The sequence below is a fragment of the Chthonomonas sp. genome (genome assembly GCF_035294165.1).
GTDB lineage: Bacteria > Armatimonadota > Chthonomonadetes > Chthonomonadales > Chthonomonadaceae > Chthonomonas.
On sequence record NZ_DATGLN010000075.1, the window covers coordinates 1 to 57,671 of the forward strand.

The window sequence follows — 57,671 nt, forward strand, 5'->3', positions numbered from 1 at the left end:
GGTCACGACATCGAAGAAGGGGTCTATGAAAGCCGTATTGGGGTCGGGCAGAAGCAGCATGTCCGACTCGTCAATGGTTTTAAAGCCCCGAATGGAGGAGCCATCGAAAGCGAGGCCCTCTGAAAACACCTCCTCGGTGAAGGCCGTAGCAGGAATGGAGAAGTGCTGTTGCTGCCCGAACAGGTCGGTGAAACGGACATCCACAACGCGCACCTCACGCTCCCGCGCGAACTCGATTACCTCTTTGGGTGTTGTCATTTAGCGTTCTCCTTAAGGGTGGTAGATGGTTTTTATAGAACACAGAGCGATGCAGCAGAATGGTGATGGTTCATCAATAGCTTAGGCAGGGATTGGGAAAGACCGCACACGATGGTCGCAAGTTCTTTTAGGAGCGATCTCTTGCAAAAGGCACAGCAAGGCCGTTTGCAATGACATCGCTTAAGGAGGAGTGCCGTATGAGGGAAACAGCATCAACGGCCCGACCACATCAAAGGGGTCTTTCCAAAAAACAGTCGCACCGTTGCGCCTGCTCACGCCGAGGTAAAAACCACAAGCTACGCTGCTGTTCGCTTACCGATGAAAAGTATAGCATCTTTTTGAAGAAGTTGTCAACCACGCATTTCGTTGCGTGCCCCTCTCCGCCTGTGGGAACGGATATAATAGGGTAGACTATGCCGTAGAAGATGTTGTGCAAGCTCCGTTAGCACATCGAAATCGGTTTTCCTGAGACGTTTGAGGCCGGTGTTTGATGCCTACGCCGCACAAAGGAGGAGAGAGGGAATGGGCTTCCATCGCGTTTGTCGGACGCTGATCGCTTTTTTGCTTTGCTCTTCGCTCGCCTTTGCGCAAGCACCTAACTCCCAACAAACCCCTCCTCCGCCGCCCATGTTCACTCCGCAGGAGTGCGCCCAGATCGTTGCCTATTGGCAGGCGCCTGGACGGCTGGCCTACAGCTTACCCGCCGATTCGCTAAAACATGGGCCGTGGCAGGTGCGCCTTACCCCGGATGGGTCGAAGTGGCTTTGGAATTACCAGATCGCCATCGGTGCCGCCGCAGCCCCTCCCACTCAACAGCCCACCCAGGCGCAGTCGCCCTATGCAAGCTGGAAAGCGTGGGTGCAGGCCAAGATCGCCTGGGATCGTTACCAAGCTCAGAAAGCGGCCGATGCGGCCAACGCCGCCCTCGGCTACTCCGTTCCGAAGCGAGCCGCTCCGCCCCCCTTCCCGGGCCCTATCCCTCCTGATCTGCTCGCCGCATGCGGCGATCCTCCGCCCTTTGCTAACGCGGTAACACCGCTTCAAACTACCGTTACCTTCGACGACGGCGTCTCTTTTACCTATCAAGACAACATAGATATGCCTCCGGCCTATGCCTACTATCGCTTCCCGCAAGGCACCGATACGGCCGGCATCTCGCTGAAGGCCATGCCTCCGCAGGAGCTACAGGCGCTTTTCGACGCCGCCCATCTCACTCCGGAACAGGCTCATGTGTTGGCCGCCGTCTCTCCGTTAGAGGGTGGTTTCGATGCCATCAACACCTATGATACGGGTTATGTGTCCATCGGCTTTCTTCAGTTCATCACCGCAGCCAACGGAAAGGGCGACCTCATGCCGGTGCTCCTGCGGGAAAAGAGCGAAAACCCAAGCGCTTTTCAGAACGATTTTCATCGCTTTGGAGTAGATGTTACTCCGGATGGCACGCTCGATGTGGTTGACCCCGACACAGGGGCGGAGCTGGTTGGCGCCGATGCCGTGATGAAGGTGATCGCGGATAGGCGGCTCACCGCCGTGTTCCAGCGTGCTGGGCGCCTTAGCACCCCGTTTCGGGTAGCCCAAATCGAAACCGCCATCGCCAACTATTGGCCTGCCGATTTCCCCGTGACCGTGCAGGTGAACGGTCAGACCCTCACCGGCAAAGTCTCAGATGTTATCCACTCTGAGGCCGGCCTTGCCACCCTTTTCGATCGACAGGTGAATCGCGGAAACATCAATCCCTTCCCTACAGTGCTTGCTCGCGTGATGCAGGAACATAACCTAACCAGCATTGCCGATGCAGCCGCCTATGAACAGGAGATCGTGGCCAAGTGCCGCTATCGCTCGGATTTTCTCAAGAACCCTCATCTCTCCCAACCGCCTCCATTGCCAAGCTCAACAACCGACCCAATGGGGAAATAGGTCTCATCTCCCCTGCTGGAGCGAGCAGAGAGTGCTCTGCACCGGCTGGTGTGGATGTCGCAAAGGAACTAAATACGCAGGCGGAACGTTCTCTAGAGTAGAAATATCATTGATGAGCAATATATTGCGATTCGTTGACTCCTTCTCTCAAGAGAAGGTATACTCCGCCGAAGGTTTGTGAAAAAGCACACAAACTTAGGGGCGTAAAATGCGTTTCGGAAGAAGGGACGTCTGTTAAAATAGCTATGTCGAGCGTTGCCCGCAAAAAGCCGCTGGCTTCCGGCGAAAAATCCCGCTATGTGCGGGCGATGTTCGCCACAATCGCCCCACGCTACGACCAGCTTAACTCCATTCTCAGCTTCCACCGACACCATGCTTGGCGACAGCGGGCGGTGCGTTTGGCAAAAGTGAGGGCCGGCGAGCGCTGCCTCGATGTGTGTACGGGCACGGGGGACTTCGCATTGGCTTTGGCGCGCGCCGTGGGGGAGCAGGGAACGGTGCTGGGCGCCGATTTTTGTGTTCCGATGCTGCAGATCGGCCTTCAGAAGATACGTAACGGGGCCTATAAACAGGTTAAAATGGCCGTGGCCGATGCACAAAATCTGCCCTATTCCAGTGCCTCTTTCGACGTGGTGACGGTGGGCTTCGGGGTGCGAAACGTGGCCTGTTTGGAGAAAGCCCTTGCGGAGATGGTGCGCGTAACGCGCCCCGGCGGGAGGGTGGTGATTTTGGAGTTCACGCGGCCTCGTCCAAGTCTCCTACGCCCTCTGCTCGATCTCTATCTATTCAAAATTCTGCCCAGCATCGGTGGCTGGCTCAGCCGAAAAGAGGCCTATACCTACCTGCCAGAATCGATCGCACAGTTCGTTTCTCGCGAGGAGTTGGCGGAGGCCATGAAACGGGCAGGACTGACCCAAATTACCATCTATGACCTGAATTTTGGCACGGTTTGCATCCATATAGGGGTTCGACCGGCCTATAACGGGGAGGTTTTACAATGAACGTTGTCCCCATTGCAACAACATCGAGTGGCGTTGTTGCCGCTGCTGCCTTTCTTCAGCCTGTAAAAACCGACCTCCAAGCGGTGGAGGCACGAATGCAAGCGGAGCTTGGCTCCGACGTGCGCACCATCTCCGCGCTGTCACGCCACCTGCTGGAGGCGGGCGGCAAGCGGTTGCGACCCGCCATGGTCGCTTTGGCGGCGCGGGCGGTGAACCCCAATGCAGACCCCAATCGCGTAGCCACCGTTGGGGCGGCGATGGAGTTTGTGCACATGGCCACCCTGGTGCACGATGATGTTGTAGACAATACCGCCATACGTCGAGGGCGCCCTACTGCTAACGCCGTTTATGGAAACGGGGTTGCCGTGCTGAGTGGAGACTATATTCTCGCCCGTTCTATGCGCCTCTTAGCGCTCGATGGCGACCTGCGCATCATTCGCACCGTTTCAGAGGTAACGATAGATATGAGCGAGGGCGAGGTGATGGAGATCGTGGCCACAGGGCGTATAGACCTGCCGATCCCAGAGTATTTCGAGATTTTGCGTAAAAAGACCGCCGTCTTTGTGGAAGGATGTTGCCGTTGCGGAGCCATTTTAGGCGGGGCCGATGAAACGCTGGAGGAGGCCCTTGCCGAATACGGCTTCCGCATAGGAATGGCCTTTCAAATTGTGGACGATCTGCTGGACTATGTAGGCGACCCGGCCATCACCGGCAAGCCGCGCGGCAGCGATCTGCGCGATGGCCGCGCCACCCTGCCTCTTCTGCTCGCGCTTGAGGAGATTCCGGCTGAAAGAAAAACCACGCTTTTAGATGCATTCGGCAACCCCAACCTCGATGAGGAGGCCGTTGATGCCGTCTGCAGCGTTCTCGAAAGTGCGGGGGCTTTCGAAAAAACCCAAACGCTGGCACAGGCCCATGTGGAGTGCGCAAAACAGTCGCTGGCACTGCTCCCTGAAACCCCATCGCGTGCAAGTCTTGAGATGCTGGCTGCCTATATTGCCGAACGAAACTATTGAGAGGAGGGTGCAATGACAACAGACATAGTGCCTCAAAAACCTGCCCCGTTTCGCGTCTATTGGCAGGCGCTGCGAGCCTATTCCTTTCCTGCCAGCATTGTGCCTATTTTGCTGGGCACGGTGTTAGCCGTGCAACAGACCCACCGTTTTGATCTGCTCGCGTTTCTGCTCACCCTTTTGGGAGGTGTGCTCGCCCACTCCGCTGCCAACGTCTATAACGACTACTACGACTACAAGCACCATGTGGATGTGCGTCCCGAACATGGCAGTGGGGTACTTACACAGCATTTGCTAAGTGCAAAACAGATGTTTGAGTTCGGCACCTTGCTATCGGTGGCAGCGCTGGCCTGCGGCTTGCTGCTTCTGTTACGGCTCGGCTCCTCCCCCTCAATAGGGGGCATCGTGGGGCTTGTGGTCATCGGTGCCCTTGCCGCGCTGCTCTACTCTATGGCCTTAAAACGCTATGCCCTTGGCGATCTGCTGATTATGTTGACCTTCGGTTTCGGCTTCTCCTTAGGCGCCTATCTCGCCCAAATGGCTCCGCTAGAGCCGGCCTCGGTAGGGCGCGTGCTGGTGCTGAGCCTGCCGGTTGCCTCGCTGGTAGATGCCATTCTCCACGCCAACAATCTCCGAGATCGTTTGGACGATCGAAATGCCGGCGTGTACACTTTGGCGAACCTACTGCCTGTGGCATGGGGCAAGGCGCTTTTGCTGGGCCTTCTCTTTTTCCCGCTTCTCTTCGTTGTCGTTGGGGTGCTGTGGCACCTATTGCCACCATTCGCGTTGCTGACGCTGTTAGCCCTACCGGCCATCGTGAAGGCCTATCGCACCATCAGCGTCGTAGGAACCGCTCAGGCCCATCTGCTTTTTGGTCTGCTTTACAATCTGTCGTTGTTGCTACCGCTGCTCGTGGCGCGATAGCAAGGGGCAAAACGGTCGGTTCAAGGGGCGGTGGCTCGGTGCCGCATTCCAACAGAGACAACCACCCCCGATAGAAACGTGAGGGTTGCCACAACGCCGATAGCCCAAGTGTAGCCAAGTAGGTCTGCCAAGATGCCGGCCAGTAGGGCGCCGATGGAATATCCCATATCACGCCAGAAACGGTAGACGCTCAAAGCGCGCGCCCTCCATTGAGGGGCTGCATTATCGCTGACGGCAGCAATGAGGGTTGGATAGACCATCGCGGTTCCCAAACCAAGCAGCACACTGCCGAACAACCAACCGGTGAAACGGTGGGCCATCAGTATGAGGGCCAGGGCAAACGCTTGGAGCACAAGGCCTGACACGATGAGACCCTTGCGCCCGATCCGATCGGAGAGCGGGCCGGTCACTATCTGCGCAATCCCCCATATGGCAGGGTAGACGAACTTCAAGAGGCCAATCCGCTCTACCGATAACCCATAGGCAGCGAAAAAGAGAGGAAAAATTCCCCAAGACATGCCATCGTTAAGATTATTGACAAGGCCGGCCTGACAGACGGCGAACAGCGATCGATCTCTCCAGCTCGTTCGCGAAAACACCTCCCGAAAAGAGAGTTTCTCGCTCTGTTGGGCTGGAGAATGTTGTGTGGCCTCTACAGCGACATGCCGCTGAGTCTCTCGCACAAAAAACCAGGAGAGCAGCAGACCACACAGCACATAAACGATGCCCAAGTAGAACGGTTTGGGGCGAAGACCGTAGCGGCTTGCCAAATAGCCGGTTGCGAATGCGGTGAGGCCAACCATGAAGTAACCTGCAAACTCGTTCAACCCTATCGCAAGACCACGTCGGCGCGGGCCTACGAGGTCTATCTTCATATTGACGGTCATAGACCAAGCAAGCCCCTGATTTATCCCCAGCAACATATTGGCAACGTTGATCCCGTACCAGCTTTTAGACCACATGAGAAGAAAGGGAACGGGGAGGCCGAAGAGCCAACCGGATATCAGAATAGGCTTGCGCCCAAATCTGTCGGCGAGGGCACCGGAAAAGAGGTTAACAAAGGCCTTTACGACGCCAAAACTCACGATAAAGCTTACCGTGATGGTATCGGAGCGGAGATGAAACAGGGTGGTGCCAATCAGAGGCAACACGGTTCGCTCAAGCCCTACCATGCCTCCAACGAAGGCGTTGATGACGATCAGCAGGGCAAACTGGGCCAGGTTGGCTCGAATGCCAAGCCTGGGTTCCGCATTTTGGCGTTCACCAAAAACGTTAGTGAACGGCACAGCGATTTGCCCCTGCCTCTAATTCGGTAACGGGCTTTGCGAGTGTCTCTAGGCTACCGCTTTCGTTGATGTGAATGATTTCAAGGTAATTAGGGGGTGTGGGCGGAATGCGTGCGAGAATAGTTTGCACAAACACCTCCTTATCGCTCTCTTTTAGCAGCGGGGTTGTCCGGTATATCTCGCCCAAAGTTCTTACAAGAGGTTGACCATCAAAGGGAGTCGGAGAATCGGTATGCCCCGGAAGAATAAGGGTAGAAGGCGGGAGCGATTGCAATCGCAAAAGGCTATCGTAGAGCAGTTCGGCCCGTCTCCGTGCCGCTTCGGGATCGGTATGAAGGTCGGGCCTACCCACTGCGTCTAAGAAGAGCGTATCGCCGGTAAACAGGGCTTTGTCGTTGAGGAGATAGCAGGTGCTCTCCTCGGTATGGCCTGGTGTACGGTATGCGATGAGATGGGCGCGGCCGATGTCTATACTATCTCCATCCTCAAGAGGCGTAAAGGGGTAGTGAACTCGGTTCTGCGCCGGCAAATAGAGGGTTGCCCCCGTTTGGCGCGCCAAGGTCAAAGCACGTGAAATATGGTCGGCATGGACATGGGTATCTATTACCGCCCGGATCTCCCAACCACGTTGTTGTGCGAGGGATTGATAGACTTTCGCCTCGACAGAGGCATCTATTACTGCTGCTCCTTTGTCCGATCCTATCATGTAGGAGAGGCAGCCCTTGCCGGTTCGGCGCACCTGCAATATCTCCACGCCCTCTTCAAAAGGAACTTCTGCGACGTTGTAGGCTAAACTCCACGCCTGCATTCCCCCCTCAAGCACATAGGCCTCGATGCCATGCTGCCTTACAAGCTCCGCGGCGATGGCGGCGGTCACCCCCATATTACATACAAAGACCACCGGAGCATCCGACGGAAGATTCAGAGCGGCCAGGGCGGAGGGATCGCGGTTTGCTACCGCATCGTAGATGTCTACATGTAGACTGCCTGGAATATACCACTCCGTTCGGTCTTTCGTACGACGAATGTCTACCACGGTTACAGGTCGTCCCTCTTCTAACCATCTTCGCAGTGTCTCTACAGAAATCGTGCTCATCGCTTATCTCCTCCAACTTCTACCGGCAAGCCCTCGTCTTGCCAATCCGGCAATCCCTCTGACAGCCTTAAAGCCTTAAAACCGTGCTGTTGGAGCAGGGCGACCGCCTCATCGGCGAAGATACAGTAAGGCCCTCGACAATAAGCAACGATCTCCTGGTCGCGTGGCAGCTCCTGTAAACGCCTTTCCAACTCCTCCAAGGGGATGGCTTTCGCGGCGGGGATGTGCCCTTGAAGATACTCATCGTAGGGGCGCACATCAATCACGATGACACTGCCTTCGGCAAGTCGCTCCTTTAACTCCTTCAAAGTTATCGCCTGTAGGCTGTCCCGATTGTTAAAATAGCTTGCGACCACCTGCTGTATCTCCGCGAGGCGGGTTTCACCGAAGGTACGTAGAGAACGCCACAGCGAGAAAACACGGGAATCGGCGAGGCGATAGTAAGCATATAGGCCGGAACGACGCACCTCTACCAGACGCGCTCCGCGCAGGATTTGCAGATGCTGAGACACATTGGCAACCGATAGCTCCGTCTCGCGTGCCAAATCTTCCACCGTGCGCTCTCCCTGCGCAAGAAGATCAAGCAACTCAAGACGATGTGGGTTGGCTAGGGCGCGGCCAATGCGGGCGAACTGCTCGTAAAGGGCCTCTTTAAGACGGCGTTTGTCGCTTGTTGGCATGGACATTGGCATTCTCCAGAAGGACACAATATTCAAGTGCTTTCTATAATACTTGAATATTGGCTAGCTTGTCAAGATGTGCTTTGAGGAGACCGTTTTTGGAAGCAAAAGTGCTATAATCTGAAGGCGGAAAGGTCAAACCATGTTGGCGAAGCGCATTATTCCCTGCTTGGACGTTAAGGCAGGTCGGGTTGTCAAGGGGGTAAACTTTCTCAACTTGCGGGATGCAGGCGATCCGGTGGAGTTGGCGGCGAAGTACGATGCCGAAGGCGCCGATGAACTCGTTTTTCTCGACATCACTGCCAGCTATGAACAGCGCGACCTGATTGTAGAGATAGCCGAGCGTGTGGCCGAACAGGTCTTTATTCCGTTCACCGTTGGGGGCGGTATTCGCAGTGTGGACGATTTTCGGCGAATCCTCTGTGCCGGTGCCGATAAGGTGGCGGTAAATACGGCCGCCGTAAAGCGCCCGGAGATACTCAGCGAGGCCGCCGAGCGTTTTGGAAGGCAGTGTGTGGTCATCGCGATAGACCCACGTCGGGTGGGTACCTACCCGGATGGACGCCCTCGTTGGGAGGTCTATGTGAACGGAGGGCGTACGCCTACAGGGCTAGATGCCATCGAATGGGCACAGCAGGCGGAAGCGCTGGGTGCCGGCGAGATTCTGCTTACCAGCATGGACCGTGATGGCACACAGCTCGGCTATGATCTTGAACTGACTCGGGCGGTGGCCGAAAAGGTGGGAATACCGGTGATCGCTTCTGGCGGAGCCGGCACGCCCCACCACTGTCTGGAAGCCTTTACAGAAGGCAAAGCCGATGCAGCCCTCATCGCCTCGATGGTTCATGATGGGCACTACACCATCGCCCAGATCAAAGCCTATCTAGCCGAGCATGGTGTCTGTGTGCGCTAGTCGCCGTGTAATTTCCGCAAGAAGAACCAAACGTTTGAACCGCAGGAGCTTTCGCAATGCAAGTGCCTCAAAATCTCAAATTCGATGCCAATGGTCTGATACCCGTGGTCGTGCAGGATGCCCATAATGGAGAGGTTCTGATGGTGGCCTATATGAATCAGGAGGCCGTTGAACGCACCCTGCAGACCGGAAGAGCCACCTACTGGAGCCGCTCGCGTCAGCAGTTCTGGGTGAAGGGGGAAACCTCCGGCAATGTACAGCGGGTACGGGAGATGCGTGTGGACTGCGATAAAGACTGCCTTCTAATCAAGGTGGAGCAGACGGGAGCTGCCTGTCATGAGGGCTATCGCTCCTGCTTTTTCCGCAAGGTGAGCCAAGACGGCGAGCAACTTGAAGTTGTTGAGGAACGACTCACCGACCCTTACTAAACTTTTCGGAGGTTTTCACAACAAGAGATGGCTTTCTCTTTTACCCACTGGGCCCATTCGCTGTTACCTCTGCTTGTTCTACTGCCGGGCGTCGTTGCAGTGGCGCAGGCTGCAGAGACCGCACACTATCGCCCGCCCGCTGTCCCACTGGTGGTTCATGACCCCTATTTTAGTGTGTGGAGCATGAGCGACCATCTGACAGACGATTGGACTCGTCACTGGACGGGCGCCATAAACGCGATGTGCGGGCTTATACGCATTGACGGCAAGGTCTATCGTTGGGCCGGTCCTCAGCCGAATCTGCCTCAAACCCCACAGGATGTTGGGTTAGTGCTGCCGGACGGTGCGCATCTTCCCACCGAGATACCCCCTATGGAGCAGGAGGGCCTCACGATCACACCTACCCAAACCACCTATCGTTTCTTCGCCGATGGCGTTGTGCTGGATGTAGAGTTTTTAAACCCTCTTTTGCCGGACGACCCAGACGTTCTAGCGCGGCCGCTTACCTACCTAACCCTGCGCGTGCATTCGACAGATCATCGCTCGCATGAGGTGGGCCTTTACTACGATTGTTCGGCGGAATGGGCGGTCAACACGCCCGATCAGCTTGTGGTGGGTCAGGTGGAGAGTTTAAATGGCCTTTCTGTGGGGCGGTTCGGCACAGAAGCACAGCCCATTCTTGGCGCCGCCGGCGATAACCGTCGCATTGACTGGGGTTATTTTTACCTAGCTGCCGCTTCAAAGGGGCAGGTCCATCTGCTTAGCGATCAGGTAGCACGAGGCGCTTTTGCTGCCGGTGGCTCACTTTCCGATCAGCCCACCATCACCCAATGGCCACGGGCGGCTAACGACCACTGGCCGGTGCTGGCCGTTACGTTTCCCACCTTTCATGTTGCTGAGGCGCCGGTTACACACCAACTCCTTCTGGCCTACGACGAGCGCTATAGCATCGAATTGATGGGGCAGCGCCTCCGGCCCTATTGGCGTCGTAACGGAGCGACCATCGCCCAGCTGCTACAAGCCGCAACGGCGGATTTCGCCGATCTGCAAAGGCGATGCCATCGCTTCGATGAGCAGTTTATGCAGGACATGCGCCATGTTGGCGGAGAGCGCTATGAGCGCCTTATGACGTTAGCCTATCCGCAGTGCTTGGCGGCGCACGGCTACGCTGCCGACCCGCATGGCCAGCTCCTGCTCTTTCCGAAAGAGAACTTCAGCAACGGCTGTATTAGCACGGTAGATGTTATCTATCCTTCCGCGCCTCTGTTCCTTCTGCTCAACACCGACCTGCTGAAGGCCCTGTTAACCCCGGTGATGGACTATGCAGCCTCGCCACGTTGGAAGTTCCCCTTCGCTCCCCATGATCTCGGCACCTATCCGCTCGCCAACGGTCAGGTATACGGCGGAGGGGAGAAAAGCGAGGTAGACCAGATGCCGGTGGAGGAGAGCGGCAACCTGCTCATTCTTATGGCTGCCGAGGCCAGTATTGACGGCAACACCCATTTTGCCGAACGCTACTGGCCGGAGCTAGAGAAGTGGGCCAACTATCTAAAACAGAACGGGCTTGACCCGGCCAACCAGCTCTGCACCGACGACTTTGCCGGCCATCTCGCCCATAACTGCAACCTTTCGATTAAGGCCATTGTGGCCTTAGGCTGTTTCGCAAAGCTCTGCCAACTAACGGGGCGTATCGAACAAGCACAAGAGTATGCCCAACTGGCTCATTCCATGGCACACCAGTGGATGCAGATGAGCGACGATGGAGATCACTATCGGCTTGCTTTCGACAAGCCGGGCACTTGGAGCCAAAAGTACAACCTGGTCTGGGACAAAATTCTTCATCTAAACCTGTTCCCCGAAAGCGTCGCCCGTAAGGAAGTGGCCTTCTATCTCACCAAGATGAACCCCTACGGTTTGCCGCTTGACAACCGTGCTACCTACACCAAACTCGATTGGGAGGTTTGGACGGCGACCCTTGCGGAGCGCCGCTCCGATTTCGATGTTTTTATGCAGCACATCGAGGCGTTTATGAATGCCACCCCCAATCGGGTGCCGCTTACCGACTGGTACGACACGATTACGGCGAAGCAGGTGGGGTTTCAGGCACGCTCCGTGGTGGGCGGAATCGCCATCAAACTGTTAGGCGATCCCGCCATATGGCATAAGTGGGCCCAGCGTGCCCGTTCTGCTGCAGCAATGCAGAGCGCACCGCCTGCCGAAACAAAGTAGCAAGGCCGACTAACATCGCTCCAAAAGCAATCGGAGAGAGAAAGCCTTTCTCTCTCCGATTTGCCGTTCAACCTTTAGAAGAAGGTATCTGCCACCGTTGTTCAAACCATGCCCTAATAGGCCGGTTTTTACGTCCAGGGGGTAGGTACAAGGCCTACCCCTAGCTCGTCATTCTGTGGGTAAGCGTTACCCGCATTCCGGCATATGATTGAAATATTTGGCCATAGGGCAGCACATTAGCGCACCTATATTGGCATCCCCCAAGAGCACTTTGCCTCTCATCTAGCCGAATAGGTGCCGGAGCAGTAGGCACGAGCCTTGAAGGAAGCGTTCAGACTTGTGGTTTGAGGAAGCAGGTGTTTTTGAAACCAGTCGCGAATGGTGAAAATGATCTCCGGATTAAGAATGTGGCCGGAGTTTACCTCGATGACGCGCAGGTTTTTATCGTTACGCGCAGCGGCGATGAGCGCTTTTGAGGCGGCCGGAGGAATGATCTCGTCGTACTTGGCGGTGAAGATAAGCATGGGACGCGGAGCGATGCGGCCGATATAGTAGATGGGATCGGTGATCTGGGAAACGCTCTGAATAATTTTCATCACCTGAGGGTTAATGGTAATAGGCCAATGCGCCCGCAGAAGGGGGTAGGCGGCGATATGTTCGGCGATCTGCACGAACCCCCCGCCCGGAACAGCCAAACAGAGGGCTGCTACCCTTCTATCTACACCCCCCAACACGCTCCCTAACATGGCGCCCATGGAAAAGCCGAGATAGCCGATGCGGTTTTTGGCGATATCGGGGCGGCTCTGCAAATAGTCTATGGCGCGTCGTAGGTCTACCACGGTCTGTACCCAGGCATCGCGTGCAGTGTAGGAGTTTGGCAGAAAAATATCGCCGCTGCGTTCGGGGCGTTTTCGGTCGCCACAATACTGTGCATCTATAGAAAGGGCTGCGATGCCGATGCCGTTCAGCATTTCGGCGCCGGCCTTCACATAGGAGCTATCTTTATTCCCTCCCGAGCCATGCATAACGATGACGGCCGGGTAGGGCGCTTTGCCCTGTTTCGGGAGCGCTAAAATCGCCGTGACGCGCTGATCGTGAATGCTATCGTAGGTCAGTGTATAGCGGATACCGGTGGAAGTTGTGTCGAGGGGTTTTAGGATAGGGTGAAGGGGTAAGTTCGTATCGTATTGGTACCAGGCCAGGCGGCATGTCTCGGAGAAGGTAGGAGCCGATGAGGAAACGGCATAGGTATATGGGGTAATGGTCATTGCTAACAGCAAAAGCGCTCCCTGCAGAGCACGTAACATTCTCTTGAACTCTCCATTTAAACAGTGTACAAAGAGTCTACACTTTTCCCTCACTTCGCGTCTATAGGCGAGGGTTGCACGCAAGATATGTTTTCAGAAGCCGTATCTGTCGAGAACAACAGCGGGCAGGAAGAGAGAGGTAGGGGAACGAAATAAGGTTCAACACAGTGAACGGAGTAACGCGAGTGGAGTTTGGACTTAAAGATAGGGTATCCCTTGTGGCTGCTGCCAGTAAGGGGTTGGGGTTTGCATGTGCTTTGGGATTGGCGCGTGAGGGAGCCAAAGTCGCTCTCTTTGCGCGAACGGAGAAGGCGATTCAAGAGGCTGCCCATCGCATCCATGAGGAGACCGGCGCCGAGGTGTTGCCGCTTGTGGCCGATGTAACGAAGCCAGAGGATATCGCCTCCGCGGTGTCCCAAACGGTAGCCCGTTTTGGTGCACTTCATATTTTGGTGCCCAACAGCGGTGGGCCACCGCCGGGAACGTTCGCCTCTTTGGGAGAAGCCGAGTGGCGTGCGGCCATCGAGAGCACGCTGCTTTCTACGGTACGTCTCATTCGAGAAGCCCTTCCGCATATGCAACAGGCGGGCTGGGGGCGCATCGTGGTTATTACTTCCACCTCGGTACGCCAGCCCATTCCTGGGCTTTTGCTCTCTAACACCTTGCGCACCGGGGTGGTGGGGCTGTGTAAAACGCTTGCTCAGGAGCTAGCCCCTTACGGCATTACCGTAAACAACGTAGGGCCGGGCAGTTTCGACACCGATCGGATAAAACTCCTGTTGGAATGGCGCGCTCAAGAGCGTGGCATCTCGGTGGAAGAGGCGCGTAGACAGATGGAAGCTGCCATTCCGATAGGGCGACTTGGGCGACCGGAAGAGCTGGCCAACATGGTGGTCTTCCTCGCCTCCGAGTCGGCAGCTTATGTGACCGGACAGACTATCTTGGTAGATGGGGGACAGACGGTAGCCCTATGAGCTGTAATGAACTGAGCCGCCGCAGATTTGTACAAACCGTTGCAGGAGGGCTTCTAACCGGTTTGCAGGTGCCTCCATCCCAAGCCCTTGCTGCAATGCCAAAGGGACTGTACGTCGAGCACGGAACGCTTATGCGGGCACGACACCCCTATCGCGGCATTGGCGCCAACTATTTCGACCTGTTCTATCGGCTGTTGAGGAACCCAAACGATAGCTCTTCTCTCACAAATCTGCGTCGTTTGGCTCAACACGGCATTCCTTTTGTACGCTTTATGTGTGGCGGGTATTGGCCGTCTGAGCAGAGCCTCTATCTTAAGAAGCCGGCTGAATTCTTCGCAAGGCTCGATTGGGTGGTAGATGCAGCCGAACGTTGCGGGATGGGGCTTATCCCATCACTCTTTTGGAACGTTTCTACGGTGCCCGACCTTATGGGTGAGCCGATGCAGGCCTATGGCGACCCTAAAAGCCGAACGAACGCCTATATCCGCCGATTCACCCAACAGGTCGTAACACGATACCGCAGCTCGGAGGCCATTTGGGGCTGGGAGTTCGGCAACGAATATAATCTGGTTGCCGACCTTCCAAACGCCTCGGAGTACCGTCCGCCCGTCGCGCCCAATTTGGGCACACCCACAAGCCGCTCCGCACGCGATGAACTGCACTGGAACGATATTCAGGTAGCCTTACACACCTTCGCTACAACGGTGCGCCGGTACGATCCTCTGCGTATTCTCCTTACCGGCAACGCCATTCCACGCCCGTCCGCCTATCACAATCTACACGATCATACTTGGCAGCTCGATACGGTGAGTCAGTTTGAGACCATCCTTCAGCGCGATAACCCCAGCCCCATAGATACCCTTTGCGTTCATCTCTATCCTGATCCAAAAAACATCTATCCAGGTGGCGCAAAAAGCCTGCAAGAAGTTGTCGGCCTACTCAAAGAGGTCGCCAAAAAGACGGGCAAGCCCCTGGTTATTGAGGAGTTTGGAGTGAGTCGCCAGGAGGGAACATTGGCTCAACAGCGTGCCCAATTTCAAGTGTTTCTCGACGCCTTTTCGCGTTATAACGTCCCCTTAGCGGCATTTTGGGTTTTTGATTTTGCGGCTCAGGACGCCGATTGGAATGTGACCTTCGATAACGATCGCGCTTTTATGCTGCAGATGGTGTCAGAGCTGAATCGAACGTGGGCAACGAGCCTTCCTCCCTCGTAAACGACAGCGCATCTCACGAGAGTAGCGCGTTGTTTTTACAAGGGGCGCACGACCGTGCGCCCCCGCGATTTTTAGAGAAAAAGAGCCACTAAGAGGGCGACCCAGATTAGGCCAGCGCCTCGTCTATGGCTTTGAGGATGTCGGGGCTAAGCTTAACCCCGGCGGCACCGGCGTTCTCTTCCACCTGCTCTGGACGGGAGGCACCGATTATGACGCTGGCAACGTTTGAAAGCCGCAGACACCATGCTAAAGCCAGTTGCGCCATCGTAAGCCCCGCCTGCTTTGCGATGGGTTCTAGTCGCTGTACCTTTTCTAACACGTTGTCGTCAAGCCGACCCTGGTTCAGGAACATGTTTTGGCGCGGGTCGGCAGCGCGGCTTCCTTCCGGAGGAGGCTGCCCGGGCTTGTATTTGCCAGTTAATATGCCCTGCGCCAGCGGTGAGAAAACGATCTGACCGATGCCTTCTCGCTCGCACACAGGGATAACGTCTTTTTCAATGCCCCTTCCCAACATGTTGTAGTAGGGTTGGCTAGAGATAAACCGATCCATATTGTGAGCTTCCTGGAACTTCACGGCATCCGCTATTTGGTAGGCACTCCACTGGCTAAAGCCGATGTAGAGCACTTTCCCTTGGGTAATAAGGTCATCGAGGGCGCGCAACGTCTCTTCGAGGGGTGTGTTGGGGTCGTAGCGATGGCACTGGTAGAGGTCAATATAGTCCACGCCAAGCCGTTTGAGGCTAGCATGACACTGTTCCATAATATGCTTGCGGGAGAGACCGCTGTTGTTAGGCATGGGGCCATCGCTCATAGGGAAGAACACCTTGGTGGCGATGACATAGGTATCTCGTGGATATTTGCGCAGCGCCCGCCCAACAACCTCCTCGCTTCGACCGCGTGCGTAGACGTTGGCCGTGTCGAAAAAGTTGATGCCTAGCTCGTAGGCTCTATCTATGCACTGCTCCGCGCGTTCATCCTCTACGGCGTTGCCGTAGGTAAGCCAGCTGCCCAAGCAGATTTCAGAGACCATTAGCCCGCTGTTGCCGAGACGGCGATAGTGCATCTCTCGTTTTGTTTCTGAAGCCATACCGTAGAATCCCCCTGGTAGCAATGAAAATGTGGTCGGCACATTAGCATGTGTGCCGCAAAATAGAAGGCAAGAGAGTTACGCCTAAGAGAGGGCAGAAGTTTCCGCTAAGGCAGCCGGTCGCTCGGCGGCAAGTGTTATTGAGATGCAGCTCTTCGTCCGTTTTGTTGAAAGGGGTATGATTGGGGGGCAGGAAGTGGTGCACAGCCCCCTGAACGCTCACACTTCTAAGTTTGCGAAGCGGTCGGCTGAGGTTGGAGTCTCTTCTTGGGTATAGCCCGGCTCGCCGGCCACAAAGCGATGATACTGGGCGAGTGCCCACAGCGGGAAGTAATGCCGATAGAAGTGATAGCGCAGGTAGAAGACACGCGGAAAACCGGTTCCGGTGAACCACTCTTCTTGCCAGGTGCCATCGTCGGTTTGGTTTTTCAAGAGATACTCGATGCCGCGTTGGACGGCACAACTTGAAAGGTCGCCGGCGTTAAAAAGCCCCATAAGTGCCCAAGCGGTTTGGGAGGGCGTAGAGGGGCCGGTGGCTTTGGGGTGACCGGGTTCGTAGCTTTGGCAGCTCTCTCCCCAACCGCCGTCTTCGTTCTGCACGGAGTGCAGCCAGCGAACGGCACGTTGAATGCGCTCCGAGCGCATATCCTCTCCGATGCGGGCCAGTCCACGTAGCACCTGCCATGTACCGTAGAGGTAGTTCACGCCCCAGCGGCCAAACCACGAGCCATCCTCTTCTTGTTCTCGATAGAGATAGGCGATGGCGCGTTTCACGCGTGGGTCGGTTTTGCCGATGCCGTAGTAGGAGCACATCTCCAGAACGCGGGCCGTGATGTCCGCCGAAGAGGGGTCGAGCATCGCATTATGATCGGCATAGGGCACGTATTGGAAAAGCACACGATTGTTGTCTTTGTCAAAGCTAGCCCATCCGCCATCTCGATTCTGCATAGCGAACACCCAATTAAGGCCTTTGCGCATCGCCTCACGTACCGGAGGGGGCGCTTCTGTCCACGGGCGCCCATCATGGCAATAGGTTTTATAGAGGGCCATCAGCACCATGATGGTATCGTCTACATCAGGGTAGAACTCGTTTTCCTTTTCGAAATACCATCCACCCGGCTCTACATTGCGCACTTTGACAGCCCAGTCGCCCTTTTTGCGGGTCTGTTTACTGAGCAACCATTCGGCTGCTTTGCGAATCTCCTCGCTTTCAGGAGAGTAGCCGCTATCGAGCAGCGCGTTAAGGGAGATGGCCGTATCCCAAACAGGTGAGACACAGGGTTGAAGGCGAATGGTGTCGCCCTCTTCGATCTCGAAAGCCGCAAGCTCCTTTAGCTCTTTTTGGATAGCCGGGTGGTCGTCCGGTAACCCCATGCATTTGTAGGCCATAATGGCGTGGGTCATCGCCGGAAAGATGGCCCCTAGCCCCCCGCTATTCTCCTCCCGCTCCAAAAGCCACTGTAAGCAGCGTTGCAGCGCTAGCTTGCGAAACGGTTTGATGGGGCTAGCATGGTAGAGCTTCAAGATTTTATCCACAACCAAAAAGACGTTACGCCAGGTAATGGGGCGGCTATCCCACGGCAGTTGCATCCGTTTGCGGTTTTTCCCACCCACAAAAAGCTCATCAATGGTGGCGTGGGCAGGTATGGGGCGATAGGGCCGCAGTGCGTTGATAACAGAGAGCGGTACAAGAATGGCACGCGACCACGAAGACATCTCATAGATGTTGAAGTAGAACCATTTCGGCATGAGAATGAGTTCTGGAGGGATGACAGGAACACCGTACCAGTCGTACTGCCCGAAAATGGAGAGATAGAGCTTGGTGAAGGTGTTGCAGTGGGTCACTCCACCCAGCGACAAAATGGCACGGCGGGCGCGAATCATGAACGGCTCGCTTTCGCTGAAACCGGCCAATTTACAGGCGAAGTAGGCCTTTACCGATGCGCTGACCTCGGGTGGCCCCCCCGGATAGATAGCCCAATAACCTTCTGGATGTTGCTTGCTGCGAATGTAGTTGGCGAGTTTACGAAACTTCTCCGGGTCGTTCTTGCCCAGGAACTGTAGCAGGAGAATGTACTCGCTTTCCAAAATCGTGTCGCCTTCTAGTTCTGCCACCCAGTGGCCATCGGGCTGTTGGCGATCACGCAGGTAGTGAATGGCGCCGCGAAGAGCCTGACGGATCGCTTCTAAGGAGATAGTGGAGGTAAGATGGCCATTAAGAACGGAGTGTGTGTGTACAGCAGAAGGGACAATCGCCTCTACAGATTCGGTTTCCGCGTGATCCAGTCGTGTTTTCAAAGAGTCACCACCCCTAATTTAGCGTTAATATACTGTCTGTCTTGATTTTGCCCCGTCGCCATCTCTGCGAAAGACTCCATTCTTACTTTTCCTCGTGGACGGGGAGGGACTGCGAAAGTGACATTCGTGCGTTAGGTATGCCTTCGCAAATGAAACCAACCGATTGCAGCACATAGGCTGCGCCGCAAAACTATTGTATGCTTCATACGGTTCCTTTGTCAAGTTTTTGGGCTGATTTTGTGAGAATTCCTGCTCGATAGATATTGGGAGGCCGGCAAGTTAAGGCTGCCCCGCCGTGCCATAAAGAGGATTGGCGGTAGACATACCTCCCGAAGCGGTATTCGATGTGTTGCTGCCGTTGGCCGGAGTGGGCAGGGGCAAGTAGGGCATAAGGTCAACTATTGACGAGATGCAGATACGTTGTCCGTCAACCAGCACTTCTGCGCGCGCATAAACCTGCCCGGCAGAGACGGCATCTATTGGAATCTCTTTAAGGGGCACGGCGGTATTCCAGGTAAAGGGCTGTGGATCGGAGTTGACCGTTAACTGGGCCGCTATGCCAAGCTGCCCATTCGACGTAACGTAGGTGTAGTTGCTGGGGTCGGCGGCGAGGAGAGGCACAAGCGCTTTGTCGTCACGATAAAAATAGACGGCTATAGTAGCGATCGCGCCGAAATGTCCTACGATGCTTCCGCTAACGGTAAGCGGCAACACCGCGTTATTCGGTTTCTGAAGAGCCTGTTGGGGCGCTAGGGTTACCGTAGAGGTATCTATCAACGGTTGCGGTGGTGGGGTCGTTGGTTCAACGGGGACGGTTGTGAGGGGATTCATGGTGGAGTTACTCGGCGGGGACGTATCCGTTATAGGTGGGGCAGGGGTAGAGGGCACCTGAGTGGTGACGACGACGGCAGGTTTCGCCTCTTTATGGGGCTGGTGCGTTACGGCGATAACTACACCGACTAACCCGACGACGATGATCACACCCACGACGATACCCAACAGTGCCCATTTCTTGGTAGTGGATTCAAGACCACTTGATGCAAGAGGAGCAGAAGCCAAATGTCCCCCAATGCCGCTGCTTGGAGGGTAGGAACCCGATAAAGAGCCGGAGAGCGCGATCTCTTTTTGAATATTCTCCAGAGCCTCTTTCACTTCGCGCGCGGTTTGCGGCCGTGATTCCGGTTCTAGGGCAAGGCAAGCGGTGATGAGCCTATCAAGGCTTTCCGGCACACTGGGATTGAGGCTACGCACAGAGGGAAATTTGAAGGGTTGGGAAGCCGGATCGTGGCCTGTTAAAAGGTGATGAAGGGTTGCCCCAAGCGCATAGATATCGGAGCGCATGTCGGTTTGGCGCTTACCGAACTGTTCAGGTGGCGAGTAGCCCACACTCCCCAGCAAGGCGGTATCGCGAGAGGCGCCCGGCTGAAAACGGCGAGCAATGCCGAAGTCAATGAGGCAGATGCTACCGTCGGCCCGCAGCATGACGTTGGAAGGTTTGAGGTCGCGAAAGATGATAGGAGGGTCTTGACGGTGTAAGTAGTCAAGCACATCGGCTATCTGGATTCCCCAAGCCACTACCTTGGCCACATCGAGGTGGGTGCGTTCTTGATTGCGCAGAAACGCCTCCAAGGTAACGCCTTCGATGTACTCCATAACGAGGTAGAACTTATCGTTTTCGATGAAGGCATCGGTTACTTTGGGCAGGTTCGGATGATGGAGCTGCACGAGAACTTGTGCCTCATGCAGCACGGTCTCCTGCTCCTTAGGCTCTTGCTCCGAACTGCTGGCCTTAGGCAGGCGCACCTCTTTAATCGCCACAAGCGTATTGAGGTGAAGGTGCTCCGCCATATAAACGGTGCCCATGCCCCCTTTGCCCAATATGCGTAGGATGCGGTAGCGCTCGTTAAGAATATCGCCTGTTTTCAACCGCTCCCAAGCGACCTGTTCACCCGACATACGATATATAACTCCGAAGAACCATTACCTCCTCTTTTCACCGTTGAGGGTGCTACTTCCTGCTAAAATACGGAATTTAGTTGGGATAGCGTATCAGCAGCACCCAGTCCTGTGAATCGGGGGTACGAAAAACGCGTTTTTGCCCTCCACTGAAGCGAAATGTGTTGACAATGGAATCGGTTCTCGGGTTAAACCAAGCCGCTTCGAGTTGGCCAGTTGCTTCCAGCAGATCGAGTTGCACCGCACCACCGGTAGGAAAATAGACCACGTAGAACCAGCCTGGGTTGGCCAACACGTGGATATCCGGAGGAAGTTGGCCGCCATTGGGTGCAGAAAGCAGGTCATCGTGAGGGCGTAGCAGCCAGTAGGAGACCATCTTGAAGAGATGGGCGCAGGCGAGGCTCTGGGTGATGATAGGCGAGATTGCGTTACCTTCATAAAGCGGAGCCGATTCTGCAACCCAGTACCCACCGGAAAGCCGTGTTTCCCATAGTCGCCTTCGCGTCTCATCCGGGGAGGAGGCAACATCGCAGATGACGATGGGCTTTCGGTAGGTCTGATCGGCGGCTACCGAGAGCAGGTTCCCCCCGCTGATGGTAATGATGTCGAGATCATGCACCTGGGCGCTCGGCGTTTGCGCCGCCACAAACCGCTCCATAGCAAGCTCTTGCTCATCCGCGTTGGTGTTGTTGGGCCAAAGGGGCATTCCCGCCGGCGAACTGATAAAAATGGCGCCGTCGGAGGTGTTCTCTTCGGATGGCATGGCCGGAAATTGGGGAGCCGATGGCAAGGAGTTGATGCCGGGCAAAATAGCTGTGATCGGGTGCTGCTCGATGTCGTACTTATGGGTAAGCTCAATAAGGTTTTGGAGTAGGTCTTGCACATCGCTGGAGAAGCCGGAGGAAGCATCGAGCAGATTCCAGCAAATGTTGTAGGCAGAATAGCGCGCCACCACATAGCTCCAGAAGCGCTGCAACTGTTCGGCACTCATGGTTTTAAGCAGGGGCGAATCGGCCCGGCCCAAGCCAATATCGGGCACTATACCCAGAAGATTGCAGGCGCGTACCTTTGCATCGAGCATTTGAAAAAAGGTGGGATTGATGGCGTCCGGGTTGTCGTTAATCAGTGCCTGCGAGCCGGTATCCAGCACCCAAGTGCCCATAAGGCGGTTCACACTAAGGTCGTGCAGTTTTTGCAGGGTGGTAAGCACATCCGTCCCCGTTTGTGGTGGATCGTCCGTCGAACTTGATGTGAGAGAGGTCGTTGCCGCTGTTTTCGGCGCAGTGTTAGGTATAGGCTTTGTAGAGGTACCGGACGTGAGGGAAAACCAAACGGGCACAGGCAGAAAGTGCCCACCTCCGGCATAACGGAACTCGCGCGGGTTTTCTGGGTCTACAATCAGAAAACCGTCAATCTCTCTGGCCTCCGTAATGCAGGTAAAGCGCCCTACCTGACCGTTAAGCCCAGGGTCGTTAGAGAGCGTCTTCCACTGCCAATCGCCTATGAGTGTGGGGGCAATGCGCACGCGCCAGGTTTGCCCACCGTCCCAAAATCCGGGAACCGTAACGACCTGTCCATCCGGGCGGCTAAACTGCACCTCGAACTGTACCTGAGTATAGGGGTTGGTATAGTGCCCGGAAGCATACAGAGTGATCTCCTGTAGGCTGTAGGCCGGAACGCGCGGAGCCGGCGGAGGCGAAAAATCGTTTTGTGCGACACCAAAGAGGGTGGTGCCGGGAGCAAAGACCACCGGAGTCCCAAAATCGGCCACATAGATGCGCCCCTCTTTAAGGTCAATTACGTAGCCGTGCGCGGTGTTGGAGTAGAGAATGAGGTAGTAGGGGTTCTTGGCAGAATCGTAAGCAAGCGCATGTAGTTCACTCCATCCATCCGATTTCCAGCCATTATTGGGAGTTACATTCACCTGATGAAGTGGGGTTACTTGCAGATCGGTAAGGACGCGCTCCGGTTTTTGATCGGTCTGAGCCGCAGGCTGTGCAAAGCTCGCATGGTCGGCAGTCCAAAGGGGTAGTCGTGGGATGGTTCCTCCTTGCGTAGTCCAATTCCTGTAGGTGAAGCTAGGGCCGGTATAGATGGGTGGAGCGGGAAGCTGCAGCGTAGGCAGTGGTGTAGGAGGGGGTAGAGGAACTTGGGGCGGTACAGAGTAGTCCCCTCGAAAATGGACTCCGTTGAGCTGGGTGCCAGGATAGCGGTAGAGCCAGCAGTAGAAGTCATTGCCCGTATCGTTAAGATAGCACCAAAGAATGGCGAAGCTCTGCTGACTACGCGCTAGAAACCAAACGAGATAGTGCGCATAGCCCACAGGGCCGCTATCTACGCGCAAGAGGGTGAGGGGATATACGATGCGCTGTCCACTCGAAGGCTCTATCTGGGTAAGGGTGCCGCTCGTGCCGTTCCAGGCGATCTGGTAGAAGTCACTTTGTGCTTGGATATGCAATGTCTGTTGATCGGCAGAAGGAACGATGTTTTGAGCTGCGAGTGCAGCAGTTCCTCTGCTCCAAGCGAGCAGACCCAAAGCGAGCAGGGCAACAAACCATCGGCTAACCGTCTGAAAAATCATTCTGCTATCCTTTCACCGCAAATTCGTAGGGTATTGCGTCGCACAGCCTCTATATATAGAATACAAAAGGAGGGGGTAAGGTTTCGCCTATTTTTACAGAGGGCTTGGGACTTCCTACGGCACGCTGCTTTCACATGTTTCTTCCGTAAGGCAGGTGGCTTATCCGGCTTTCCAGAAGAAGGGAGGGCGCGATGGCTTACCGATGGGGGCATGGTTTGAACAACGGTTTTACCTAGGGTGTCCTGAACGCCAAAGCTGAACGCACAGGATGGTGGAGATAGACCCTGCCGGAACGTTGCAAACGTGTGCACTGTGTAGGTCTTCTGCAAAAGGTTCTAAACCAAAAACACGGTGCGTAGGATGCGCACCGTGTGTGACGAGGTAAGCAGAAATTTACGGACAGCCGTAGGTAGGCGCTGGCGGTGGCCCGCTCGTGGGATAGAGCTGAACAGGGCCGGGCAGTGGGTCGGCACCCTTCTGCAGCGGATTTGGCAGGGGGAGGGGGCACGGTTTTTGGAGGTTATAGTCGTTTCCCAAATAGCGCACGTCGAAGCTGTAGTAGCCGCTAGGCGGCGTTACGGTGAACTGTGTGGCCGTAAGCGGAACGTTATAGATGGTGAAAGAACCGTCGGAGGCACTGCTACCCGTGAGGTTGGTTCCGATGATGCTGATGGCCGCTCCGGCAACCGGATTACCGGCGATATCGGTGACTTGGCCGGTGATGGTGGCCAGGTTAGGATTCCCTACAGGCGGTGGGCTGCCGGAAGAGCCGGATGAGGAGCCGCCGCCACTGCCGGTGCCTGAAGCAACACCACCACCCCCGCCTCCGCAGCCGCTAAGCGCCCATGCAAGAACGAGCAGCGCGAGCACCGAGGTAAGCATAAGCCATCGTGAATAGTTTGCAACGCTTCTGAACATACGAAGTCCTGCCTTTTGGTATGTTGTTTGTTTTCGTTTTGCCGGCCGGAAAGAGCTGGCAAAACAAAACCTACACTCGCAAAGGGGGGAACGAGCGCAGATTCATCAAGAGAGGGATTTCCTACAGGTATTATTATACACGCTTTCAAAGATTTCGGCAAGCGTTTTTGTGCGATTCTACAATCCCAAACAACATTCCGGCATCTTTACGAGGTCGGAAGCGCCGGCAGTCCAAGCAAAAGGCGCCCGGCAGTCTTACAAGCTTCGTTGCGTCTGCCGTGAAAGCGAATGCGCACCGCACGAGAAAGAGGAAAGTCGCTACGCTCTATAAGGTAAGTGCCTCCGGCCACGGTTTCAAACGCGAGAATAGGCCCGGAGACCTCGGCGAGCGTTTGGCGGCCATCAAGAATGCGAACCGTAGCGCCCTCTCCCCATGGGTTTACCAGCCGACACAGACCCCCTACAAGGCTGCGAACGGCAATATAGCGCACTTTTCCCTCCAACACCTCGGCGCTCACGCGAAAACCTCCCGGCGCCGCTAAGGTAAAAGCCGCACTCCAGTGAGAGGGCAGCGATGGAAACAGGTGGATGGCCGTAGGAATTTCCCCTCCAAAACCCTCCTCCCAAGCGATTGGGTTGATGTTGGAGCGCGTGAGGGCGAGGCTTGGAAGTGACTCCTCTCGTAGCAGGAGCGACTGAATGAGCAAAAGCAGTTGAGCGCTGTAATCCAACCGAGGCACATGCATCTCTGGGGCAAGCCAGCCCTGTGGCGTTTGGTGCATCTCTTGTAGCCACTCGCGTAGCTGCATCGAGAACTCCTCTGCATTTTGACATGAAAAGGGCAGAAGTTCGTAAATGGGGTCGAAAGGCATATCCCCACCTAGTTCCTGCAAGGCCTGACGCCATTGGGCGCGCGTTTCCTCTTCATCTACATCGAGCGTTGTGCTCATCCATAACAGGGCGCGCAAGGCTCGCGAAAGCGCCGCACGCTCTCGAAAGTCCTCCTGAGCATCGCTTAAAGGGCCACCCTCCACTACCGTTTCACGCCGCTCTAGGGTGAACTGCACACAGGCGCGCAACAGGGGGTAGACGCGCTCCTTCAGCAAAAATGGATCGGGCGCGTGACGCCATAGTTGCCAAAGCAGCAGGGCCGTGTAGAGGCCATTGTTGTGCGCATCGGAAGAGACATCGAAGCTTTGCCCAAACCGATTGAATCGCTCTGGAAAATAGGCTCCGCCCAACCCCATATCGCGGCTCGTTTTGGCCGCCATGGTCGGCAAGAGACGATGATAGGTCTCCACAATAGGTACGCCGATTTCGGGATGATTGGCCACGGGCAGCGGCGCCAATAGGGTGCGCAGGGCCGTGCCGTTATAGAGAGCGGGGGTTGGGCGCCTATCCTGTTGGCTAAGCCACAGGGCGCCGTTGGGCAGGGGAGCATCGGCGCTTCGCGCACAGGCTGCGAGGTAGTAGAGGTTCAAGTACCACAGATTCTCCAAATAGGTGGCGAAAGGGTCGTACTCGCCCCCATCGAGGCGCAGAAAAGATTTTTGCCAAAAGGCTGCCCAGTGTTGACGATGCTCTCGCAGCAGCGTGTCGTAGCCTTTAGCCATCGCCGACTGCAGTTGGGCTCGCGCAGCACTCACCGGGTCCCCGTTGCGAGGAACGGTTGCCACCGCCGCGTAAAGGGTGAAATCACAGGAACGGCTTGGCGCTATCTCTAGATAGACTTGATGCGAGTTGCGCATCCCGGCTTTCACCTCGCGCCCTTGTACACGCACCATAAGAGCATAGCGCCTATCTGCCAGCGCCTGAAGAATGCCTATCGTCTCTCCAAGGGCGAACAGGTGGGCCTGACGCCACAGGGAAACCTCTATACGTCGCTGCACGGTGCGTAGGCTTTGGTCTTGATACCGCAATACAAGCACACCGGTGTTTGCTGCTACAAATGCGGTGACTTGGCAGGAGCCGGCCGGCGAGTCGGCCATGATATGGAGAGTAGCCGAGTAGGGAGACAGGCGTTGTTCATAGCGAACCGGCTCTGCGAAAAGTGAAGGGACGCAATCTATGGCTAGCCGGCCCGCAGAAAGCAATCTCCACTGCTCGGCGGTTTTTACAATAGGCCCACTCTGTTCAAGGGTAGTGGAAGGCTCCCAAGAGGGCAACGGATCGTCCCAAAGGTCGGCTTTTTGAAGTTGAGCGGTAAGTTTTTCCGGGCACCATACCATGGCGCCGAGATCGCCATCCCCAAGCGGCATCGCCAAAGCGCTTAGCGTTGGCACCATATGATACACGAGGTCATGCTGCGCCATATAAGAGCTGTGGTCTACGCTGATGGTAGAGCCGTTGAAGGCCACAGCACCCTCGGATAAAAGGGGATAGGTAACGGCACGAGTAGCCGTGACGAATCGGTTGGACGACATGGTAAATGGTCTCTCTATTTGGAATAAGCCCTGTTAATGCTATCGGAATTTCGGGGCAAATTTTCTAGAGCTAGATAGGTGATCTGAGCGTTTCGAGCAGAATGTGGAGACAGTGCACACCATATACGGAGAACACTTTGTGCGGATGTAACGGCTCTATTTACGTGGGGCTTCGGCAGCCTTTTGGGTAGGAACACATGGCGTGCACCAAACCTTTGTGAACAAGGACGCTTTCTTCTAGAGGGCATAGGGGAAAGGAGAAAGGCCCATCTACCAATCGCCCACGCTGCCATCGGGGTAAAAGGTGCGCTGTAACACCTCTGGTTGGAAGGGGTGCTTTTGTACCTCCTTCTCGTTGATCTCGATGCCTAGCCCAGGGCGGTTTGAGGCACGGACGACCTGCCCTTTTGGGTCTACCGTAAAGCCTTCGCTTACCACATCTTGGCGCCATGGCACATCCTTGTGCACCGACTCGCAGATGATGTAGGAAGGGGTTGCAAAGCCGAACTCTAGCGAGGCTGCGGTGCTCACCGGCCCCTGGGGGTTATGGGGGGCAAGCGCTACCCGATAGGCCTCTGCCATGCCGGCAATACGCCGCATCTCCGAAAAGCCCCCACAGTGGGTAATATCGCACTGAAGCACGCTACATGCACGCTTTTCCAGATATTCCCGCACAACATGTTGAGAGGTTAGGCGTTCCCCGGTTGCAATAGGGGTTTTCACGGCACGTTGAATAAGGGCAATATCATCCACCACTTCGGGCCAGCATGGCTCCTCGAACCAATAAAGCCCATAAGGTTCGAGGGCTTTGGCGAACAGAAGCCCCATACGTGGGGAGGGACGGGCATGGCAATCTACCATGATGTCAATATCTGGCCCTACGGCCTCACGCATGGCGCGAACACACGCCTCCGCGTAATGCAGAGGACGCAAGCCTTCTAAAGGCATGGTTTCAGGCACGGCCATCGCTTTAAAAGCCGTAAACCCCTCCTCTACCGCCTGTTGGGCCAAGTCGGCGAAGCGTTTGGCATCGGCCGGATGGGTTTCGTAGAAGTCCTCCATTTTGCCGCCACCAAGGTGACAGTAGAGGCGAATGTAGTTGCGTACAGGGCCGCCCCATAGTTTGTGGCAGGGAACGCCCAGCGATTTTCCGAGGATGTCCCATAAGGCGATATCTATGCCGGCGATGGCTGTGGCCCGCACGATTCCATTGCCGTGCCAGAAATGCTGGCGATACATCATCTGCCAAAGGTGCTCGATGCGTGTAGGGTCTTCACCGATAAGCAGGGAAGAGAGGTCTTCGATAGCGCCCACGACCGAGCGCGTATGCCATTCCAAAGTCGCTTCACCCCAGCCCCAGAGGCCTGGCTCGTCGGTAAGCACCTTTACGAAAATCCAGTTGCGCATTCGTGCATTGCAGACATGGGTTTCAATGGCCGTGATTTTCATAGATTGCGTTGTTGCTCCTTGTGAGGACGCTTGTTTTCACAAAGCGCCGCAAATAGGTTGAGGATACACTTCAGTTCTGCACCAGGCCGTTTTTTCCTGCTTCCCTTTGTATGAAAGCGAGTAGCCCTCTGATAAAAAGCCGTTTGAACGGCTTTTAGACAAAAAATTTCACGATAATTTTACGATAGCTTTGTAGAATGGAGCTGTTGGTCGTTGTGGCTGCGAGGGGAAGGTTTATATCCATCTAAGCCGGCAAAGGCTAATAAAAACTTTTTCACAAAGGAGAATCAACAATGACGCTCCACAACCTAATGCGGCGGTTTCAAACCTGGCTCGCATCCCCTAAGTGGTTTTATGCCCTTATGGTAGTGTTGGGGCTGATAGGGAACCGGGCAGGCCAACCCAGTGCCTTCGGGATTCCACCAGAGGAGCCACCGGTGCTTCTGCACAATTTCTCGTTCGCCCAAGGCTTTCAACCGTATAACGGCAGCCCTATTATTGGGCAGGATGGCATGCTGTATGGAGTTACGGAATTGGGTGGCTACGGGTATGGTGTTGTCTACCGGATGAGCCTCGATGGGTCTAACTTCCAGGTACTGCATGTTTTTGAGAGCAGGTTTTTGAACTTAGACGGCCTGAACAGCTTCAATTACGATGGCGCTGATCCGCAGGCCGCCTTGGTGCAAGGCCCCGACGGCACGCTGTACGGAACGGCAATTGGGCTAGGCGTTTTCAATGAAGGCTCGATCTTTAAACTCAACCCCGACGGCAGTGGATATCAGATCATCCATACCTTTGTCGGTTCCGATGGGGCTAATCCATGGGCAGCGCTCATTGTAGGCAGCGACGGGAATCTTTATGGTACCGCGTCATCTGGAGGGGCCTACGGGCAAGGCGTTATTTTTCAGCTCTCAACCGACGGCTCGGTCTATAAAGATATTCACGATTTCAGCGGTTCTGATGGTTCCGGGCCGCGTGCGGCTCTGATTCAGGATAGCAACGGCAATCTGTGGGGCACCGCTGTGGCAGGGGGCGCCAACAACGATGGGGTTATTTTCAAGCTAACCCCCGATTCCAATGCGCCAACCGGCTTCGACTACATGGATGTCCACGACTTCAACTATCCTGATGGCGGAGCGCAACCTACGGCACCGATGGTTTTAGATGCCAACGGAGTGCTCTACGGAACAACGGTTATCGGTGGAGCGATAAACGGGCAGGGGTCGAACAACGGTACCGTCTTCGCCTACGATACCAATTCGGCTACGTTCTCCATTCTTCATAGTTTCGGAAGCGTAGCGAATGATGGCATGTTGCCCTATGCGGCGTTGGTGCTTAACAACAGAACCCTTTACGGCGTTACCTTTCAAGGGGGCATCAACAATACCGGCATCCTATTTAGCCTGTCCACCGACGGAAGTGCCTACCAGATAATCTATGATTTTTCGGGTGGGTATTACGGAGCCAATCCGGAGTGTGTGCTCGCTCTCGGCAGCAATAACCTTCTCTATGGAACCACCACTCATGGAGGCAGTGAAAATGAAGGCGAGATTTTTCAGATAAGCACTTCGGGAAGCGCTATGACTCTACATAGCTTCACTATTCCATCCGATGGTGCTTTGCCCTACAGCGGTGTAACGCAGGGAAGCGATGGTCTCCTCTACGGCACAACAGTCGCCGGTGCCGATACCTCGTCGGGCACCTCGTTTTCCGACAACTACTTTTCCGGCGTGCTCTATCGTGTGGCCACCGATGGTTCACAGTTTCAGGTGCTGCACCATTTTTCTAGCACAAACCCCAAAGATGGATGGAACCCGCTTGCACCACCCATCCAGGGACTAGATGGGGCTTTTTACGGTGTCACGGAAATTGGAGGACAAAATGGTTTCGGAGCCATCTATCGCTGGAGCCCATCTTCTGGATTCTCGCTGGTTCACAGTTTTAACTACAGTGATGGCGCCTACCCCGTTTATGTAAAGCTGGTACAAAGCGCCATGGGTGTCCTCTATGGCACCTGTTCCGGTGGCGGCACAAACGGAGGAGGCGTTGTGTTCGCCGTTCAGCCCGACGGTACCAACTATATGGTGCTGCACAACTTCGGCAGCAGCGGCGATGGGAAAACCCCTTACGCCGGGGTTCTTTTAGGCCAAAATGGAGACCTCTATGGGACGACCCTTTACGGTGGAACCAACGATACCGGCACTGTATACCGTCTCAACCCAACAAACCCTGCCGACTATACCGTGTTACATGCCTTCGGCTCGGTCGGTATTCTCTACTCTGCCAATGCGGATGGGGCTTTATGCTATGGGGGACTAACCCAAGATGCAGCAGGCAATCTTTACGGGTTCACCCGCAATGGCGGATCGGGGAGTTCTGGGGTGCTCTATAAGATTGATAATTCCGGTAATTTCAGTGTGCTTTACAATTTCTCTACACCAGTTGGTGTGCTCCTCCAAGATTCCACGCCACTGCTGGCCAAAAACGGGATGATTTACGGGATAAGCATTCTACCGGATTCCAATCTATTCCAGCCAACGAGCCAAACTACGGCGAGTCTCTTTCAGATTGATACCTCCGGAAATAACTACCAAGTCCTCCACTACTTCTCTGCCCTGAATCCAGACGGCACCAGCGCGGATGGACTGGCTGTTGCAGCTACGCAACTTATTCAACTTGCAGACGGCGACATCTACGGGGTGGTGGGTGAAGGGGGGCTGTTAGGAGGTGGGGCTGTGATACGAATCGGCCCTGCGGTGAACTCGCTCTCTCCAAACTATAGTGCGGCGGGAGGCAGCTCCGCCCTCAGCCTCACCGTGGTTGGCTCCGGCTTTGTTAATAGAGCCAAAGTGCTCTGGAACGGGCAGCCCCTCTCTACACAGTGGATAGATGCCAACCATCTGCAGGCCACGGTGCCGGCATCCGCTCTAGCGACTTCAGGAAGCGCTCAGGTACAGGTCTACGATCCGGTGCTGCAGGTCACCACCAAACCGCTTATTTTCTTAATAGGCCAGGTGTCCCTAACCATAAAGGTTACCTCTATCGCGCGCGACAATAGCGGCGTGCATGTCAACCTGCAGATAGGCGATAACGGCGGGGCCGATGCAAACAGCGTGTCTGTAAATTCGGCTACCCTACACGGGGTAGGTGCTTCCGACGTGCCCTATAATGTGGGCACCCTCTCTGTCGGCAGTAGCAGCTCCTTAACTCTTCAGTTTCCTTCTACGGTGCCTACAGGGGGAACGCTGCTCTACGTTAGAGGCAGTTATAAGGGAGGCACCTTCGGCGGAACTTTCCGCGTGAACGTCCCTTAAATCTGCAGTTTTAGGTGCGCTAGGTTTTATGCCTGCCGAAGTGCAAACTTCGGCAGGCATTTTTAAGGGAAGCTTTCCGTAAGTGCGCTTTTGAAGGGTATACTCTATCTATCGCTTTAACTACTTTCGCAAAATCGCCTATCGGGCTTATATAGCCCTATGCGAAATCGAAACATATCCAAAGAAGACAGCATAGGACGATGAGCAGCCATCCCATGTGTAATGAAAACGAGGAGATCGTTAACCTCCGTGCAGAGGTTGAGCAGCTCCGTAAAGAGCTTGCAGAGGCGCGAGAACAGCTTGCAGCGGAGCGTCAACGTAGAACAGAGCTAGAGCAAGCCAAAGGGGCAGCTCCTGCACCCACCGAGATCGCCGAAACTCCGGTGGTTATCACCGAGTATGAGGCCACCCTGCGGCGGGTGGTGCAGCGCACGGCCATGATCGTGCAGGCCGAAAAGTGCGTGATTATGGTGCGAGATGAAGAGACGGGCGACCTTGTGGCCTGCAAACCCGCCTGGGGTATGAGCGATGAAGAGGTAAGGCGGTTCCGAGTGCCACCCGATGTGGGCTACTCCGGTGAAGTTTATAAAACAGGAAAGCCGGCCTTCCTGGAGGATGCATCGGCGTCTCCGAGGGCACGCCTCGAACAGCTTCATACCTACGGCATTCGCAACGCCCTCTCGGTCCCTCTCATCCTTGAAAAGCGCGATGAGAACAATCAGATCGTAGACCGTGTTACCGTGGGCGTGTTGCACTGTTTCAACAAGCGATTCGAGGAGCGCTTTAACGAGGAAGATCTGCGCCTTCTCGAACGATTGGCGCGTAACACGGCGGCCGTTATCGCCAATATCCAAAGCTATATGCGGGTGGTGGAAGAGAAGCAGAAGCTTGCTCATACCATTGAAAGCCTTTCTGCCGGCATCCTGTTGATCGGCCCGGATGGCCGCATTGCTCAGATGAACGCGCAGGCGCGCGCCATTTTCCATATTCCCTCCCATCTTGATCCCATCGGCAAGCCTTATCAAGAGGTTATTCAACACGAGCAGGCCATCGCCATCATACAGCGTAAGATGATGGAACTGCTTAATCCGCCGCTGCCAGAATCCGATTCGGCCAACGTGGAAGAGCGTGCTCAGCAGAACGAGATCACCATCACCGATGAAGATGAAGATCAGTATATCTATCAGGTGCACGCCGCTTTGGTGCGCGAGAGCGCCGATAAGCTGATCGGAACCGTCTTTATCTTTAACGACATCACGGACATCCGCAATATCGAGCGCATGAAAACCGAATTTGTCTCCATTGTGTCGCATGAACTGCGCACCCCTCTAACGCCCATGAAAGGCTTCATCCAGCTGCTGATTGATGGCCTTGAAGAAGGGTGGCTCACCAAGGAGGAGCAGAGAGAGTACTACCAGATCATTCAGGAGAACGTGGATAGGCTTAGCCGCATGATCAACGATCTGCTCAACGTGTCTCGCATTGAAAAGATGGGGGCTGCCGGCATCGAAATGAATTGGGAGATCACCGACCTTCGCAAGGCTGCAGAGGCTGTCGTCAACACACAAAAAGGGCGTACAGACAAGCATACACTCGTTATTGACTTTGAACCGGAACACATCGAGGTTGAAACCGACCCCGATAAAATTCAGAACATTCTCCAAAACTTCGTCTCCAATGCCATCAAGTATTCCGAGGGGGGAGAGGTTCGCATTATTGCGCGACAAGAGCCGCCAAGTGAGGAGTTTCCTCAAGGGTCTGTGCTGATCGGCGTGAAAGACCAAGGTATTGGACTTTCGGAAAAGGAGATCAAACGAATCGGGGAGAAGTTCTTCCGCTCTGAAAACAAGAAGGCACGGGCGGTGGGTGGCACAGGCATCGGGCTGTTCTTGGTGAAGAATCTTATCGCCCGTCATGGCGGCTATATGTGGGTTGAAAGCGAGCTTGGTAAGGGAAGCACATTCTGGTTCCGCATTCCGTTGCGGCAGCCCAAACAGAGTGAGGTGGCCAAAGCCAGCTAGTCGCGATCACGCTATGGCTCAATCTGCGTAGAGGATATAGGAGAAATAATCGGTGCAGCCTGTGATCGTACGTGTACAACGTGAGCCAGAGGCAGAGGGGCTGCCCCTGCCTGAATACGCCACGGCCGGTGCGGTTGGCCTCGATCTGTATGCGGCTCTTCCGGAAAATGAGGAGGTCATCATCCGGCCAGGCGAAAGAAAGCTGATCTCCACCGGGCTGCGAATAGCCATTCCCCCAGGGTTTGAAGGGCAGGTGCGCGCGCGTAGCGGCTTGGCACTGAACTACGGCATCGGGTTGGTAAATGCGCCGGGAACGATAGATGCGGATTTTCGCGGCGTCTTAAAAGTGTTGCTGATCAATTGGGGTGATGTGCCCTTCACGGTGCGGCGCGGTGAGCGTATTGCGCAGTTGGTGATCTCCCCTGTAGTCAAGGTGGTTTTGGAAGAAGCATCGGCATTGGATGGAACAGAGCGCGGCGACGGAGGGTTTGGAAGCACGGGCATTCGTTGTCGCCCAAGTATGGTAAATACGACATAGTGGGGAGTTTGCAGGGTGCATGAAGGAGCGAACGGATGGATATACCGGATGAAAGAAAGACCGAGACCCCATTAGAGAGTGACCCAAACATTCCGACAAAACAGGAGGCATCGAATACCGCTAAGGGAGGGGCTTTGGCGAGTATTGTGGAGGACCCCTCTATTCCTCCGGGTGAGGCGGGTATACGCACCCTTTTAGTAAGGGCTAATCTTCATCGTCTGCGCAAACAGTATGCCGAAGCGGTGGAGTGCTGCATCGCTGCCATTCGTCGCCGACCCGATTGTCAGGCCGCTCACTCTATGCTAGGCGATATCTATCGGGATCAGGAGAACTGGGCAGAGGCGGTACGGTGGTATCGTATGGCCGTGGAGATTCGCCCCAGCGCTGTAGATGAAGCGCGCCTCCAACGCGCCGAACAAGAGTTACTTCGTCACCAACGGGCGCTTCCAAACGCCATTCCCTCCGACCCAGAGTTGCAGGCCGGCACCATGCCGTTGATGGGGTTGCCGCCGCAGCGCTGGCTGCTGGGGCTTTGGCTGGTGTCGTTAGGGTTTCTCGCCGGCGTGCTCCTAATGCTCATCGCAATGCGGACACGCTCCTCTCTTCCTACGCCGCCGTCCTCTTACGGAACCCCGAAGACCGGCGGCGGGTTCGGCAGTGGAGTCGCGTCGCTGCCACCCACCTACACCACAAGCCCCTATGTCCCCGTTTCATCATCCTCCCCAATGCAAAGCGCCCCGGTTCCTCAGGTGCCTCCAGCAAATCGCAGCGGCATATCGGCACCCAAAAACGATCAAGCAACTGCAACCCCCGCTGTGCCCCCACAGCCTCATCTGCCCTCGGCACCGCTAAAAGGAACCACCCCGTTGCCGGTACAGCCTACCCAACTCGCGCGTGTGCCGGATGAGCCTCAAACCTCCCCCCCACAAACGTCCACGGCCGTGCCGGACAAACTCGGCCTTACCAACGGCTTTCAACTTACTGGCGAAAACAACTTGGGGAGAGGGGAAGTCGCTCTCTTTCTGTTGGCGCCGGCCGGCTATGCTGCCGATACAAGCCCATCGGCCCAGGCCACCGTTATACGCAATATCTATCGTGCCGCGCGCTACGTGTTTGCAAACTCCTACTATGCTTATGCCACCGTGTTTGTGCAGGTTCCATCGCCGCAAGGAGGCGACCCTTTGGCGATAGCACAGGCCGGCCTGCTTCGCAACGATGCGATGGGCCTGAACCCAGATACCGCCTCCCTGCAAGACCTCACGGCGCGGCTGCAGAATTTTCAGTCCTTTGTCAACGGTTCTCTACCGTCTAACCTATCCTCAAACACAAGCTCTGGTGGAACCTAATGGGGAGAAGAAAAGATGTCTGAAGCCGCTCGCATTCTTGTGGTGGACGATGAACAGCCGATTGCGGAAGCCATAGCCTATAACCTCAAAAAAGAGGGGTTTTTTGTGCAGACGGCTGCCGATGCCGAAACCTGCCTCGAACTCGTTCGCACCACGCCCCCCTCTTTGGTCATTCTCGATATTATGCTGCCCTCCATCAGCGGTTTTGATGTATGTCGCCTTCTACGTCGCCAAGGCGACATCCCCATCATCATGCTAACGGCTCGCACCGCCGAGCACGACCGTGTGAAAGGGCTTGAACTCGGCGCGGATGACTATGTTACCAAACCGTTTAACATGCGTGAGCTTATTGCGCGCGTGCGAAGCGTGTTGCGTCGTACCTCGCCCTCACATACCAAAGACGAGACGATTAAAGTGGGCAATCTCTTTATTGATGTTGGCCGACATGAGGCGCGGTTGGGTGAGAGGCCGCTGAACCTCGCCCCCAAAGAGTTTGACCTACTGCGCTTTCTTGCTACCCATCCCGGCCGTGTATTCACGCGCCAAACGCTTCTCGATCGCGTTTGGGGAACGGAGGCTTTTGTGGATGAACGCACGGTGGATGTGCACATCCGCTGGCTACGGGAAAAAATAGAAGAAGACCCCTCCAATCCACGACGCCTTATTACGGTAAGGGGTGTGGGCTATAAGTTTTCCGAATAGCATGGACGCCTTTTTGCTGGAGCCGCTCCTCCAAGAGCTGGAAATAGGGGTGCTTTTGGTAGATGAGAAGCGCCGCATTCGGCAGGACAATACGGCGGCTAGAAAGATGCTGGGTGCGCCGGATGCCGGTTTGGTGGGGCGCACCTTGCTAGAGGCCACACTCTCCTACGACATGCTTGAACTGCTGCAACTCGCCCGCAACCGTTTGGAGCCTCAAGAGGGAGAGATACGATATCGAGAGGCCACAGGCCGTATTCTCAAGGTTCGCGTGATCCCTATCGTTCGCACCGATACCGCACCGGACGGAGAAACCAAGGCCCTGTTCTTCCTGATCCTGTTACAGGATGTAACGACCCTGCGTCACCTCGAAACGGTTCGGCGCGACTTTGTGGCCAATGTCTCGCACGAATTGCATACACCCCTCACCTCCATTCGCGCTATCGCCGAAACGCTGCGGGATGGAGCGCTGCAAGACCCCGATGTTGCCGACCGCTTTATTGGGATCATTCTCGGAGAGGTGGAAAGGCTTACCCGCATTCTTTCCGATCTGCTTGTGCTCTCGCGTGCCGAATCGCAGCCGGTGCTGCGCGTCTCCTTTGACCTCGCCGAGATGATTCGGGACGTGGTGGAGCGTTTTCAGAAACAGGCCGAACGACATGGGGTAAGCCTGCAGTGTTTCATAGAGGCGCCTTTGCCGATATCCGCCGATCGCGATCAGATGGAACAGGTGCTCGTAAACTTAATTGACAACGCCATTAAATACAATCGAGAGGGAGGGCAGGTGGAGCTTTGTGCCCGAAAAACGGAGTCGGAGATCACCGTGGAGGTGCGCGATACCGGAATCGGCATTCTAAGTCAAGACCTACCGCGCATTTGGGAACGTTTTTATCGTGCCGATAAGGCGCGCTCACGGCGCACCGGCGGAACCGGCTTAGGTCTTTCCATCGTGAAGCACATTATCGAGGCCCACGGCGGCCAGGTGGGAGTTCAGAGTGAATATGGAAGGGGCAGCACTTTTTCGTTTCGGCTGCCCCTTCAAATCACCGAGGAGAAAAGTTAAGCGGTTGGCTCTTCGTCAAGCTCGCCTTCCGGCTCTATCTCCTCATCGGCTTCAAGCTCTTCTGCAGGGATGTCATCTATCTCTACGTCCTCAACCAAAGGAGCGGCGGCGCTGAGATCGACGTCGTCATCCTCCTGCACAATAGCCAGGCGAGAAAGCAGAGGGTTTGGACTATCCAATATGCTAGGCGCGAGCGTCTCTTTTTGACGAGCTTCGTCGCTGACGAACTTCACCTTGACGGTGGCCAACCACTGGGGAACTTTGGGTAAAGGCTTTCCTGTTTTGTAGCAGCGTACCTCTTGCACAGGTTCATCGGGCTTAGGCATCTCTTCTACCTGTCCTCCTGAAATCGAAGCCTCTGTTTTCATTTTCACCTCTTTTGTGTGCTTTCTAACGAAGAATCGGCCGGGTGCATTTTCACAGAAACGAAACCGTTAATGAGCATAAGCACCCCGGTGCCGAGATAGACCAAAGACGAAATAGCCTCGGTTTTCGAGCCCGGCTCCGTGAGAGCACGGCCGCCAGTTGCGAAACCGAAAAGGCTTAGTATCACAAGGATGACCCCAACAATATTGAAGGTGTTTAGGTAACGACGCATTCTTCTCTCCAAATCGAGCTTCGGCGCAGAATAATATACCACGAAAAAACCCTATCACGTTGCCTGATCCTCCACCTTAGGCAACTCTTTTGCGGGTTCTACAGGGAGAGCGTTTAGCGCCGTGTCGTCCGCCGGCGGGGCAATAGGCATGCACCATAGGAAGCTTAAGAGATAGCGTATGTAGCCACCGGCAAGCCGCACCCGAATGCGCCATAGCAGCCGATAGAAATGGCGGTCAAAGCAGCGAATGGCCGCGTTATAGTCGAGATAGGCGACGCCTATCCTGTCTTGACTTTCTGGCGGGAGGCTCTGTGGAGGCTGCTTTATTTGGCTATACAACTGTTGGAGCCGATTGTCTAGGCGCTCGATCTGCCTCTGGTAGCCTTGAATGGTGTCGTCCCGCTGCTGACGTAGGCTCGCCTCGATGCGTTGGAACCGCTCGTAGAGGGTTTTACTTCTTTGAAGGGCCGCTGCATACTCGCCAAGCTTCTCCTGGAAGGCCTCGTCTTGGTGTGGTTCCGTTGTGTCATTATCCGATTCCGCGCTGCCGGGCGTATCCGTAGAATAGGCGTTTTCGACGTTTGTCGGTGAAGAGGCAGAGCCGAGTTCTGCCGATTGCGACTGATTTTGAGCTTTCTGATAGACAACGGCGTAGGTCGGTTGCTTATCGTCCTCTTGAGACGCGGCGGAATCTATGGGCGCGTAGAGTCCGTTAGCGGTGCCATACGTCGGTTGTGCAGAGGCCTCGTTTACTCTGTCATCGAGCGATGGCGTTGACGCCGGGATGTTCTCATCGTTGGAGACTTCTGTTTGCTGCTGTGCCGCCTGGGCACGGGCCATGTGGGTATGCTCCTGATGAATCTCATCTGCAATGTCGTAGACCCGGACTTCACGCATGTCGGCAAAGGCTTTGTAGATAGAATGGCCACGCCCATAAACCCAGCCCTCTAAAGCGTGCCAGAAGAGAAAAGGAACGCTGGCAACGAGCGCTAGCGTCCACGCCGTCGGTTTGGATATTCCCCCACTGGCGAGTTTGCTTCCGGTAAGTATAAGCTGGTTTGTACTGCGGTCTTGGAAGAACCGCACGATGCCGTTGCGCTCGATGGTAGCCTCCAATACAATGAAACAGATAAGCGTGAACCCCAAAACGATGAGCGAGAGGAACGCCGCTATCCTCAGCCATTTGCCCACACGTTCAGGGTTTCCCTGATGGCGAATAATGAAGGAGTTATAGCGCTCTTCGGCCAGTAGGGCGGCGATGCCGTGCACGGTGCGCCCCAAAATCCAGAACATGGCCACGCCGATGACGGCGAGAGGCCCAAGAGCGCGCAACTGTGCTTGCGGATCCACGGTGAACTGATCCATCTGCACAATGCCCAAGAGAATGCCGATGCTTGCCCCAAAAATAGTTCCACAGGTGACGGTGGCTACAGCCGTCATAAGCCAATGCGAACTAGACAAAACCGCGTTGGCGCAAGTCACATACAGACGTTGTGCCCAAGCGAACAGCCCCCTCCGATCCTCCGGCACAGGTTTCAACCGCATTCCCTGCATCAGTTCCATCGTAGGAGAATGGCTCAAAATGCCGTAACGGGCAGCCAGGGCCTCTACGGATGGGGCGCGCTTTCTCGCAAGCGCTAGCGATTCGGAGTAGTCCGGCTCCCAATGCCAAGGCTTTGGCTCGGGCGTCGGGGAAGATTCAAGCCGATGCGCGATCTTGTTTGCGAGCGCATCTCGAACCGTTGCGAAGATCGAGGTGCGGGGCGGCGCGGTAGACTCTGAGCGCTGTTCCGGTTGCTGCGGAGATGCATTAAGGGCAGGCACCGGTTCGGTAGGGGAAGGTTGAGCTGCCGGAGGTGCGTTCTCCGTTTGAGTGGGCGTTTCCTCATTGGACACAACGATCATTCCGCACTGTGCTGCGAGGCGCCATTCCTCTTCCCGGGCCTCTAGCAGCGCATCCTCATGCGGTTGTAGCTGCTGTTCGTACTCCTGATGCGCTTGACTGATGCAGCTTCGGCAGTCCGCAATCTGCTGTAAAATGCCTTGAATCTCGTTGTCAATCCATTGGTTCGATTCGAGGGTACGCTCCTTTTGTTGGGCAAGTTTGCATTCTTCTTCTTCCCGAACTAACGATTCGCGTGCGTGGTTGAAGGCAATTCGGTGGAGCAGGTCCTCTAGGCGTCTTGCTTCGGCAGGCATAAAAGACCTTAGCCAGTTTATCAGGGGTTGGTAGATCGTCGTGATGCGATCATCTGTCAACGCTTCTGCACGTAGCGGGCGTCGTAATCTGTGTGGCATGGGACGCGCTAGGATGATCGGCTGTTTGTCGGCTTCTTTAGGGCAATGATCGTCTGACATGGTTTTATGCTCCTTCCTGTCCCTTTATTTCCGGTAGAGCGACGAAAGGGCGCTCTGCCACTCATCTAAACCGGCGAGCTGTAGGTGGTTCTGAAGGTTGTCTTGAAAAGCCCGTTCCCACAGAGGCCGATTGTTGGGTGTGATGTCAATAACATAGAGCTGTAGGCTTGGGTGGCCTTGACAAAGCGCTTGCGCTTGCTTACAGAAGTTCGTTACGTTGCCGTCATCGTCGTCGCCATCGGTAAGAATTACCACAACCGGTCGGGCGGATTGACGATAATGCGGGTCATCTGCAATGAACTGAAAAAGAGCGCACGGCCGCGTGCCCAAATCCCTGGATAGATGTTGCGGCGCGAAATAGCGCGCTTTCAGGTCTTTGAACTCCGGGGAGTACTCGTCGGGTGGCACGCGTGGCCCGAAGATGCACTGGGATTGATGGTCGTATGTCCATATCTCCATAGGTATTTTGTAGCTAAGGGCATAGGTAGCAAGTAGGTCGAGCTGATTTAGCTGTTGGTCTCGAAAAGGGGTTGTTGAACCAGACCTGTCTATAGCCACGATCAGCAGATCAGGGTGTGCAACTTGGTGGGACGGGTCTGCACCCTGCTTGTTGGGGCCACAGCCAAAAAGGCACAGTACAGCAAGAAAGCAGATCATCTGTCTTTTCAATGTTTTGCCTCCTTGTCCTGCTACACGGTACATGGGTACGGTATGCTATAGATAACCGATGTAGCATGAGAAAAGTTTCGTTATTTTTCGGTAACGTTGCCGGTTTGCTAGATATATAATGTGCATAAGAGGCCAAAAAGCGGAAAGCGCACTTTCGGAGGAGCTTGGTGGAGACATAGAGCTTCAAGTCGAACGCAGAACCGCCTTCCTCCTTTGTGGTGAACAACGATGATTTTGATGGCAAACGGTGGTAATATCCCTAGAGAAAGGCTCATCCAAGGCTATGATGAATACGCCCATACAGCCACCTCCTTTAGGTAACGATGAGGTGCGACATGCCTTCTCGTTGCTAGAACAGGTTTCGCAACGCAGCCGCATTCGTGCGATCGCCGAGCATATCGTCGCCAATGTGACGCCGTCGGTGACGGCCTTTGCAGAGCTTCAGCAGGCTCTCGTCTCTCCTAATCAGTACCATTGGCGCGAATCGCGATTGGCTGCTTGGTGCCTATCGCATATCCCTCTACTGCCCCATCAGCGTACGGCTGCCATACAAACACTCGCCGATGTGATAAGGAAGCGATATAACCCATCGCTTCGCAGCATCGTGGCGCGTTCAGCCTTTATCAGCCTTGTGATCGGGACGATAACGCTTAACCCGGTTGGTCTTTTGGTTCTTGCCATTCTTAGCTACCCTCTCGTGCATCTGTTTGTGTGGGATGCTGCCCGATCGCACGCTGCCCAGATCAGAGGAGAGGCCGCGCGCTCTCTGCAAACCCTTCAGGCGGTGGAGACTCTCGATCTTCTCACAGTTGCAGCGGTAAACGACATGCTGTTTGTACGTATACAGGCGCGCACCGCTCTCTGTCATCTGCTGCCCCTGCTGACATCGGCGCACTACGGCATGCTCAGACCCTCTACTCTTCAGCTGCTGTCTCATCTTCTGAACGCCCCCAACGAGCTGCTTGTGCAACGAATACTCGAGGCCTTTGCAAAAGTGGGCACCCGAAGCGTGCTCTCCTCGGTAAAGCTCATCGCGCGAGGCAGAGGAAAGTACGGCCATCTGCCGCATATTCGCCAGGCGGCCTTCGAGGCGCAGATGCGCATTGAGGAGCGTCTACGTCGTGAACAAGAGACCCGTGTTCTTTTGCGGGCCTCACAGGTTGAGCCGGTTATGCCGGAGCAGCTGCTGCGCCCGGCTATGGATGCGCATCTGGAGAGGCCCGAAGAGCTGTTGCGTGCCAGCCAATCGGGGGCCCCATTGGACAGCGATATCGCTTTGGCGATCATCGAGGACATTAAACGGCGTAACGATCCGCGTGCCATCCCGTTTTTAAAAGACCTGCTCCGGTTGCCGTCCCTCCCGCAAGCGGTGGCTGCGGCGGCTCACGAGTGTCTTGCTCTGCTTCAGGCACGGGCCGAGTTAGATCGTGCTGTGCCTCCCGCTCTGTCGCCAGACGTCGAAGCCAAACTGTTCCAAACAGATAGGCCGCCTCAAGCTTTTTAGCTTCCCTTGGAGAACCTCAAGTGACCCATGCGACACTCTTTCGTTTTACAGGCCTTGTGCTGCTGATGGTGGGTGGGATAGGGGCCAATGACAAGGGAACGCTTTTTGTTCAAATGCCTTCTCCATCAAACTGGCGGGTGCTTACCGTGGGGCCGGGGCAGGAGTTTGCGACTCTGTCGGCGGCACTTGCGGCTTCGCACGATGGCGATACCATTCGCGTACAGGCAGGCACCTACCTCAACGATTTCGCCAGCATAGATGCCAAAGTTCGAGTTGTGGGCGTTGGTGGTATGGCTCATCTCGTTTGCACGAAGCCTATTCCGAACGATAAGGGGATTTTTATCGTTAACACCGACTGCATTCTTCAAAACCTGGAGTTTTCTGGGGCGAAAGGCCCCAGCGGCAACGATGCCGGCATTCGCTGGCAGGGCGGCAATTTAACCCTTGAAAACTGCTACTTTCATAATAATCAGGATGGCCTGCTTGGTCAAGGTGGCACGCTGACCATTCGGAACTGCGAGTTCGCACATAACGGTGCCGGCGACGGTTTTACACACAACCTCTACGTTGGAAATGCCAACAATTTGGTGGTTCAGCACAGCTATTTCTATGCGGCCGTTGTGGGGCACAACATCAAGAGCCGTGCCCGACATACAACCATAACCGACTCCGTCATCGCCGATGGCCCCGATGGAACGACCAGTTTCAGCATCGATCTGCCCAACGGCGGCCTCGCACGTATCCAGAATAATCTGATCGAGAAGGGGCCGAAATCGGAAGCCGGGATCATCATCGCTTTTGGTGAGGAAGGCCATCTCAAGAGTCCTTCCTCTCTCACGGTTCAAGATAACGTGGTGCTAAACGATCAAACGGCGCATCCTCCTACCGCCGTGCACAACGCTTCACCCGTTCCTGCGCAGATACTTGGAAACCGGTTTTACGGACTTGGCGCAGGCCAGATCGCATCCGGCCCCCATGTCCTGTCCAGAGATGCTTTGCTTGCTAAAGCTCCCTATCCCGACACCTATTGGACGCTGTCGTTGCCTTCCCCTTGGCCGGTGAAATAGGGTTTGAAACAGGGGAAGATAGGCCGGTAGGGAACTCTTTTGCCCTCTTGGGAGTCGAACAACCAGACTGGCGTATTCCCCCTCTAATCCATTTTAAGGCCAGCCTCAACTTGAAAACAATGTCATCTCGAATGCGAAGCTGACGTCACCTCGAAGTGAAGCGAGAGCGAACAGGGCGACCTGTCAGCCGTCCTCATGTTCCGGCAGGAAGCAATCGCTTTCATGTAGGGACAAGCCACCTCGTTTACGGGGCGGTAGTTGACGTCACAAACACTGCGGACTTCTCGTTTTTTTACTATGTTCTTTTCTGTTTGAACATCCGATAATCGAGTTAGTAGCTCATCTCCCACAAACCGTCTCGGATGGGCTTTTTCACCTTGGAGGAGATACAGATGATGCAAGTTGGTCGTTACCTGCTTTTGGGGTTAGCTGCAGCCGGTTTCGGCGTAGCCTTAACAGGGTGTGGCGGCGGCGGAGGCTCTGTGGGGACACGAAGTACCACCAGCCTCACAGGAACCGTGACCGTGCCATCCGGAACCCCAACGCGCGGGGTTAGCTTTCGCGCAACATCCACCAATGTGCCTCTGCCAGGCGCCAGTGTAAGCCTCTACGATATTACCCAAGGAGGCGCCAATGCGATTACCGGCCCCCCTGTTGCAACCACAACAACCGATGCCAACGGGAACTACCAGTTCCAGAACCTGCCGCCAGGGCATAACTTCGTGGTACAGGCCAGCAAAACCGTTACCGGCACGGGCACTCCGGCGACAGTAACGGTGGCTACCTATGCCTCCACCGGTACCACCTCTTCAAGCGGGCCTGTGGTGGCCGATGCCGACGAAAACACCACATTGGCGGTGGGCTACCTGCTACAACAGCTCAAGGCGAACCTGGCATCCAGTACGGCCGATCTAGGGACGTTGGTAAGCCAGTTTGTGCAGCAGGTGCTTGCCCAAGAGCAGGCGGGGCATGGACCTAACATTGACCTTACCAAACAGCTTACCGACCAGGAAAATGTGGCCGAGCAGGTCGAACAAGAGGAGGCGCAAGCGGTTATCGGCGGAGCCTATGTTGGGCAACCGCCTTCGCAGGCGGCCTCGGATGAGGAGAACGAGGGGAAGGCGGTTCATGCTCTCGTAGACCTCGTGGTAGATACCGCCCATTCCACCGTACAGGGCGTCCTTGTGCTGGCCTCCAGTGGAGGGGCTGTCTCCGATGCCGATAGCTTTTCTGCCACGCTACAATCGGACGGCTCCTTCACGGCCACCACAACCGATGCCTCTTACACCGTGACCGGTGTTGTGGACGGTGAAGAGATGCACGGGCATTGGGCTTCTGCAAACGGGCAACTCGATGGCCATTGGGAGGCGACCCACGCCTCGGCACAAAGCGACTCGAGCGGTGGCAGCACGCCGCCTCCGCCGCCTACCGGTTCTGGAGGTTCCGGAAGCTCGGCCGGTAGCGGTAGCCAAAGCGGCTCTCAAAACAACACGAACACCCTTACAGGAACACCTGGTGCCGCCTATGTAGGTACATTCAGCGCCCAGGCTGCCGGCAGTTCGTCGGGTCCTTCTGGCTCGTGGTTCCTTTTCCTCTTTCCTAACAAGGAGCTACTTTTGTATGCCCACGACAACACCGACACCACGCTGCCTCATAATCAGAAGGTGGTGCTTGCCTTCGGCAGCCTTGGCTCGAACAACGCGCTCTCTCTCACGCCCGTATTTCCTTTAGCGAGCGGTGCCAGCGCCTCGGCCACGATCTCTGCCGGCGCTGCCATTGGGCAACCGTCACTGCAGGGCAGTTGGAGCTGCAGCGGTTTGGTGTCGGGCAACGTGTTCAACGGTTCCGGCACGTGGACGGCTACACTCTTCTAAGCGACCTTAGTGGAGAAAAAGTTACGGGCAGCCATTCGGCTGCCCGTAATGCTAAGAGGATGGGTTTTAGGCACAGGCCAGCGAGCCCATCGGGTGCCAGGGGGGCAGAGGAATAGGCTTCGTATCGAGCGCCTTGAGGATTTTCGGCTCGACGTACGACCTCTCTACTACCACCTCATAGGTATATTCATCGAACCAGGGGTCGGTCATCACCATGAAGCCCTTGTCGCCGCCTTTATCGCCCCAACTGTTCTCCACGCGCCACTTGCGCGGGCGCTCTTTTTCGTCGAGGTCCACACCGGTAAACACCATGGCATGGGTCATCTGGCTATGGCCGTAGTTCAGACGAGTGGCCTTATCCATCCCAAAGGAGACACCGTAGAGGCTTTCCAGATCGTGCAGCTCTAAGTCCATAAGCCCCAGATCGCGGTCGAAGTGTTTGCCTACATCGCATCCAAACCAGACCGGTTTGCCATCCTTGATCATGGAGACGGTGGCTTTTTTAATGACAGGAAGCTCTACATTGAGGTAGCGCACAATGTGCCCTTCTACAACGTTGCCCAGATACTCGATGGTGTAGAGCTTGTTGTAGTCTAAAATAGGGCAATGGATGAGACAAACACGCTCATCGAGGTCTACGGGCACATGGCGTTGCATGAACTCATGTGGTGTAATGACCCCGTCACGGTGAAAAGTCTTATCTTTGTCGCGCCACTGCCAAAGAAACTCCTGAGGAGGTTCGCCGAGATGGATGCACAACATACGGTAGACTTCATTCACCATTTCGGCTTTGCGTTCACGCAGTTTGGCCTCCTTAACGCCCTTGCTGTGGGCTTTGCGTAGTTCGGCCGCATCTTCGCGCAGCTTGGCGGTAATGTAGTAGTTCATACTAGCTGTATTGCTGCTGCTCTCCGTTTCGGGCATGATGCTTTTAGGGATAAGCCCGTACTTGTGTACAAGGTTGACAAACATATCCCACTGTCCGCCATCTTGAATGGGGGATTGCAGGAGCCAGTTGATCAGGCGACCATCGGTGGGTTCGTCAAGTGTTTTGAGGATATTTTCTAAGAAATAGTTGGCCTTTTCCAGCTTATCCCAGAACATGAGGTAGTTTTGAGAAAACTCGAAATCCTCCAGGTTCATCTGTTCCGCTGCGGCCATTCGCATGGTGTTCAGGGCGGCAAAGAGCCAGCAGCGACCACTTCTTTCTTGGCTTGTGGCCGCCCCTGTTTTCACCATATGCGAAAAGGTGTGGTTGGTGCGGGTAACTACATGACGATTAAGGGCAACCTGGTTGATAGGGGTTTTGCAAACCGCGTTCATAGCCACCCGAAAGATAGGGTTGGCCTGGAAATCACGGCGCATCTGTTCTAAGTCTTCTGGGCAGAGAGGGCCTTTACTCGAATTCGCTTTTTTTGCCATTCGTTTCCTCGCAGATTTAGGTTTTTTTACAACGTTTCAATCCTCACCAAGGGGGAGGGCGTCGGCCTTGACGCCGAACCGCCGGTGCCACTTTTACTACATCGGCCGCAGAGTCGGTCGGCCAAACTCGAATGAACCGATGGACGTGGTCGGGCTGTATCGCTAACTGAAGAATTGTCCAACCTTTTCCCTGCGCTTTCTGCTCGATAAGCTGGCGACACTCGTCGGCAACAGCACCCGTTAGCACCGCTTTGCGCCGCTTCGGTATCCAGCCCAGAGGGTACCCAATCAAGTGTACCTGATGTTCGTCTCGCCGGTAGCTCAGAGTGTCGTTTTCCATGTCATTAGCATACACGATTTTGTCCATAGATGCAACCACCATCTCCGGCTCAAGCCAGAAAAGCGCTTTCATCCACTGAGGGGGAGGACGTCGGCCTTGACGCTAAAGCAACGGGGCTTTCTCGCGGGCTAAAGCCCTAAAATTGTAAAGGGTGGCTATCTGATGATCGGATAGTTTCCCATGGCGGCAAGGAGCGTGTTGCGCAGCAACATGGCGATGGTCATGGGGCCAACTCCTCCTGGGACAGGGGTAATATAGGAGGCAACCTGCGCCGCCGATTCAAAATGCACATCGCCCACGTCCCCACTACGGCCCTCTACACGGTTGTAACCGGCATCTATGACCACCGCGCCGGGACGAATCATGTCGCCGGTTATCATCTCGGCGCGTCCCACTGCGGCAACAAGAATGTCGGCCTGCCGTGTCTGCTCGGCCAAATTTTGGGTGCGTGAGTGACAGATGGTAACCGTTGCGTTGCGGTTTAGGAGAAGGAGAGCCATGGGCTTTCCCAAGATGATGCTTCGCCCCACAACCACAGCATGTTTGCCTTCGATGGGGATACGGTAACGATCGAGCAGTTCAATAATGCCGGCGGGTGTGCAGGCGGGGAAGGCCGGTTCGCCGTTGACGAGGGCGCCTAAGCTCATGCGGCTAATGCCATCAATATCCTTCTCCACCGAAACCTTATCGAGCACGGCCGTCTCGTGCAGATGTTTCGGAAGTGGATGCTGCACAAGAATGCCGTGGACATGAGGGTCGGCATTGAGTCGCTCCACAAGCGCCTCGGCCTCTTCCTGAGTGGTGTCGGTGGGCAAGCGATGCAGCGACGATTCCATGCCTACCCATCCACAGGCCTTCTGTTTCATGGCCACGTAGGTTTCTGAAGCGGGGTTATCGCCGATGAGCACGGCAGCGAGATGGGGCACGATGCCCCGTTCCTGTTTGAACGCGCGTACCGCCTCGGCGATCTCGGCGCGGATCGTTCGCGCTGTAGCGGTACCATCGAGTAAAATGGCTTTTCGTTCCGTTTGTTCGCTCAACTCTCGTCCTTTCCGTCCATTTCCATTTCGATGAGGGTCTCTTCTTGTTCCATGAGATGCGGCGAGGGCGTTGGAGTGGTGGCAAGCTTTTCAGCCATCGCGCTCAGCACGCCGTTAACGAAACGGCCCGAATCGGCGGTGCTATACTTTTTGGCCAGCTCCACGGCCTCGTTGATGATGACGGCAGCCGGAAGCTCGCGGCGGATCAGCAGCTCACAAGCGCCGATACGGAGGATGTTGCGGTCTACCGCTACGAGGCGTTCCAGTCGCCAACCTACGGCCGTCTCTCCAATGGCTGTGTCGAGTTGATTACGGTTTTGCGATACATCGAGCACCAACTGGGTGGCGAAGGGGGCAGTACGAAGCCAAAGTTCAAGATAGTGCCTCACCGTATCCGCGATTTGACGCCAACGCGCTATCTGCTGCCGATTGAACTCCTCGCGTTGTGTTAGCAAGAGGTTTCTGGTCTCTTCCGGCGACGCGGAGGAAGGGAGAGAATCCAAAATGCGTTTCGCCTCCTGGCGCGCGATACCACGCATGAGGCTTTCGAGGTGACGAGGCAAGTTTTCTCTCATCTCCTGAAGAAACTGCTCCAGATCGGCCTTCTCTTGGAAGGTTAGGGCCTCATAATCGGCTTCGAGCGGATGGCCGGGCGGTGGCAAAAAGGCCCGTTTGGGGAGGGCGGAGAGTAGGTAAGGGGGCTGTAAGACACCGGAGGGCAGTTTATTGCGCAACGACTTTTCCAGAAGCTGCTCTTGCCACCACGGGGCCTCTCCCAGCAGGGCGGCTGCCACGAAAGCATAGAGGCGAGCCAAAGCCAAATGAAAGTGGGGCAGTCGAGGCAAAAGAGGCTGTGTGAGAACATCTAAGCAGACCTCCTCGAAGGGAGAGCCGCTGCTGGTGCGTGAGCCGAGATGTACGAAATCCTGACGAAGGTGATCCATGGCGGTCATGAGCACCTCATGCAGATCACCATCGCCCACGTCGTATTGATAAAGCACCTTCAAAGCCCATTCACGCGCTAATCGGCGCACGCTAATTCGCATTTTGAAATCTCAAGGGTATACTTCTAAGCGGACTTCGCACTGTAGGACTCTTCACGCACGATATTGTACACCAGAAATGCCGGCTTTGGGGTAGGCCCTAAAGGATAGTTTATACTATGACCGACCTTCAGACCCAGGCGGACGCCAAAACGGTTCCCGCCATCACCATCTTGGGGCTTCCTGTGCATCGGGTAGACATGCAGGAGGCGCTGGATATTGTGGAGCGATTCGTTCAGGAGCGCAAGCCTCGACACATTATCACGGCGGACGCATCCATGTTGGTGATGGCGCAGGAGGATAGGGAGTTACGCTCTATTTTACTCGCTGCCGACCTTATAACGCCGGATAGCGCGGGGGTGCTTTGGGCGGCAAGGCGGCAGGGAACGCCTTTAGCGGAACGCGTATCAGGCGTTGAGCTTGTGGAACGTTTTTGTGCGCTTTCTGCGCAGAAAGGCTACCGCCTCTACTTTCTCGGGGCGGCGCCAGGCATCGCGGCTGCTGCTGCCGAGCGTATGCGCCGGCGCTATCCGGGCGTTCAAATTGTGGGGGCCCATCATGGATTCTTCGGCTCGGCGGAGAACGAGGCCATCCTAGAGGAGATACGCCACTGCCAACCCGACATTCTGTGTGTGGCCTTGGGGATTCCGAAACAGGAGAAGTGGATAGCCACCTATCAGCGTGCGCTTGGGGTGCCGGTGGCGATTGGGGTGGGGGGAACCTTCGACGTGCTCTCCGGTAAGGTAAGGCGTGCCCCTCAATGGATGCGTCGGCTTCATTTGGAGTGGCTATGGCGGTTGTTAAACAACCCGCGCAAACTGGGCAAAGTGCTGCTGCTACCGCGTTTTGTGAGGCTGGTATGGCGTTCTCAGAGGACGCAGCAGCCTCTCAAAACCGGCTAATCGGCGTTCCTTTGTGAAACGAGAGTTTCCAAAAAAAATAACCAAAGAAAGGACTGTAGGAGAACGTGGCTAAAAAAGTTCGAGTGGGTGTGATCGGCACGGGAGGTATTGCCAATGGGGCGCATCTTCCCGGCTATGCAAACATCCCCGATGAGTGTGAAATTGTGGCTCTCTGCGATATCAATCCAGAAGCCCTTCAACGCACCGCACAACGTTACCCGCAAGTAAAACATCTTTTCGACGATTACCGCAAGCTGCTAGAACTCGATGAGATTGATGCGGTTTCTGTCTGCACGCACAATGCGGCACACTACGGGCCTACCGTGGATGCCTTGAAGGCCGGCAAACATGTGCTCTGCGAGAAGCCTATCGCCATCAATACCCAAGAGGCAAAGGAGATGGTGGAGACGGCGCGCAAACAGGGCAAAATTTTGCAAGTGGGCTTCAACTCGCGCTTTTCGCCTACCCATCAGGCGCTGAAGCGTTTTATAGATGCCGGCGATCTGGGCGACATCTACTATGCGCGCGTGCAGGCCTTGCGCGTGCGCGGCATTCCCGGTTGGGGTGTCTTTACCGATAAGGAAAAACAGGGTGGAGGCCCTCTCATAGATATCGGGGTACACGTAATTGACCTCGCGCTCTGGTTTATGGGGCACCCTAAACCTATCAGCGCTACCGGTGTGACCTATCAGAAACTGGGCAATCGCGACCTCGTTGGGTTTATGGGCCAGTGGGATTATAAGAACTTCACCGTGGAGGATTTGGCCGTTGGCTTTGTGCGATTCGAGAACGGCCTCACGATGACGATTGAGGCGAGCTTCGCCGCCAACTGGAAGCAGGACACCCTAAACATAACGCTGTTGGGCACGGACGGCGGTCTGGAAACAAGCCCGCCCACCATTGTGCAGGAAAAGCATAAAGCGCTCTATCACTTCGAGCCGCGTGTGCCCGGTGGTGGTCAGCAGTTCAACACCTACAACGCCGAGATCAAGTCGTTTGTGGAATGTGTACGTGACGGCAAGGAGCCGCTGGTAACCGGTGAGCAGGCCTTAATCGTAGCGCAGATTACCGAAGCCATCTATCGCTCTGCAGAAACGGGCAAAGAAGTCGCCATCGCCTAATACTCTCCTCAACCCACCTGTGCGCCTCGAGCGTACAGGTGGGTTCTTTATATAATAACGAAACCAAACCTATGCACTGTTTCGTCTTGAAAAGCGTATCGGCACTGCCGATGCCGTCGGCCTGTTATTCCGTTAGGCAAAGGAGAGTTTCCTTTGGAAGCGCCCTCAGAAACCCCATCCGAACGCCCTGAGGAGAGAACTTCTCAGGAAACGGCTTTGGCCTCTACCTCCGCTCCGACGGTGAGTGTAAGGGGGTTACTTTTGGCCATCGTCTGCGTGGCCGTGTTCGGCGAGCTGGGCTACACCACCGTGAATGTTTCGGCCATGCCGGTCTATATTCATGACCTCCGTCTTGGCGATCATCTCGTGGGCATCGCCATGCTCGCTTTTCTGGTGACGGAAGGCCTTTTAAAGTCACCGTTTGGCATTTTAGGCGATCGCTTCGGGCGCAAAGTCATGATGATCACCGGCCCTCTCCTCTCCACGTCCACGGCGGTGCTGACGCCCCACGTGCATAGTCCCTTTGCCCTCATCCTGCTGCGCATTTTCGACGGTATTGGGGCGGCGGCGCTTTGGCCGTCGGCGTTTAGCCTTATCGGCGACCACGTTCCCGAAAACAGGCGTACGGCTGCGATGAGCTATTTCAATATCGCCTATCTCATCGGGGTTGCGGTAGGGCCGTTTCTTGGAGGGGCGATAGACGACTTTGCCCGGTACCGCCTCCATCTTCAAGGGCCATCGCCCGTGCGCTTCTCCTTCTATTTGGCCTCGGTGCTGTTTCTCTTAACCTCGCTGATCGCCGTGCTCGTGCTGCCAAACGATCACCCCGGAGCCGGCCACGCCAAGGCCACAAGCGAGTTCGATTTTAAGGCCTTCCGTGCCATGATGCGCCGAATGCCCATGATACTCCTCATGACCTTCATCACTTTTCTCGGCATCGGGCTGATCATGGCCTACGTAAAGCTCTTCTTAATGGCGGCTTTGCATCTTACAGAGACGGATTTCGGGCGCATGTTGCTTATTCCGGCGCTTCTTATTGCCGTTCTCTCGGCGCCGATGGGGGCCTTGGGCGACCGAATGGGGAAGCCGTTGGCGATCAAGATCGGCATCGGGACGTGTGCTGCCTCCTTCTGGCTCATGGTGCTGTTTTTACATCGCGCCACCTTGCCGATCTACGGAACGCTGCTTGGGCTTGGCTTTGTGCTGGCCTTTCCCGCTTGGATGGCACTGGTAAGCTCTTTAAGCGATGCAAGCCAACGCGGAGCGGCCATTGGCGCGGTGGGAACAGCACAGGCGCTTGGCACCATTGTGGGCATTGGTGTGGGCAGTTTTCTCTATAGGCAGCCCGGCTTCCGCCTAGGGTTTTTAGTTGTTCCCAACCATGGGTGGCCGTTCTTGGGTTGCGCGGTGATGCTGCTAACGGCTTTTCTTATTGCGCTCTTTGCCGTGAATGAGAAGCCGAGTCCACCCGCTACCGAGCAGGAGTAGCTGCCTGGGCCACGAAACGCGCTGCCAGCTCATTGGCAGCCGTGATGGAAAGGGGCTGCTACACTTATACCTCTGCAACCGACCGGAATGTGGCGACGTTTGCTTTGGAGAGGAACAACCGAGGCGAGTGTCGTAAGATCACGGTATGGCACATGCCTGAGTACGAGGCAGCTATCACCGAATATCGGCGCTGGCTAATGTTGGTGGCCGTTGGGGCTGCGCACGCTGCGTTGGGAAGGGCGGAGACCGTTTTGCGCGGTTTTAGAAACGGCCTTACGTCCGCGAGCGATGGAACGGCACGACTGCAGTTGTGCAGGTTCGGCATATTTTGGTGGGTTTAGCACGATGAGCACTGTCTACCATGCAAAGTACTTTGCGAGTGAGTTGACACATATCGGTGGGGCGGGAGTGGAGCGTCTTTCCCGGTCCCTTTTTGATGCATGCGTCGACTTGAACCCCCACCAGATCGAGGCGGCACTTTTTGCCTTCCGTTCTCCTATTTCCAAAGGTGCTCTGCTTGCCGATGAGGTTGGTCTTGGGAAGACCATCGAGGCCGGTCTCATTCTCTGCCAGCTCTGGGCTGAACGACAGCGTCGGCTTCTGGTGATCTGCCCCGCATCCATTCGCAAGCAGTGGGCGCTTGAGTTGGCAGAGAAGTTTAGTCTTCCCACGGTCATCCTTGATGCGAAGGAGTATCGAGAGCGAAAAGCTCGAGGCTTTGCTAACCCTTTCGAGGCGGACGAAATCGTCATTACATCGCTGCACTTTGCGAGCCAACACGCCGCTGACATTCATCCCATCCCATGGAACCTTGTGGTCATTGATGAGGCTCACAAGCTCCGAAATGTCTACCGTCCATCCAATCGCATGGGCCAGAACATCCGGTCGGCGGTTGGGGAGCGACGCAAGGTACTGCTGACGGCGACACCCCTGCAGAACTCCCTCTTGGAGCTTTACGGCCTCTCAACGCTAATTGACGAACACCTTTTCGGTGATCTTTCGTCTTTTCGGAGCCAGTTCATGAACGCCAACGGGAACATGGCAGACCTGCGGCGCCGGCTTCGCACATTCTCCATTCGCACGCTGCGTAGACAGGTAACCGAATACATTCAGTATACCGAGCGTCGCCTGATCACGCGGCCTTTTGATCCCACGGAGCAGGAGCAAAGGTTGTACGAAGCCGTCTCAGCGTTCCTTCAACGCACCGACACCTATGCCCTTCCTTATCGGCAACGACACCTGACGGCTTTAATCGTGCGCAAGCTGCTTGCCTCCTCCCCGCGGGCAGTGGCAGCTACCTTGGAAGCGCTGCGCGACCGCCTCATCGCCATTCGTGACAGGATGCCGACATCAGAAGACCTGGTTGAGCGCCTCATCACCGACGAAGAGATCGAGGAGGATTTACTAGATGAGATACTCGATCCGCCCAGCAGTGATGAAGAGACGCAACAACGACTCATGAACGAAGTATCTTTGCCTGTAGAACCCGCGCTCGACCGTCAAAAGCTGCTTGCAGAGATCGACGAACTCACCCGCTACGCCCAGTGGGCAAGAAGCATCGGCATCGACACCAAAGCCCGCGCCCTCATCAAGGCGCTTGAGATCGGCTTCAAGAAGATGACCGAGATGGGAGCGGCACAAAGGGCGGTGATCTTCACCGAGTCGCGACGCACGCAGGCCTACCTAAAAGAATTTCTGGAGGCTAATGGCTACGCGGGCCGCGTGATCAGCTTCAACGGAACAAACAGGGAGCCGGAAACGACGGCGATCTACGAGCGCTGGCTGGAAGCCAACAAGGAAAATGGTCGGGCGACCGGGTCTCGGCCTGTGGACATTCGTACCGCTATCATCGAGCACTTCCGCGATCACGGCCAGATCCTTATCGCGACAGAGGCGGGTGGAGAAGGCCTCAACCTCCAATTTTGCTCGCTGGTGATCAATTTTGACCTTCCCTGGAATCCCCAGCGAATCGAGCAGCGGATCGGTCGCTGCCATCGCTACGGGCAAAAGCATGATGTCGTTGTCATCAACTTCCTCAACCAAAAAAACGCGGCTGATCGGCGAGTCTACGAACTTCTGGAAGAGAAATTCAACCTCTTCAATGGCGTTTTTGGGGCGTCCGATGAAGTTTTAGGAACCATCGAGTCGGGTGTGGACTTTGAACGAAGGATACTAGACATCTATCAACAGTGCCGGACTCCTGAGGAGATCGAAAGCGCCTTTCAACAGCTTCGCCAGGAGCTTGACGAAAAAATCCAAGCTCGCATGGCCGAGACGCGGCAGAAGCTTCTCGAACACTTCGACGAGGACGTCCATGCCCGACTGCGCGTGAATCTGGAAGGAGCGCGTCAGCAACTCGATCGGGTGGGGACGATGTTCTGGCGACTCACGCAGTTCATTCTCGATGGGCGGGCGCGCTTTGACGAGGTGAACCTAACATTCGACTTGGAACATCCTCCCCACGAGGGCATCCAGCAAGGGCACTACCGCTTGATTTCGAAAGACCAGGACAAGGTTCCCAATGCGTTTCTTTACCGTTTGTCACACCCCCTAGGGGAGTATGTGATCGAAACTGCGAAGCAACTGCCTACGCCGGCAGCCCATGTGAAATTCAACATTAGCGAGCGACCAACTCGCATCGCTATGGTCGAGGCCCTCAAAGGCCGCTCCGGCTGGCTTCACCTGCAGCGGCTTGTTATCGACTCGTTCGAGCGGGAAGAGTACCTGCTCTTCTCTGGATTCGTTGACGACGGCCGCGCGCTCGACCAGGAAACGATGGAAAAACTGTTTCACTGCGATGCGAAGGCCGAACCGCTTCCTTCGATTCCCTCGGATGTGGAAAGCCATCTGCAGGCGGAGGCGGATCGGCACGCTAGGGCTACGATCAGCCGCTCACTCGAGACCAACAATCGGCACTTCCAAGAAGCGCGGGAAAAGCTGGAAAAATGGGCGGACGACATGGTCCTGGCCGCCGAAAAAGAGCTGAAAGACACCAGAGAGCAGATCAGGGCGCTCACCCGCCAGGCACGCCTGGCCACGACCATGGAAGAACAGCACGCTTTGCAGAAGCGGATTCAGGAACTGGAAAAACACAAACGCCGCCAGCGCCAGCGTATCTTTGAGGTCGAGGATGAGATCATGGCCAAGCGCGACGAACTGATTGATAGACTCGAGAAACGAATGCATCAGCGGACGAGCGTGGAACCTCTGTTCACCATTCGCTGGACAGTCGTATGACGGAGAAGCCTATGTCAGAGAACCTAGAAAAATTCAAGTCCCTGTTAGCCGAACTCTTCCAACTCGATCAGGCCGATCTGGACTTTGGCATCTACCGCATCATGAACGCCAAGCGGGAGGAGATTACCCGCTTTCTTAAAAACGACCTGCTGCCGCAAGTCCACCAGGCCCTGGGCGCCTACGAAAGCGAGAGCCGTGCCACCCTCAAGGAGGAACTGGAGAAGGCAAAGGAACAAGCAAAAGCCCTCGGGTTTGACGACCCCATTCAAGCCCCGAAGGTCAAGGAACTGCAGGCCCGCTACAACACCACCTTCGACATCGAGGCGGCAGAAAGTGAGGTCTTCTCCCACCTGTACAACTTCTTCCGCCGCTACTACAGCGAGGGCGACTTCATCTCCCAGCGCCGCTACAAAGAGGGCATCTACGCCATCCCCTATGAAGGCGAGGAGGTCAAGCTCTACTGGGCCAACCACGACCAGTACTACATCAAGACGAGCGAGTACTTTTGCAACTACACCTTCAAACTCCCCTCCGGCAAGCGCGTCCACTTCAAACTGGTCGAGGCCGACACGGAGAAGGACAACAACCGCCCCCAAGACGGTAAGGAACGCCGGTTTATTTTGGGACGAGGCGGCAGGGAGACAGGGGGACAAGGGGAAAAGGAGACAGGGGAACGGGGCGAGATATGGGACGAGGTGGACGGCGATTTGGTGTTCACCTTCCGCTACGCCCCCGACCCCGAAAAGCGCACACAGGCGGAGCTGAACGCCGTCGCCGTGGAGCGAATCCGCTCCTTGATAGGTAGTTCACCGAGTCTCCAGGTCTTCTGGTCTGCCCTGTTCGACAAGCGCCCCACGGACAAGAACCCCAACCGCACGCTGCTGGAGAAGCACCTGACGGACTACACCGCCCGTAATACCTTCGACTACTTCATCCACAAGGACCTGGGCGGCTTCCTGCGCCGAGAGCTGGACTTCTACATCAAGAACGAGGTGATGCATCTCGACGACATCGAGAGCGAAACGGCTCCGCGCGTGGAGCAGTACCTGGCCAAGATCAAGGCTATCCGCCGGATCGCTCACAAGATCATCGACTTCCTGGCTCAGCTGGAGGACTTCCAGAAGAAGCTCTGGCTCAAGAAGAAGTTCGTGGTGGAGACGCAGTACTGCGTCACGCTCGACCGCGTACCGGAGGAACTGTACGCCGAGATCGCCGCCAACGACGCCCAGCGGGAAGAGTGGGTGCGGCTGTTCGCCATTGATGAGCTACCCGATTACCCGTGGCGCAACCCAATCCCCTCTCCCCTCTGGGGAGAGGGTCAGGGTGAGGGGTACCTCCGCCCCAAATCCTGTACGAAGGAAGAACGCAACGCTCTGCTCCAGGAATTTGCTCGTGAAATGCGGCATGCACCCACCGACGCAGAGCAACGCCTCTGGTATTTCCTCCGCGACCGGCGTTTGGGTGGCTATAAGTTCCGTCGTCAACATCCTGTCGGCAACTATATCGCCGACTTTGCCTGTATCGAAGGCCGCTTGATTGTAGAAGTAGATGGCGGACAGCATGCCGGGTTGTTTCAGCAGGAAAAGGATATCGCCAAAACTCGCTTTTTTGAAGAACGCGGATTCCGTGTATTACGATTCTGGAATAACGATGTGTTGAATAACACCAGCGCCGTGTTGGAGGAGATTTTGCGGGTGCTGGAGGAGGCCCCTCACCCCAACCCTCTCCCCACAGGGGAGAGGGGGGCACAGCAGGGGGATACATTCCCCACAAGGGAGAAGGTGATCGCCTTCCTCAAGGCCAACCCCTACCTCGTGCTCGATACCCGCCACTTCACTGAGGACTTCAAGCGGCGGCTACTGGCCTCCTTCGACGACCTCGACGAGCAGTGCGACGGCCTGCTCATCCACAGCGAGAACTTCCAGGCGCTGAACCTGCTCATGGACCGGTACAAGGGGCAGGTGAAGTGTGTGTATATCGATCCACCGTATAACACTGGAAGCGATGAGTTTGTCTATAGGGACGATTACCAGCATTCCTCCTGGCTTTCCATGACGTATGACCGCCTGGCGTTC

At 55.6% G+C, this 57,671-nt stretch carries 44 protein-coding genes (1 of these 44 running past the window's edge); 24 read left to right on the forward strand and 20 right to left on the reverse strand.

The features are described 5' to 3' along the window. The coding region (locus VKV29_RS03730; RefSeq protein WP_324199958.1) for a glutamine synthetase at positions 1-258 on the reverse strand (258 nt) is incomplete at its 3' end. Between the two features lie 522 nt (positions 259-780). Between VKV29_RS03730 and VKV29_RS03735 the strand changes: the two genes are divergently transcribed. From VKV29_RS03735 to VKV29_RS03750, 4 genes are all read left to right on the forward strand, one after another. Further along, entirely contained in the window at positions 781-2,175 is a 1,395-nt protein-coding gene (locus VKV29_RS03735; protein ID WP_324199959.1) for a hypothetical protein, read from the forward strand. Between the two features lie 245 nt (positions 2,176-2,420). Next, positions 2,421-3,176, forward strand: a complete 756-nt coding sequence (gene ubiE, locus VKV29_RS03740) for a bifunctional demethylmenaquinone methyltransferase/2-methoxy-6-polyprenyl-1,4-benzoquinol methylase UbiE (protein ID WP_324199960.1) — start codon at positions 2,421-2,423, stop codon at positions 3,174-3,176. Next, a complete protein-coding gene (locus VKV29_RS03745; protein ID WP_324199961.1) occupies positions 3,173-4,192 on the forward strand; it encodes a polyprenyl synthetase family protein in 1,020 nt (339 codons plus the stop codon). The genes ubiE and VKV29_RS03745 overlap by 4 nt, the downstream gene beginning before the upstream one ends. A gap of 12 nt (positions 4,193-4,204) precedes the next feature. Then, entirely contained in the window at positions 4,205-5,113 is a 909-nt protein-coding gene (locus tag VKV29_RS03750) for a prenyltransferase (RefSeq protein ID WP_324199962.1), read from the forward strand. A 20-nt stretch (positions 5,114-5,133) separates the two neighbouring features. On the opposite strand, the gene VKV29_RS03755 is transcribed toward VKV29_RS03750, so the two are convergent. From VKV29_RS03755 to VKV29_RS03765, 3 genes are read right to left on the reverse strand one after another with little or no spacing between them, the layout of a single operon-like run. Continuing rightward, positions 5,134-6,399, reverse strand: a complete 1,266-nt coding sequence (locus VKV29_RS03755; protein ID WP_324199963.1) for an MFS transporter — start codon at positions 6,397-6,399, stop codon at positions 5,134-5,136. Continuing rightward, positions 6,386-7,495, reverse strand: coding sequence for an MBL fold metallo-hydrolase (locus VKV29_RS03760; protein WP_324199964.1), 1,110 nt, complete (start codon positions 7,493-7,495; stop codon positions 6,386-6,388). The genes VKV29_RS03755 and VKV29_RS03760 overlap by 14 nt, the downstream gene beginning before the upstream one ends. Continuing rightward, entirely contained in the window at positions 7,492-8,175 is a 684-nt protein-coding gene (locus VKV29_RS03765) for a metalloregulator ArsR/SmtB family transcription factor (RefSeq protein ID WP_343217334.1), read from the reverse strand. The genes VKV29_RS03760 and VKV29_RS03765 overlap by 4 nt, the downstream gene beginning before the upstream one ends. 142 nt (positions 8,176-8,317) lie before the next feature. Here VKV29_RS03765 and hisF point away from each other — a divergent pair, with 142 nt between their 5' ends. Genes hisF through VKV29_RS03780 form a run of 3 tightly spaced genes read left to right on the forward strand, consistent with a single transcriptional unit; the run spans position 8,318 to position 11,745 of the window. Beyond that, complete coding sequence (gene hisF, locus VKV29_RS03770) at positions 8,318-9,088, forward strand: imidazole glycerol phosphate synthase subunit HisF (RefSeq protein ID WP_324199966.1); 771 nt, start codon at positions 8,318-8,320, stop codon at positions 9,086-9,088. 56 nt (positions 9,089-9,144) lie between these two features. Beyond that, positions 9,145-9,516, forward strand: coding sequence for a phosphoribosyl-AMP cyclohydrolase (gene hisI / locus VKV29_RS03775; RefSeq protein ID WP_324199967.1), 372 nt, complete (start codon positions 9,145-9,147; stop codon positions 9,514-9,516). 27 nt (positions 9,517-9,543) lie between these two features. Beyond that, positions 9,544-11,745, forward strand: a complete 2,202-nt coding sequence (locus VKV29_RS03780; RefSeq protein ID WP_324199968.1) for a glutaminase family protein — start codon at positions 9,544-9,546, stop codon at positions 11,743-11,745. A 278-nt stretch (positions 11,746-12,023) separates the two neighbouring features. On the opposite strand, the gene VKV29_RS03785 is transcribed toward VKV29_RS03780, so the two are convergent. Then, on the reverse strand, positions 12,024-13,052 hold the full coding sequence (locus VKV29_RS03785) for an alpha/beta hydrolase (RefSeq protein WP_324199969.1): 1,029 nt from the start codon (positions 13,050-13,052) through the stop codon (positions 12,024-12,026). A gap of 185 nt (positions 13,053-13,237) precedes the next feature. Between VKV29_RS03785 and VKV29_RS03790 the strand changes: the two genes are divergently transcribed. Continuing rightward, a complete protein-coding gene (locus VKV29_RS03790) occupies positions 13,238-14,026 on the forward strand; it encodes an SDR family oxidoreductase (protein WP_324199970.1) in 789 nt (262 codons plus the stop codon). After that, complete coding sequence (locus VKV29_RS03795; RefSeq protein WP_324199971.1) at positions 14,023-15,240, forward strand: cellulase family glycosylhydrolase; 1,218 nt, start codon at positions 14,023-14,025, stop codon at positions 15,238-15,240. Before VKV29_RS03790 ends, VKV29_RS03795 begins: the two co-directional genes overlap by 4 nt. 106 nt (positions 15,241-15,346) lie before the next feature. On the opposite strand, the gene VKV29_RS03800 is transcribed toward VKV29_RS03795, so the two are convergent. From VKV29_RS03800 to dgoD, 7 genes are all read right to left on the reverse strand, one after another. Further along, positions 15,347-16,303, reverse strand: coding sequence for an aldo/keto reductase family protein (locus VKV29_RS03800; RefSeq protein ID WP_343217335.1), 957 nt, complete (start codon positions 16,301-16,303; stop codon positions 15,347-15,349). 243 nt (positions 16,304-16,546) lie between these two features. Then, positions 16,547-18,625, reverse strand: a complete 2,079-nt coding sequence (gene shc, locus VKV29_RS03805) for a squalene--hopene cyclase (protein WP_324199973.1) — start codon at positions 18,623-18,625, stop codon at positions 16,547-16,549. A 279-nt stretch (positions 18,626-18,904) separates the two neighbouring features. Then, positions 18,905-20,581 carry a serine/threonine-protein kinase gene (locus VKV29_RS03810; RefSeq protein ID WP_324199974.1) on the reverse strand — a complete coding sequence of 559 codons (1,677 nt, stop codon included), beginning with the start codon at positions 20,579-20,581 and terminating at the stop codon, positions 18,905-18,907. 76 nt (positions 20,582-20,657) lie between these two features. Beyond that, positions 20,658-23,162 (reverse strand): DUF5060 domain-containing protein, encoded by a 2,505-nt coding sequence (locus VKV29_RS03815; protein ID WP_324199975.1) that lies wholly within the window; start codon positions 23,160-23,162, stop codon positions 20,658-20,660. A 393-nt stretch (positions 23,163-23,555) separates the two neighbouring features. After that, positions 23,556-24,080, reverse strand: a complete 525-nt coding sequence (locus VKV29_RS03820) for a carboxypeptidase-like regulatory domain-containing protein (RefSeq protein ID WP_324199976.1) — start codon at positions 24,078-24,080, stop codon at positions 23,556-23,558. Positions 24,081-24,286: 206 nt separating this feature from the next. Continuing rightward, positions 24,287-26,503, reverse strand: a complete 2,217-nt coding sequence (locus VKV29_RS03825) for a glycoside hydrolase family 95-like protein (RefSeq protein WP_324199977.1) — start codon at positions 26,501-26,503, stop codon at positions 24,287-24,289. A gap of 270 nt (positions 26,504-26,773) precedes the next feature. Next, positions 26,774-27,952: a galactonate dehydratase gene (gene dgoD / locus VKV29_RS03830; RefSeq protein ID WP_324199978.1), complete on the reverse strand. Its 1,179-nt coding sequence runs from the start codon at positions 27,950-27,952 to the stop codon at positions 26,774-26,776. Between the two features lie 293 nt (positions 27,953-28,245). Here dgoD and VKV29_RS03835 point away from each other — a divergent pair, with 293 nt between their 5' ends. The 6 genes from VKV29_RS03835 to VKV29_RS03860 all read left to right on the forward strand — a co-directional run bounded on the left by VKV29_RS03835 (position 28,246) and on the right by VKV29_RS03860 (position 36,933). Continuing rightward, positions 28,246-31,266 (forward strand): choice-of-anchor tandem repeat GloVer-containing protein, encoded by a 3,021-nt coding sequence (locus VKV29_RS03835; RefSeq protein ID WP_324199979.1) that lies wholly within the window; start codon positions 28,246-28,248, stop codon positions 31,264-31,266. Between the two features lie 200 nt (positions 31,267-31,466). Continuing rightward, positions 31,467-33,287: an ATP-binding protein gene (locus VKV29_RS03840; protein ID WP_324199980.1), complete on the forward strand. Its 1,821-nt coding sequence runs from the start codon at positions 31,467-31,469 to the stop codon at positions 33,285-33,287. Positions 33,288-33,339: 52 nt separating this feature from the next. Next, positions 33,340-33,825 carry a dUTP diphosphatase gene (gene dut, locus VKV29_RS03845; protein WP_324199981.1) on the forward strand — a complete coding sequence of 162 codons (486 nt, stop codon included), beginning with the start codon at positions 33,340-33,342 and terminating at the stop codon, positions 33,823-33,825. 35 nt (positions 33,826-33,860) lie between these two features. Continuing rightward, on the forward strand, positions 33,861-35,171 hold the full coding sequence (locus tag VKV29_RS03850; RefSeq protein ID WP_324199982.1) for a tetratricopeptide repeat protein: 1,311 nt from the start codon (positions 33,861-33,863) through the stop codon (positions 35,169-35,171). A 15-nt stretch (positions 35,172-35,186) separates the two neighbouring features. After that, a complete protein-coding gene (locus VKV29_RS03855) occupies positions 35,187-35,873 on the forward strand; it encodes a response regulator transcription factor (protein ID WP_324199983.1) in 687 nt (228 codons plus the stop codon). Position 35,874: 1 nt separating this feature from the next. Further along, positions 35,875-36,933, forward strand: a complete 1,059-nt coding sequence (locus VKV29_RS03860) for a sensor histidine kinase (RefSeq protein ID WP_324199984.1) — start codon at positions 35,875-35,877, stop codon at positions 36,931-36,933. Here the strand turns inward: VKV29_RS03860 and VKV29_RS03865 are convergent. Genes VKV29_RS03865 through VKV29_RS03880 form a run of 4 tightly spaced genes read right to left on the reverse strand, consistent with a single transcriptional unit; the run spans position 36,930 to position 40,558 of the window. Further along, the gene (locus VKV29_RS03865; protein WP_324199985.1) at positions 36,930-37,301 is read right to left on the reverse strand and encodes a hypothetical protein; all 372 of its coding nucleotides are present in this window, start codon (positions 37,299-37,301) and stop codon (positions 36,930-36,932) included. The two genes, VKV29_RS03860 and VKV29_RS03865, sit on opposite strands and share 4 nt — an antisense overlap. A gap of 2 nt (positions 37,302-37,303) precedes the next feature. After that, positions 37,304-37,531 carry a hypothetical protein gene (locus tag VKV29_RS03870; RefSeq protein ID WP_324199986.1) on the reverse strand — a complete coding sequence of 76 codons (228 nt, stop codon included), beginning with the start codon at positions 37,529-37,531 and terminating at the stop codon, positions 37,304-37,306. A gap of 54 nt (positions 37,532-37,585) precedes the next feature. Beyond that, the gene (locus VKV29_RS03875) at positions 37,586-39,889 is read right to left on the reverse strand and encodes a hypothetical protein (RefSeq protein WP_324199987.1); all 2,304 of its coding nucleotides are present in this window, start codon (positions 39,887-39,889) and stop codon (positions 37,586-37,588) included. A 24-nt stretch (positions 39,890-39,913) separates the two neighbouring features. Further along, the gene (locus VKV29_RS03880) at positions 39,914-40,558 is read right to left on the reverse strand and encodes a vWA domain-containing protein (RefSeq protein ID WP_324199988.1); all 645 of its coding nucleotides are present in this window, start codon (positions 40,556-40,558) and stop codon (positions 39,914-39,916) included. Between the two features lie 283 nt (positions 40,559-40,841). Here VKV29_RS03880 and VKV29_RS03885 point away from each other — a divergent pair, with 283 nt between their 5' ends. From VKV29_RS03885 to VKV29_RS03895, 3 genes are all read left to right on the forward strand, one after another. Beyond that, on the forward strand, positions 40,842-42,062 hold the full coding sequence (locus VKV29_RS03885) for a hypothetical protein (protein WP_324199989.1): 1,221 nt from the start codon (positions 40,842-40,844) through the stop codon (positions 42,060-42,062). Positions 42,063-42,082: 20 nt separating this feature from the next. Further along, the gene (locus VKV29_RS03890) at positions 42,083-43,129 is read left to right on the forward strand and encodes a right-handed parallel beta-helix repeat-containing protein (RefSeq protein WP_324199990.1); all 1,047 of its coding nucleotides are present in this window, start codon (positions 42,083-42,085) and stop codon (positions 43,127-43,129) included. Positions 43,130-43,521: 392 nt separating this feature from the next. Continuing rightward, positions 43,522-45,003, forward strand: a complete 1,482-nt coding sequence (locus VKV29_RS03895; RefSeq protein ID WP_324199991.1) for a carboxypeptidase-like regulatory domain-containing protein — start codon at positions 43,522-43,524, stop codon at positions 45,001-45,003. Positions 45,004-45,069: 66 nt separating this feature from the next. On the opposite strand, the gene VKV29_RS03900 is transcribed toward VKV29_RS03895, so the two are convergent. The 4 genes from VKV29_RS03900 to nusB all read right to left on the reverse strand — a co-directional run bounded on the left by VKV29_RS03900 (position 45,070) and on the right by nusB (position 48,851). Continuing rightward, positions 45,070-46,425, reverse strand: coding sequence for a C1 family peptidase (locus VKV29_RS03900; RefSeq protein WP_324199992.1), 1,356 nt, complete (start codon positions 46,423-46,425; stop codon positions 45,070-45,072). 43 nt (positions 46,426-46,468) lie between these two features. After that, positions 46,469-46,792, reverse strand: coding sequence for an IS200/IS605 family transposase (gene tnpA / locus VKV29_RS03905; protein ID WP_324199993.1), 324 nt, complete (start codon positions 46,790-46,792; stop codon positions 46,469-46,471). 128 nt (positions 46,793-46,920) lie between these two features. Then, positions 46,921-47,805 (reverse strand): bifunctional methylenetetrahydrofolate dehydrogenase/methenyltetrahydrofolate cyclohydrolase FolD, encoded by an 885-nt coding sequence (gene folD / locus VKV29_RS03910; protein ID WP_324199994.1) that lies wholly within the window; start codon positions 47,803-47,805, stop codon positions 46,921-46,923. Then, complete coding sequence (nusB, locus tag VKV29_RS03915) at positions 47,802-48,851, reverse strand: transcription antitermination factor NusB (RefSeq protein ID WP_324199995.1); 1,050 nt, start codon at positions 48,849-48,851, stop codon at positions 47,802-47,804. The genes folD and nusB overlap by 4 nt, the downstream gene beginning before the upstream one ends. 116 nt (positions 48,852-48,967) lie before the next feature. Between nusB and VKV29_RS03920 the strand changes: the two genes are divergently transcribed. The 6 genes from VKV29_RS03920 to VKV29_RS03945 form a co-directional block, all read left to right on the forward strand. Next, positions 48,968-49,750 carry a WecB/TagA/CpsF family glycosyltransferase gene (locus VKV29_RS03920; RefSeq protein ID WP_324199996.1) on the forward strand — a complete coding sequence of 261 codons (783 nt, stop codon included), beginning with the start codon at positions 48,968-48,970 and terminating at the stop codon, positions 49,748-49,750. A 65-nt stretch (positions 49,751-49,815) separates the two neighbouring features. After that, positions 49,816-50,871 carry a Gfo/Idh/MocA family oxidoreductase gene (locus VKV29_RS03925; RefSeq protein WP_324199997.1) on the forward strand — a complete coding sequence of 352 codons (1,056 nt, stop codon included), beginning with the start codon at positions 49,816-49,818 and terminating at the stop codon, positions 50,869-50,871. Positions 50,872-51,024: 153 nt separating this feature from the next. Further along, entirely contained in the window at positions 51,025-52,359 is a 1,335-nt protein-coding gene (locus VKV29_RS03930; protein ID WP_324199998.1) for an MFS transporter, read from the forward strand. 104 nt (positions 52,360-52,463) lie between these two features. Then, entirely contained in the window at positions 52,464-52,700 is a 237-nt protein-coding gene (locus tag VKV29_RS03935; RefSeq protein ID WP_324199999.1) for a hypothetical protein, read from the forward strand. A 4-nt stretch (positions 52,701-52,704) separates the two neighbouring features. Next, positions 52,705-55,596, forward strand: coding sequence for an SNF2-related protein (locus VKV29_RS03940; protein WP_343217332.1), 2,892 nt, complete (start codon positions 52,705-52,707; stop codon positions 55,594-55,596). Positions 55,597-55,607: 11 nt separating this feature from the next. After that, a protein-coding gene (locus VKV29_RS03945; protein ID WP_324200001.1) for a DUF559 domain-containing protein crosses the window boundary here: on the forward strand, positions 55,608-57,671 show its 5' portion. The gene runs 1,458 nt beyond the window's last position; the window shows 2,064 of its 3,522 coding nt (coding positions 1-2,064); its start codon is at positions 55,608-55,610; the stop codon falls past the right edge of the window.

Bases quoted from the DNA above. Each gene is read 5' to 3' on its own strand.
- dgoD (WP_324199978.1), bottom strand. From the start codon at position 27,952: ATGAAAATCACGGCCATTGAAACCCATGTCTGCAATGCACGAATGCGC.
- VKV29_RS03850 (WP_324199982.1), top strand. From the start codon at position 33,861: ATGGATATACCGGATGAAAGAAAGACCGAGACCCCATTAGAGAGTGAC.
- VKV29_RS03875 (WP_324199987.1), bottom strand. From the start codon at position 39,889: ATGTCAGACGATCATTGCCCTAAAGAAGCCGACAAACAGCCGATCATC.
- VKV29_RS03735 (WP_324199959.1), top strand. From the start codon at position 781: ATGGGCTTCCATCGCGTTTGTCGGACGCTGATCGCTTTTTTGCTTTGC.
- VKV29_RS03825 (WP_324199977.1), bottom strand. From the start codon at position 26,503: ATGTCGTCCAACCGATTCGTCACGGCTACTCGTGCCGTTACCTATCCC.
- VKV29_RS03820 (WP_324199976.1), bottom strand. From the start codon at position 24,080: ATGTTCAGAAGCGTTGCAAACTATTCACGATGGCTTATGCTTACCTCG.
- VKV29_RS03780 (WP_324199968.1), top strand. From the start codon at position 9,544: ATGGCTTTCTCTTTTACCCACTGGGCCCATTCGCTGTTACCTCTGCTT.
- nusB (WP_324199995.1), bottom strand. From the start codon at position 48,851: ATGCGAATTAGCGTGCGCCGATTAGCGCGTGAATGGGCTTTGAAGGTG.
- VKV29_RS03920 (WP_324199996.1), top strand. From the start codon at position 48,968: ATGACCGACCTTCAGACCCAGGCGGACGCCAAAACGGTTCCCGCCATC.
- VKV29_RS03745 (WP_324199961.1), top strand. From the start codon at position 3,173: ATGAACGTTGTCCCCATTGCAACAACATCGAGTGGCGTTGTTGCCGCT.
- VKV29_RS03900 (WP_324199992.1), bottom strand. From the start codon at position 46,425: ATGGCAAAAAAAGCGAATTCGAGTAAAGGCCCTCTCTGCCCAGAAGAC.
- VKV29_RS03765 (WP_343217334.1), bottom strand. From the start codon at position 8,175: ATGCCAACAAGCGACAAACGCCGTCTTAAAGAGGCCCTTTACGAGCAG.
- VKV29_RS03785 (WP_324199969.1), bottom strand. From the start codon at position 13,052: ATGTTACGTGCTCTGCAGGGAGCGCTTTTGCTGTTAGCAATGACCATT.
- VKV29_RS03810 (WP_324199974.1), bottom strand. From the start codon at position 20,581: ATGTCGGGTGAACAGGTCGCTTGGGAGCGGTTGAAAACAGGCGATATT.
- VKV29_RS03835 (WP_324199979.1), top strand. From the start codon at position 28,246: ATGACGCTCCACAACCTAATGCGGCGGTTTCAAACCTGGCTCGCATCC.
- VKV29_RS03885 (WP_324199989.1), top strand. From the start codon at position 40,842: ATGATGAATACGCCCATACAGCCACCTCCTTTAGGTAACGATGAGGTG.
- ubiE (WP_324199960.1), top strand. From the start codon at position 2,421: ATGTCGAGCGTTGCCCGCAAAAAGCCGCTGGCTTCCGGCGAAAAATCC.
- VKV29_RS03750 (WP_324199962.1), top strand. From the start codon at position 4,205: ATGACAACAGACATAGTGCCTCAAAAACCTGCCCCGTTTCGCGTCTAT.
- VKV29_RS03860 (WP_324199984.1), top strand. From the start codon at position 35,875: ATGGACGCCTTTTTGCTGGAGCCGCTCCTCCAAGAGCTGGAAATAGGG.
- VKV29_RS03865 (WP_324199985.1), bottom strand. From the start codon at position 37,301: ATGAAAACAGAGGCTTCGATTTCAGGAGGACAGGTAGAAGAGATGCCT.
- VKV29_RS03940 (WP_343217332.1), top strand. From the start codon at position 52,705: ATGAGCACTGTCTACCATGCAAAGTACTTTGCGAGTGAGTTGACACAT.
- VKV29_RS03760 (WP_324199964.1), bottom strand. From the start codon at position 7,495: ATGAGCACGATTTCTGTAGAGACACTGCGAAGATGGTTAGAAGAGGGA.
- tnpA (WP_324199993.1), bottom strand. From the start codon at position 46,792: ATGGACAAAATCGTGTATGCTAATGACATGGAAAACGACACTCTGAGC.
- VKV29_RS03855 (WP_324199983.1), top strand. From the start codon at position 35,187: ATGTCTGAAGCCGCTCGCATTCTTGTGGTGGACGATGAACAGCCGATT.
- VKV29_RS03840 (WP_324199980.1), top strand. From the start codon at position 31,467: ATGAGCAGCCATCCCATGTGTAATGAAAACGAGGAGATCGTTAACCTC.
- VKV29_RS03870 (WP_324199986.1), bottom strand. From the start codon at position 37,531: ATGCGTCGTTACCTAAACACCTTCAATATTGTTGGGGTCATCCTTGTG.
- VKV29_RS03815 (WP_324199975.1), bottom strand. From the start codon at position 23,162: ATGATTTTTCAGACGGTTAGCCGATGGTTTGTTGCCCTGCTCGCTTTG.
- hisI (WP_324199967.1), top strand. From the start codon at position 9,145: ATGCAAGTGCCTCAAAATCTCAAATTCGATGCCAATGGTCTGATACCC.
- hisF (WP_324199966.1), top strand. From the start codon at position 8,318: ATGTTGGCGAAGCGCATTATTCCCTGCTTGGACGTTAAGGCAGGTCGG.
- VKV29_RS03795 (WP_324199971.1), top strand. From the start codon at position 14,023: ATGAGCTGTAATGAACTGAGCCGCCGCAGATTTGTACAAACCGTTGCA.
- VKV29_RS03800 (WP_343217335.1), bottom strand. From the start codon at position 16,303: ATGCACTATCGCCGTCTCGGCAACAGCGGGCTAATGGTCTCTGAAATC.
- VKV29_RS03895 (WP_324199991.1), top strand. From the start codon at position 43,522: ATGATGCAAGTTGGTCGTTACCTGCTTTTGGGGTTAGCTGCAGCCGGT.